The organism is Mycobacterium sp. PTI7, assembly GCF_056679845.1.
Genome location: NZ_CM155252.1, coordinates 5,792,828 through 5,850,498, shown reverse-complemented (window position 1 = coordinate 5,850,498; position 57,671 = coordinate 5,792,828). Strand labels below are relative to the sequence as shown.

General features: G+C 68.9%; 51 protein-coding genes, 1 tRNA gene, 1 pseudogene and 1 riboswitch (2 of these 54 running past the window's edge). Of the genes and pseudogenes, 27 read left to right on the top strand and 26 right to left on the bottom strand.

The window, feature by feature from the left end:
- Nucleotides 1-1,819, top strand: partial view of a xanthine dehydrogenase family protein molybdopterin-binding subunit gene (locus AC1MEY_RS28180; RefSeq protein ID WP_480228614.1) — the 3' portion only. The gene continues 275 nt to the left of window position 1, outside the view; 1,819 of the gene's 2,094 nt are visible here — the last part of the coding sequence; its start codon lies beyond the left edge, outside the window; its stop codon occupies nt 1,817-1,819.
- A 103-nt stretch (nt 1,820-1,922) separates the two neighbouring features.
- On the top strand, nt 1,923-2,792 hold the full coding sequence (locus AC1MEY_RS28175) for an aldo/keto reductase (protein ID WP_480228613.1): 870 nt from the start codon (nt 1,923-1,925) through the stop codon (nt 2,790-2,792).
- A gap of 67 nt (nt 2,793-2,859) precedes the next feature.
- Here AC1MEY_RS28175 and AC1MEY_RS28170 read toward each other — a convergent pair whose 3' ends face one another.
- The 3 genes from AC1MEY_RS28170 to AC1MEY_RS28160 are packed head-to-tail and all read right to left on the bottom strand — an operon-like array spanning nt 2,860 to nt 5,276.
- Nucleotides 2,860-3,633 (bottom strand): hypothetical protein, encoded by a 774-nt coding sequence (locus AC1MEY_RS28170; protein WP_480228612.1) that lies wholly within the window; start codon nt 3,631-3,633, stop codon nt 2,860-2,862.
- Complete coding sequence (locus tag AC1MEY_RS28165; RefSeq protein ID WP_480228611.1) at nt 3,621-4,943, bottom strand: hypothetical protein; 1,323 nt, start codon at nt 4,941-4,943, stop codon at nt 3,621-3,623. The genes AC1MEY_RS28170 and AC1MEY_RS28165 overlap by 13 nt, the downstream gene beginning before the upstream one ends.
- 48 nt (nt 4,944-4,991) lie before the next feature.
- Complete coding sequence (locus AC1MEY_RS28160) at nt 4,992-5,276, bottom strand: WXG100 family type VII secretion target (protein WP_480228610.1); 285 nt, start codon at nt 5,274-5,276, stop codon at nt 4,992-4,994.
- A 496-nt stretch (nt 5,277-5,772) separates the two neighbouring features.
- On the opposite strand from AC1MEY_RS28160, the gene AC1MEY_RS28155 reads away from it, so the two are divergent.
- Nucleotides 5,773-6,045 (top strand): hypothetical protein, encoded by a 273-nt coding sequence (locus tag AC1MEY_RS28155; protein ID WP_480228609.1) that lies wholly within the window; start codon nt 5,773-5,775, stop codon nt 6,043-6,045.
- Here AC1MEY_RS28155 and AC1MEY_RS28150 read toward each other — a convergent pair.
- Nucleotides 6,006-6,668, bottom strand: a complete 663-nt coding sequence (locus AC1MEY_RS28150; RefSeq protein ID WP_480228608.1) for a chitin-binding protein — start codon at nt 6,666-6,668, stop codon at nt 6,006-6,008. The two genes, AC1MEY_RS28155 and AC1MEY_RS28150, sit on opposite strands and share 40 nt — an antisense overlap.
- 465 nt (nt 6,669-7,133) lie before the next feature.
- On the opposite strand from AC1MEY_RS28150, the gene car reads away from it, so the two are divergent.
- A complete protein-coding gene (gene car, locus AC1MEY_RS28145; RefSeq protein ID WP_480228607.1) occupies nt 7,134-10,649 on the top strand; it encodes a carboxylic acid reductase in 3,516 nt (1,171 codons plus the stop codon).
- A 148-nt stretch (nt 10,650-10,797) separates the two neighbouring features.
- On the opposite strand, the gene AC1MEY_RS28140 is transcribed toward car, so the two are convergent.
- The 6 genes from AC1MEY_RS28140 to AC1MEY_RS28115 form a co-directional block, all read right to left on the bottom strand.
- Complete coding sequence (locus tag AC1MEY_RS28140; RefSeq protein WP_480228606.1) at nt 10,798-12,336, bottom strand: serine/threonine-protein kinase; 1,539 nt, start codon at nt 12,334-12,336, stop codon at nt 10,798-10,800.
- Nucleotides 12,337-12,578: 242 nt separating this feature from the next.
- Nucleotides 12,579-14,348: an outer membrane protein assembly factor BamB family protein gene (locus tag AC1MEY_RS28135; protein ID WP_480228605.1), complete on the bottom strand. Its 1,770-nt coding sequence runs from the start codon at nt 14,346-14,348 to the stop codon at nt 12,579-12,581.
- Nucleotides 14,349-14,391: 43 nt separating this feature from the next.
- Entirely contained in the window at nt 14,392-14,985 is a 594-nt protein-coding gene (locus tag AC1MEY_RS28130) for a TetR/AcrR family transcriptional regulator (protein WP_480228604.1), read from the bottom strand.
- Nucleotides 14,986-15,057: 72 nt separating this feature from the next.
- Entirely contained in the window at nt 15,058-16,233 is a 1,176-nt protein-coding gene (locus tag AC1MEY_RS28125; RefSeq protein ID WP_480228603.1) for an acyl-CoA dehydrogenase family protein, read from the bottom strand.
- Between the two features lie 30 nt (nt 16,234-16,263).
- The gene (locus AC1MEY_RS28120; protein WP_480228602.1) at nt 16,264-18,309 is read right to left on the bottom strand and encodes an acetate--CoA ligase family protein; all 2,046 of its coding nucleotides are present in this window, start codon (nt 18,307-18,309) and stop codon (nt 16,264-16,266) included.
- Entirely contained in the window at nt 18,306-19,685 is a 1,380-nt protein-coding gene (locus AC1MEY_RS28115) for a flavin monoamine oxidase family protein (protein WP_480228601.1), read from the bottom strand. Before AC1MEY_RS28115 ends, AC1MEY_RS28120 begins: the two co-directional genes overlap by 4 nt.
- 128 nt (nt 19,686-19,813) lie before the next feature.
- Between AC1MEY_RS28115 and AC1MEY_RS28110 the strand changes: the two genes are divergently transcribed.
- Both AC1MEY_RS28110 and AC1MEY_RS28105 read left to right on the top strand, forming a co-directional pair.
- Nucleotides 19,814-19,978, top strand: coding sequence for a hypothetical protein (locus AC1MEY_RS28110; protein WP_480228600.1), 165 nt, complete (start codon nt 19,814-19,816; stop codon nt 19,976-19,978).
- Entirely contained in the window at nt 19,978-21,438 is a 1,461-nt protein-coding gene (locus AC1MEY_RS28105) for a cytosine permease (RefSeq protein ID WP_480228599.1), read from the top strand. The genes AC1MEY_RS28110 and AC1MEY_RS28105 overlap by 1 nt, the downstream gene beginning before the upstream one ends.
- Before the next feature lie 91 nt (nt 21,439-21,529).
- Here AC1MEY_RS28105 and AC1MEY_RS28100 read toward each other — a convergent pair whose 3' ends face one another.
- Both AC1MEY_RS28100 and AC1MEY_RS28095 read right to left on the bottom strand, forming a co-directional pair.
- Entirely contained in the window at nt 21,530-22,816 is a 1,287-nt protein-coding gene (locus AC1MEY_RS28100; protein WP_480228598.1) for a threonine/serine exporter family protein, read from the bottom strand.
- 269 nt (nt 22,817-23,085) lie between these two features.
- Nucleotides 23,086-24,075: a DUF3533 domain-containing protein gene (locus AC1MEY_RS28095; RefSeq protein WP_480228597.1), complete on the bottom strand. Its 990-nt coding sequence runs from the start codon at nt 24,073-24,075 to the stop codon at nt 23,086-23,088.
- 77 nt (nt 24,076-24,152) lie between these two features.
- Between AC1MEY_RS28095 and AC1MEY_RS28090 the strand changes: the two genes are divergently transcribed.
- Together AC1MEY_RS28090 and AC1MEY_RS28085 are read left to right on the top strand one after the other, a co-directional pair.
- Nucleotides 24,153-25,931: a thiamine pyrophosphate-requiring protein gene (locus AC1MEY_RS28090; RefSeq protein ID WP_480228596.1), complete on the top strand. Its 1,779-nt coding sequence runs from the start codon at nt 24,153-24,155 to the stop codon at nt 25,929-25,931.
- A gap of 191 nt (nt 25,932-26,122) precedes the next feature.
- Nucleotides 26,123-26,407 carry an ANTAR domain-containing protein gene (locus tag AC1MEY_RS28085; RefSeq protein WP_480228595.1) on the top strand — a complete coding sequence of 95 codons (285 nt, stop codon included), beginning with the start codon at nt 26,123-26,125 and terminating at the stop codon, nt 26,405-26,407.
- Between the two features lie 72 nt (nt 26,408-26,479).
- Here the strand turns inward: AC1MEY_RS28085 and AC1MEY_RS28080 are convergent, their stop codons facing one another.
- The 4 genes from AC1MEY_RS28080 to AC1MEY_RS28065 form a co-directional block, all read right to left on the bottom strand.
- The gene (locus AC1MEY_RS28080; protein WP_480228594.1) at nt 26,480-27,076 is read right to left on the bottom strand and encodes a rhomboid-like protein; all 597 of its coding nucleotides are present in this window, start codon (nt 27,074-27,076) and stop codon (nt 26,480-26,482) included.
- Nucleotides 27,077-27,177: 101 nt separating this feature from the next.
- Nucleotides 27,178-28,515 (bottom strand): alpha/beta hydrolase domain-containing protein, encoded by a 1,338-nt coding sequence (locus tag AC1MEY_RS28075; RefSeq protein WP_480228593.1) that lies wholly within the window; start codon nt 28,513-28,515, stop codon nt 27,178-27,180.
- A 4-nt stretch (nt 28,516-28,519) separates the two neighbouring features.
- A complete protein-coding gene (gene stpK7, locus AC1MEY_RS28070) occupies nt 28,520-30,325 on the bottom strand; it encodes a serine/threonine protein kinase StpK7 (RefSeq protein ID WP_480228592.1) in 1,806 nt (601 codons plus the stop codon).
- Nucleotides 30,326-30,427: 102 nt separating this feature from the next.
- Entirely contained in the window at nt 30,428-31,564 is a 1,137-nt protein-coding gene (locus AC1MEY_RS28065; RefSeq protein ID WP_480228591.1) for a N(5)-(carboxyethyl)ornithine synthase, read from the bottom strand.
- Nucleotides 31,565-31,694: 130 nt separating this feature from the next.
- Here AC1MEY_RS28065 and AC1MEY_RS28060 point away from each other — a divergent pair, with 130 nt between their 5' ends.
- Nucleotides 31,695-32,534 carry an enoyl-CoA hydratase/isomerase family protein gene (locus tag AC1MEY_RS28060; protein ID WP_480228590.1) on the top strand — a complete coding sequence of 280 codons (840 nt, stop codon included), beginning with the start codon at nt 31,695-31,697 and terminating at the stop codon, nt 32,532-32,534.
- A 25-nt stretch (nt 32,535-32,559) separates the two neighbouring features.
- On the top strand, nt 32,560-33,855 hold the full coding sequence (locus tag AC1MEY_RS28055; RefSeq protein ID WP_480228589.1) for an acyl-CoA dehydrogenase family protein: 1,296 nt from the start codon (nt 32,560-32,562) through the stop codon (nt 33,853-33,855).
- A gap of 59 nt (nt 33,856-33,914) precedes the next feature.
- On the opposite strand, the gene AC1MEY_RS28050 is transcribed toward AC1MEY_RS28055, so the two are convergent.
- Both AC1MEY_RS28050 and AC1MEY_RS28045 read right to left on the bottom strand, forming a co-directional pair.
- Nucleotides 33,915-34,838: a phosphotransferase family protein gene (locus AC1MEY_RS28050; protein ID WP_480228588.1), complete on the bottom strand. Its 924-nt coding sequence runs from the start codon at nt 34,836-34,838 to the stop codon at nt 33,915-33,917.
- Nucleotides 34,826-35,611, bottom strand: coding sequence for an SDR family NAD(P)-dependent oxidoreductase (locus AC1MEY_RS28045; protein ID WP_480228587.1), 786 nt, complete (start codon nt 35,609-35,611; stop codon nt 34,826-34,828). Before AC1MEY_RS28045 ends, AC1MEY_RS28050 begins: the two co-directional genes overlap by 13 nt.
- Before the next feature lie 118 nt (nt 35,612-35,729).
- Between AC1MEY_RS28045 and AC1MEY_RS28040 the strand changes: the two genes are divergently transcribed.
- Both AC1MEY_RS28040 and AC1MEY_RS28035 read left to right on the top strand, forming a co-directional pair.
- Nucleotides 35,730-36,566: an LLM class flavin-dependent oxidoreductase gene (locus AC1MEY_RS28040; RefSeq protein WP_480228586.1), complete on the top strand. Its 837-nt coding sequence runs from the start codon at nt 35,730-35,732 to the stop codon at nt 36,564-36,566.
- 59 nt (nt 36,567-36,625) lie between these two features.
- On the top strand, nt 36,626-38,017 hold the full coding sequence (locus AC1MEY_RS28035) for an NAD(P)/FAD-dependent oxidoreductase (protein ID WP_480228585.1): 1,392 nt from the start codon (nt 36,626-36,628) through the stop codon (nt 38,015-38,017).
- Nucleotides 38,018-38,074: 57 nt separating this feature from the next.
- Here AC1MEY_RS28035 and AC1MEY_RS28030 read toward each other — a convergent pair whose 3' ends face one another.
- Nucleotides 38,075-38,368 (bottom strand): hemophore-related protein, encoded by a 294-nt coding sequence (locus AC1MEY_RS28030; protein ID WP_480228584.1) that lies wholly within the window; start codon nt 38,366-38,368, stop codon nt 38,075-38,077.
- A gap of 341 nt (nt 38,369-38,709) precedes the next feature.
- Between AC1MEY_RS28030 and AC1MEY_RS28025 the strand changes: the two genes are divergently transcribed.
- The gene (locus AC1MEY_RS28025) at nt 38,710-41,169 is read left to right on the top strand and encodes a phosphoketolase family protein (RefSeq protein WP_480228583.1); all 2,460 of its coding nucleotides are present in this window, start codon (nt 38,710-38,712) and stop codon (nt 41,167-41,169) included.
- A gap of 3 nt (nt 41,170-41,172) precedes the next feature.
- Here AC1MEY_RS28025 and AC1MEY_RS28020 read toward each other — a convergent pair whose 3' ends face one another.
- Nucleotides 41,173-42,717, bottom strand: coding sequence for an alkaline phosphatase D family protein (locus AC1MEY_RS28020; protein WP_480228582.1), 1,545 nt, complete (start codon nt 42,715-42,717; stop codon nt 41,173-41,175).
- A gap of 159 nt (nt 42,718-42,876) precedes the next feature.
- Here AC1MEY_RS28020 and AC1MEY_RS28015 point away from each other — a divergent pair, with 159 nt between their 5' ends.
- From AC1MEY_RS28015 to AC1MEY_RS28005, 3 genes are all read left to right on the top strand, one after another.
- Nucleotides 42,877-43,251, top strand: a complete 375-nt coding sequence (locus tag AC1MEY_RS28015) for a hypothetical protein (RefSeq protein WP_480228581.1) — start codon at nt 42,877-42,879, stop codon at nt 43,249-43,251.
- Between the two features lie 85 nt (nt 43,252-43,336).
- A complete protein-coding gene (locus AC1MEY_RS28010; protein WP_480228580.1) occupies nt 43,337-43,504 on the top strand; it encodes a hypothetical protein in 168 nt (55 codons plus the stop codon).
- A gap of 153 nt (nt 43,505-43,657) precedes the next feature.
- Nucleotides 43,658-44,092 carry an SEC-C domain-containing protein gene (locus AC1MEY_RS28005; RefSeq protein ID WP_480228579.1) on the top strand — a complete coding sequence of 145 codons (435 nt, stop codon included), beginning with the start codon at nt 43,658-43,660 and terminating at the stop codon, nt 44,090-44,092.
- A 6-nt stretch (nt 44,093-44,098) separates the two neighbouring features.
- Here AC1MEY_RS28005 and AC1MEY_RS28000 read toward each other — a convergent pair whose 3' ends face one another.
- Nucleotides 44,099-45,472: an L-serine ammonia-lyase gene (locus tag AC1MEY_RS28000; RefSeq protein ID WP_480228578.1), complete on the bottom strand. Its 1,374-nt coding sequence runs from the start codon at nt 45,470-45,472 to the stop codon at nt 44,099-44,101.
- Nucleotides 45,473-45,652: 180 nt separating this feature from the next.
- Nucleotides 45,653-45,746, bottom strand: a riboswitch (glycine riboswitch).
- Nucleotides 45,747-45,886: 140 nt separating this feature from the next.
- On the opposite strand from AC1MEY_RS28000, the gene AC1MEY_RS27995 reads away from it, so the two are divergent.
- The 3 genes from AC1MEY_RS27995 (at nt 45,887) to AC1MEY_RS27985 (ending at nt 47,248) form a co-directional block, all read left to right on the top strand.
- Nucleotides 45,887-46,069 (top strand): hypothetical protein, encoded by a 183-nt coding sequence (locus AC1MEY_RS27995; protein WP_480228577.1) that lies wholly within the window; start codon nt 45,887-45,889, stop codon nt 46,067-46,069.
- Between the two features lie 80 nt (nt 46,070-46,149).
- A complete protein-coding gene (locus AC1MEY_RS27990; protein WP_480228576.1) occupies nt 46,150-46,572 on the top strand; it encodes a hypothetical protein in 423 nt (140 codons plus the stop codon).
- Between the two features lie 319 nt (nt 46,573-46,891).
- A complete protein-coding gene (locus AC1MEY_RS27985; RefSeq protein ID WP_480228575.1) occupies nt 46,892-47,248 on the top strand; it encodes an SEC-C domain-containing protein in 357 nt (118 codons plus the stop codon).
- A gap of 93 nt (nt 47,249-47,341) precedes the next feature.
- Here the strand turns inward: AC1MEY_RS27985 and AC1MEY_RS27980 are convergent, their stop codons facing one another.
- The gene (locus AC1MEY_RS27980; protein WP_480228574.1) at nt 47,342-47,590 is read right to left on the bottom strand and encodes a hypothetical protein; all 249 of its coding nucleotides are present in this window, start codon (nt 47,588-47,590) and stop codon (nt 47,342-47,344) included.
- A 249-nt stretch (nt 47,591-47,839) separates the two neighbouring features.
- On the opposite strand from AC1MEY_RS27980, the gene AC1MEY_RS27975 reads away from it, so the two are divergent.
- The 3 genes from AC1MEY_RS27975 to AC1MEY_RS27965 all read left to right on the top strand — a co-directional run bounded on the left by AC1MEY_RS27975 (nt 47,840) and on the right by AC1MEY_RS27965 (nt 51,048).
- Nucleotides 47,840-48,673 (top strand): hypothetical protein, encoded by an 834-nt coding sequence (locus tag AC1MEY_RS27975; RefSeq protein WP_480228573.1) that lies wholly within the window; start codon nt 47,840-47,842, stop codon nt 48,671-48,673.
- A gap of 112 nt (nt 48,674-48,785) precedes the next feature.
- Nucleotides 48,786-49,040, top strand: a complete 255-nt coding sequence (locus AC1MEY_RS27970) for a hypothetical protein (protein WP_480228572.1) — start codon at nt 48,786-48,788, stop codon at nt 49,038-49,040.
- Between the two features lie 229 nt (nt 49,041-49,269).
- A complete protein-coding gene (locus AC1MEY_RS27965) occupies nt 49,270-51,048 on the top strand; it encodes a hypothetical protein (RefSeq protein ID WP_480228571.1) in 1,779 nt (592 codons plus the stop codon).
- Between the two features lie 23 nt (nt 51,049-51,071).
- Here the strand turns inward: AC1MEY_RS27965 and AC1MEY_RS27960 are convergent.
- Nucleotides 51,072-51,194 (bottom strand): annotated as a pseudogene (locus AC1MEY_RS27960) (low molecular weight phosphatase family protein); the annotation flags it as partial.
- A 389-nt stretch (nt 51,195-51,583) separates the two neighbouring features.
- On the opposite strand from AC1MEY_RS27960, the gene AC1MEY_RS27955 reads away from it, so the two are divergent.
- From AC1MEY_RS27955 to AC1MEY_RS27945, 3 genes are all read left to right on the top strand, one after another.
- On the top strand, nt 51,584-51,799 hold the full coding sequence (locus AC1MEY_RS27955) for a hypothetical protein (RefSeq protein WP_480228570.1): 216 nt from the start codon (nt 51,584-51,586) through the stop codon (nt 51,797-51,799).
- Between the two features lie 176 nt (nt 51,800-51,975).
- Nucleotides 51,976-52,833 (top strand): DUF4268 domain-containing protein, encoded by an 858-nt coding sequence (locus AC1MEY_RS27950; RefSeq protein ID WP_480228569.1) that lies wholly within the window; start codon nt 51,976-51,978, stop codon nt 52,831-52,833.
- Nucleotides 52,834-53,376: 543 nt separating this feature from the next.
- A complete protein-coding gene (locus AC1MEY_RS27945) occupies nt 53,377-53,922 on the top strand; it encodes a hypothetical protein (RefSeq protein ID WP_480228568.1) in 546 nt (181 codons plus the stop codon).
- Between the two features lie 601 nt (nt 53,923-54,523).
- Here the strand turns inward: AC1MEY_RS27945 and AC1MEY_RS27940 are convergent.
- Nucleotides 54,524-54,606 (bottom strand) — tRNA-Tyr (locus tag AC1MEY_RS27940).
- A 120-nt stretch (nt 54,607-54,726) separates the two neighbouring features.
- Here AC1MEY_RS27940 and AC1MEY_RS27935 point away from each other — a divergent pair.
- Together AC1MEY_RS27935 and AC1MEY_RS27930 are read left to right on the top strand one after the other, a co-directional pair.
- Complete coding sequence (locus AC1MEY_RS27935) at nt 54,727-55,218, top strand: YajQ family cyclic di-GMP-binding protein (protein WP_163796843.1); 492 nt, start codon at nt 54,727-54,729, stop codon at nt 55,216-55,218.
- A 155-nt stretch (nt 55,219-55,373) separates the two neighbouring features.
- A complete protein-coding gene (locus AC1MEY_RS27930; protein WP_480228567.1) occupies nt 55,374-56,399 on the top strand; it encodes an NAD(P)H-dependent glycerol-3-phosphate dehydrogenase in 1,026 nt (341 codons plus the stop codon).
- A gap of 12 nt (nt 56,400-56,411) precedes the next feature.
- Here the strand turns inward: AC1MEY_RS27930 and AC1MEY_RS27925 are convergent, their stop codons facing one another.
- Nucleotides 56,412-56,954, bottom strand: a complete 543-nt coding sequence (locus tag AC1MEY_RS27925) for a hypothetical protein (RefSeq protein WP_480228566.1) — start codon at nt 56,952-56,954, stop codon at nt 56,412-56,414.
- A 198-nt stretch (nt 56,955-57,152) separates the two neighbouring features.
- Nucleotides 57,153-57,671 carry the 3' portion of a zinc metalloprotease HtpX gene (gene htpX, locus AC1MEY_RS27920; RefSeq protein WP_480228565.1) on the bottom strand. Its footprint extends 360 nt past the window's final position, so the window shows 519 of its 879 coding nt (coding positions 361-879); its start codon lies beyond the right edge, outside the window — the gene reads right to left on this strand; it ends in the stop codon at nt 57,153-57,155.

The window sequence follows — 57,671 nt, the reverse complement described above, 5'->3', positions numbered from 1 at the left end:
CCAGGTCCACTACCGCGGCCAGCTCATCGGCGCCGTCGTCGCCGACACCGCCGAAACCGCCCGCGAGGCAGCCAATCTCGTACGCGTCGAATACGAGCAGGCCGACCACGACACCGAGATCCGCACCGATCACCCCGGGCTGTACGCGCCCGAACAGGTCAACCCGTCGTTCCCCACCGACACCTCCGAGGGCGACGCCGACGCCGCGCTGCGCGACGCACCCGTCGTCGTCGACCAGACGTACACGACGCCGCAGGAGACCAACAACCCGATGGAGCCGCACGCCACCATCGCCACCTGGGATCCCGACGGGCCCATGCTGACGCTGTACGACTCGACGCAGGGCGTGCACGTCGTCCGCAAGCAGATGGCCACGATGTTCGGCCTCGACCTCGAGCAGGTCCGCGTCGTCGCCAAGAACGTCGGCGGCGGGTTCGGCTCCAAGGGCGCGCCGCACTCGCACAACACGCTCGTCGTCATGGCCGCGCAGCGCACCGGCGGGCGGCCGGTGAAGTACGCCGTCACCCGTCAGCAGATGTCGCACTTCGTCGGATACCGCACGCCGACCATCCAGCACATCCGGCTCGGCGCCCAGCCCGACGGCACCATCCTCGCTCTGACCCACGACGTCGTCGAGCAGACCGCCACCGTCAAGGAGTACGCCGAGCAGACCGCCGTCCCGTCGCGCATGCTCTACGCCGGCGAGCACCGCCGGACCAGCCACCGGCTCGCCCAGCTCGACGTGCCCGTGCCGTATTGGATGCGCGCCCCCGGCGAATGCCCCGGCACCTATGCGCTCGAGGTCGCGATGGACGAACTCGCCGTCGCGTGCGGCGTCGACCCCATCGAGCTGCGGATCCGCAACGAACCCGACGTCGACCCCGAGACCGGCCACCCGTGGTCGGATCGCCGCCTGGTCGAGTGCCTGCGCACCGGCGCCGAGCGCTTCGGTTGGGAGTCAAGGGATCCGACGCCCAAGGCCCGCGTCGACGGCGAGTGGCTGATCGGGACCGGCGTCGCCTCCGCGGTGTACCCGGCGATGATCCAGCCCGGCAACAGCGCCCGCATCGAGTGCATCGCGCAGTGCCGCTACGCCGTGCAGATCGGCGCCGCCGACATCGGCACCGGCACGTGGACCGCGCTGACGCAGGTGGCCGCCGACATCTTGGGCGTCGACGTCGATGCGGTCGACCTGCAGATCGGCGACACCGACCTCCCGGTGGCGTCGGTGGAGGGCGGCTCGTCGGGCATCAGCTCCTGGGGGCGCGCCATCTACGCTGCGGCGCAACGCTTCCGGGAGGACCACGGCGACGACCCCGACGTCGGCGACGCGACCACCGCCGACGCCCCCGAGAACGAGGAGGCCGATGAGCACGCGATGTACTCGTTCGGCGCACACTTCGTCGAGGCGCGGGTCAGCCGGTACACCGGCGAGATCCACCTGTCCCGGATGCTCGGCGTGTTCTCCATCGGTCGCGCGATCAACCCGACGACGCTGCGCTCGCAACTGATCGGCGGCATGACCATGGGCCTGTCGATGGCGCTGCACGAGGAGAGCGTCCGCGACCACCGCTTCGGGCACGTCGTCACGCAGGACCTGGCGACCTATCACATCGCCAGCCACGCCGACATCCCCGAGATCGACGCCATCTGGCTCGATAGCGTCGACCCGTACTCGAATCCGATGGGCTCGCGCGGTGCCGGCGAGATCGGGATCGTCGGCTCGGCCGCTGCGGTGGTCAACGCGATCTACCACGCCACGGGGGTGCGGGTGCGCGACCTGCCCGTCCATTGCGACGCGCTGCTGGGTGGGCTGTAGCTTCGCGCCTCCCACCTTCCCCTCGTGCGTGCCGCAAGCATGGACAGTCCTACGCACCGGTGCCACGCTCAAGGTGGACCGAACTTCCGACGAACGGAGCACCATGACAGACGCAACCACCGCGGCGGCAGCCGGCACCATCGCCATCGGCGACCTGACCGTGAACCGACTCGGCTTCGGGTCGATGCGACTCACCGGCAAGGGCGTCTGGGGTCCGCCGGACGATCACGACGAGTCCATTCGCGTCCTTCGCCGCGCCGTCGAACTCGGCGTGAACTTCATCGACACCGCCGATTCCTACGGTCCCTATGTCGCCGAGGAGTTGATCAAGGAGGCGCTGCATCCCTACGCCGACGACGTCGTCATCGCCACCAAGGCGGGGTTATTGCGCACCGGGCCGGACGTGTGGGTGCCACTCGGCAACCCCAGCTACCTCCGCCAGGAAGTCGAACTGAGCCTCCGGCGGCTCGGCGTCGACCGCATCGATCTGCATCAGCTGCACCGCATCGACCCGAACTTCCCGCTCGAGGACCAGGTCGGCGAACTCGCGAAGTTGCAGCAGGAGGGCAAGATTCGACACATCGGACTCTCCGAGGTCGACGTCGACCAACTCACGGCGGCCCAGAAGGTCGCCCCCATCGTCTCGGTGCAGAACCTCTACAACCTGACGACCCGCACCGCCGAGCCGCTGCTCGACGAAGCCGAGAAGCAGGGCATCGCGTTCATCCCGTGGTTCCCGTTGGCGGCCGGCCCGCTCGCCGAGGCCGATGGACCGCTCGGCTCGCTGGCCTCCGACCACGGGGCCAGCCCGTCGCAACTCTCGCTGGCCTGGCTGCTGAAGCGCTCACCGGTGATCGTGCCGATTCCCGGGACCTCGCGCGTCGACCACCTCGAACCCAACGTCGCGGCCGCCGGCATCGAACTCACCGACGAGGAGTTCAACGCCATCGACGCTGCGACCGCCGGTTCGTGAGCGGCTGGACCTTCACCCTCGCAATCCAGCGCTGGGTGCTGGACCCGCAACCGCGTCATGGGCATCCCTACGCCGTCGCGAACCCACCGTTGCTCAATCGCTCGAGTGCCCGACCATCACCCAATTCAGCCCGGTCCTCTGCGTGTAACCAGTAGTGCCGAACCATCCAGTACAGCGTCGCCCCGCCCGGCACGTACAAGTCCGCGCCGTCGATCACGTTCTCGCTTCCGTCCCGCAGCTGCAGCACGACCGCCTTGCGCGTCTTCTTCTCGTGCGCAGTGTCTGTCACCTGCGTGATGTCGCCCCAGTCGATCGACTCCGTGTTCACGATGTCGGCGATGTCAACACCGTCCGCCGACAGCCCCACATAGCCGACGCCGCCGCGCCGCCACCCGGTGAACAAGCCGGACGCTCCCACTAGCGCACCGAAGCCCGCGACAAACGTGGAAGCAATTCTCATACCAGCGGACATCGGAATGTCCAGAACTCCGATCGGCGCCGCGACGGCAATCACCGACATGCTCAGCGTGGCGAGCAGCAGGCTGGCGACTACGAGCGCGGAAAACCACCGGTCCGGCAACAGCACCGTACCTGCCGGGTCATAACTCGCCCTTAGCGCTGTTCGACCTCGGCGGACGTACTGCAGGCCTACGGCGATCAACACGAAGCTCGCGCCGAGCGCGAATATCACCAGTGCGGTCAGATAGCTCCCCCTATCTAGCGCCCGCAGCCCAAACCCAAGGGCTATGAGGGCAGGCGCCAGGCCCACCACGGTGACCAGAACCAGCCGGTTCCCGCTTGACGTCCAACCCGGCGGATCCGGCAGCATCAATACGGACACACGACGCCTCCGATCTTCTTCCCGAGTTCGGCAAAGCCGAACCCGCCCAGGAACGCTCCGCCGGCAGCGAGCGCCGGGACCAACACTGGCGCGCCCATTCCTGTCATTGCGCCGATTGCCGCACCACCCTCAGCCATCGCCCAACCCCCGAGACCGCCGCTCCCGCCGCCGAACGCGGCGATGCACGCGTCTCGTCCGGACTCTGCCATCACCATGTCGAACACCGTCGTCGCGACGCCCAACGCCGGCCCACCATATTTGGCGGCCTTTCCGATGTCCTCGACCGATTCGGCCGTGAGCATCGGCAGGCCGCCTCCGTTGACCACGTGCTTCTCCAGACCCGACAACGCGGATCCCGCTCCGAGCGACATGTTGTCGATCAGCTCCACCGGAACTGGTTGATGTCGTCCCAACGGTGTAGTGAACCCGGCGTTGCGGTGCCCCGTCGGATCCATCGACATGGTGAAGTTCGATCCGTCTGGCCACGTCACTGATGTGTAGTCGCAGTCGTTCCCGAGGTCGTGCCACGAGCTGGACTCGGAGACTTCCTTGCCGTCCTTGTCGTAGTGCTCGATGGAGATGAAGTTTTGCTTGCTGGGCCAGTCAAAGGGGTCCTTGTTCTTGATGACCTGCTTGCTGCCGTCCTGCATGATCACCGTCGTCACCTCGTCGCCGTACGCGTTCTCCGACTCGATGACCTCGCGGACTGAGATTGCCATGTCCCCATTGCGTAGCGCCTGCTGATCAAGCATCCCAATCGGATCGCGCGGATCGGGCACTTGGTCCCGAGGGCGTCCCGACATCGTCGGAATGGCGAAGGGATCTCCCGACGGCCTGACCTCCACGAAACCGAAGCCTGCACCGGCCGCCGCAACCGCGTTCGCCGTGCTCTCGTCGGCATCACCGACGGCGGTCAGCAGCGTGTTGATCTCATCCTGCTCCTCGGCCGCCAGCTTTTGTAGCTTGGCGAGGTCATCCGCAGACATCTTCACCGGGTCGATCAGCACCGCCCACTGATCGCTGACGCTGAGCGGTCCGGCGTCGACCTGGTCCGCTTTGGCCAGTAGCGCGGCCCTGGCCTGGCCGATGACCGACCCGCCCGTAGTCATTGCCGCAGCGACGGCTTTCGCGTACTCCGATACCTTCGAGGCCTCGCGGTTGGCCCGCACGAACATTGCACTCGCCGCCTCGTGCGAGCGACCAGACCACGCCCGCGTCTCCGGCATCTGAGCGCACGCGGTGTCGATCCCGCTCACCGCGCCGGCGACGGACTCCGCCGCGACCTTGATCCCCGCCGCGGAGGCCGCCAACGCATCGGGATTCCAACTCCGAAGAGTCGTTCGAGAGGGCAGCATCGATCAGAACAATCCGTCGAACTGTCCGGCCAGGGCGTCATCAGCCACTTCGTAAGCATCACCCGCGCCCCGAACTGCCGCTCCCATCTTCGTCACGTTCTGCGACAGCCGGGTGACCAACTGACCGAAGTGCTCCCCCACTGTCTGCGCCGCCCACTGCGTCGTCGAACCCGGCAAAGCGTCACCAGCAGACAAAATCTTGTCGGCGACGCCCGCTGTACTGATGTCTCCTGCAGCGATGTTCACTTGCCCGGCGAAGGCACGCAGGATTTCTGGATCGACCAGCACTTTGCCCCACTTCCCCCCGATGACGACTAACCGACCTGGGCGATTGCCCCTTGAGTGGCGTTGCTCGTTCGATTATGCGACACCGTCACCACCCTCGGTGACACCTTTCTCTCGTCGACGACTGACGCGTGGCTACTCATGGACAAGCGTCCCATCGGCCCAGGCTCGCGCAGAAGCCCCCGTTTCACCGCGTCGTCGCCAAGCCCGTGCACTGCGACGCGTGGCTGGGTGACATCTGACGCAGGGTTCGCACCCAGCGCTCACAGTCCCTTCGCATCGAGCTCCATCATCAGCGAGCTGCGCCGGCGGTACGTCCCGCGGATCTGGCCGATGAAACACCGCGAAATCCGCACTGCGGCCGCCTTTGTCGTTCAGGTCGTGCATCGTGGCGAGCGTCGTCGCAATCGCGGCGTAGCGCCTGGTGTCAGTTGGCCGAACTTGGCTGGCGCCACCAGGTCGGTGGCGTCCCGACGTGTCAGCGCTGTATCACCTACCCGTGTACGACTTTCCGCTCAACGTCTCCGACCAACCGGTCACGCGGGCGCGGCGCGGCGCCGTGAGCGCGGCGGCGGCCGCCCTGGCGCGGCGAGCGCTGATGCCGTCGGTCCGAGGCATGTCTGCTCTTGTTGTGCGCAAACGCGTCACTGCAGTCCCAGACGCTATTGGCCAGGATCTGCGCGCCCAACGCGAAGCAGCCGCCTCGCGATACGCGAGGCGGCTGCTCATTCGTCAGATGCTGAAGATCGGGATCCAGATTCCGAAGAAGTAGAAGCCCCAGCCGTTGAAGCCCGGGTCCCAGATCGGAGTCTGGTCGAAGCCCCAGTAGTTGATGGGGCCGTAATTCCAGTACCCGCCGGGAGGCGGTAGTGGCCGATCCCAGTTGAACCGCGGCGGTGCGCCCCAGCCCCATGGTGCGGGCCCGCCACCCCACGGTGCGTCGCGCCAACCGCTGAACGCGTTCGGCGGGCGTGGTCCCCAGTCGCGGCCATCTGGCCCGCGGGTGTTCTCGGGTCCACGACCCTCGCCGGGTCCGCCGGGGCCACGATCGTTGCCGGGTCCACCTGGACCACCGGGTCCGCGGAAGTCGCCCGGTCCACCGCCGCCGGGGCCGCCTGGGCCACCGGGTCCGCCCGGGCCACGGTCGTTGCCGGGACCGCCGGGTCCGCGGAAGTCACCTGGGCCGCCAGGTCCACCTGGGCCACCGGGCCCACGTCCCTGCGGGCCACCACCTGGGCCACCCGGGCCGGGTCCGCCGACACAGAACGGCGGCTGGCACCCTCCGCCGCCACCACCACCGGGTGCCGCGACCGCGACACCGGAACCGCCCACGATCAGGGTCAGCCCCATCCCGCCTGCGAAGGCAACGCCGGCAACGGCTTTCTTGAGGTTCATCGTCATGTGCTCCTTTTTCCGGAGTGGATGCTCCGAGTCACCCCGACCCCTAGACGCTACGCAGCGGATCCAGGATATATTCCGCCGCTTTGCTGTCGGCCGGCTGTCAAGCACCGAAGAAGCGCTCGTCCCACGGGTAAACACCGCTCGCTGAACGAGATTCGTTACGAACCGCTGGTCAGCACTAGTCCGGGTGCGCAGCGGCGGGGTCGCCACATCGACACGATCGGGACACCCGTCCCGCGCCGATGACTGACGGCGCCGGCTCAAGCGTTAATCAAACCTCCGGTGAACTATGTCACCGCCGGACAGCCCCCCGCCCACGTCACCGCAGGTAGCGCCCCGATCGCCCGCGTGCTCCCAGCAGACTCACAGGAATACATAGGCTATCTATCTTACTTTCGTAGATAGGGCACAGCGTCGTGCTTGCAACCGAACTGAATACCGATCCCAGAGGAGACGCACATGTCAACTCCCGCCACTGCCCGCGACGCACGGCTTCGCCAGCGCTTCGAGCAGTTGACCTCTGGCGACGCGCAACTCACCGCCGCCCAGCCCAACCCAGCGATCACCGCCGAACTGCACGCCTCCGGCGTCGTGCTCGCCGACGCGATCCGCACCGTCATGACTGGCTACGCCGACCGCCCCGCCCTCGGCCAACGCGCCGTCGAGTTCGTCACCGACGCCTCCGGCCGCACCGTCGCCGAGTACCAGCCCCGCTTCGAGACCATCACCTACGGCGAGACCTGGACCCGCGTGAAGGCCCTCGCCGACTCCCTGGCCGGCAATCCCGTCCAGCCCGGCGACCGCGTCGCGACGCTCGGCTTCACCAGCGCCGACTACGCCGTCGTCGACATGGCCCTCTCCCTCGCCGGCGCCGTCGCCGTCCCGCTGCAGACCAGCGCGCCGCTCACCCAGTTGCACCCGATCCTCATCGAGACCGAGCCCGTCGCCATCCTCTCCAGCGTCGACCACCTCGCCGACGCCGTCGAACTCGCCCTCACCGCCCACGCACCGCAGCGCCTCGTCGTGTTCGACTACCACCCCGAGATCGACGACCACCGCGAGGCCTTCGAAAAGGCCACTGCCGCATTGCCGAAGGTCACCGTCGAGGCCCTCGACGACGTCATCGCCTCCGGCGCCCGGCACGCCGCCGGACCCGACGTCCCCCGCGGCAGCGACGACGACCTCCGCCTGCTCATCTATACCTCCGGAAGCACCGGCACCCCCAAGGGCGCCATGTACACCGACCGCCTCATGGCCAACTGCTGGCGCGGCTGGTTCGCCCCCGAGTGGGACACCGAGGGCAAGCTGCCGGCGATCAGCCTCAACTTCATGCCGATCAGCCACGTCATGGGCCGCGTCATCCTCTACTCGACGCTCGGCACCGGCGGCACCGCCTACTTCGCCGCCAAGAGCGACCTGTCCACCCTCCTCGACGACCTCGCCCTCGTCCGGCCGACCAAGCTCGACCTGGTGCCCCGCATCTGGGAGATGCTATTCCAGGAGGTCCAGAGCGAGGTCGACAAGCGCGTCACCGACGGCGCCGACCGCACCGAGGTCGAACGCCAGGTGCTCGACGAACGCCGTGACACCATGCTCGGCGGACGGCAGTTCTCGGCGATGACGGGCTCGGCTCCCATCTCCCCCGAGCTGCGCGCCTGGGCCGAGGACTTCATGGACATCCACCTCATCAACGGCTACGGCTCCACCGAGGACGGCGTCGTCCTGGTCGACGACACACTGCGCCGCCCGCCGGTGCTCGACTACAAGCTGGTCGACGTCCCCGAACTCGGCTACCACTCCACCGACCGTCCGTTCCCGCGCGGCGAATTGTTCATCAAGTCAACCGATCTCATCCCCGGCTACTACAAGCGGCCCGAGATCACCGCCGAACTCTTCGACGCCGACGGCTGGTACCACACCGGCGACGTCATGGCCGAGATCGGACCCGACCAGCTCACCTACGTCGATCGCCGCAACAACGTCCTCAAGCTGTCGCAGGGCGAGTTCGTCACCGTCTCCAAGCTCGAGGCGGCCTACGGCGGGCACCCGTCGATCCGGCAGATCTTCGTGTACGGCAACAGCGCTCGCTCCTACGTGCTCGCCGTGATCGTGCCGACCGACGACGCACTGGCGTCCGTCGGCGGCGACGTCTCAGCGGTCAAGCCGGTGCTCGCCGAGGCGCTGCAAACCGTCGCCCGCGACAGCGGCCTGCAGTCCTTCGAGATCCCGCGCGACTTCCTCGTCGAGACGACGCCGTTCACGCTGGAGAACGGCCTCTTGACCGGCATCCGCAAGCTCGCCCGCCCACAGTTGAAGGAGCGCTACGCCCCCGAACTCGAGCAGCTGTACGTCGACCTGGTCGACGGTCAGGCCGACGTGCTGCGCGAACTGCGGGCCGACGGCGCCAACCGGCCCGTGCTGGAGACGGTCGGCCGCGCGGCGTCTGCGCTGCTCGGTGCCGCGTCCTCCGACGTCGCTCCCGCCGCACAGTTCACCGAACTCGGCGGAGACTCGTTGTCGGCGTTGACGTTCGCCAACCTGCTGCACGACATCTTCGACGTCGACGTGCCCGTCGGCATCATCGTCAGCCCGGCCAGCGACCTCGCGGCCATCGCCGCCTACGTCGAGGCGCAGCTCGGCGGCGGGTCCAAGCGGCCCACCTACGGCGCCGTTCACGGCCGTGACGCCACCGAGGTGCACGCCCGCGACCTGACTTTGGACAAGTTCCTCGACGAGGCCACCCTCGCCGCGGCGCCGTCGCTGCCGGGACCCGCCCGCGAGGTCCGCACGGTACTGCTCACCGGCGCCACCGGCTTCCTCGGCCGCTACCTCGCCCTGGAGTGGCTGGAGCGGATGAGCCTGGTCGACGGGAAGGTCATCGCGCTGGTCCGCGCCAAGGACGACGACGCCGCCCGGGCCCGCCTCGACGCGACGTTCGACAGCGGCGACCCGAAGCTGCTGGCGCACTACCGCGACCTGGCGGCCGACCACCTCGAGGTGCTCGCCGGCGACAAGGGCGAGGCAAATCTCGGCCTGTCCGATGACGTTTGGCTGCGGCTGGCCGACACCGTCGACCTCATCGTCGACCCGGCCGCGCTGGTCAACCACGTGCTGCCGTACAGCCAGCTGTTCGGCCCCAACGCCGTCGGCACCGCCGAGCTAGTCCGCATTGCGCTGACCACCCGCATCAAGCCGTTCGTCTACGTCTCGACGATCGGCGTGGGCGACGGCATCACGCCGGGAACGTTCGTCGAGGAGCCCGACATCCGGCAGATGAGCGCCACCCGGAAGGTCGACGACAGCTACGCCAACGGCTACGGCAACAGCAAGTGGGCGGGCGAGGTGCTGCTCCGCGAGGCGCATGACCTGGCCGGTCTGCCGGTGTCGGTGTTCCGCTGCGACATGATCATGGCGGACACCACCTACGCCGGGCAGCTCAACGTGCCGGACATGTTCACCCGCATGATGCTGTCGCTGGTCGCGACGGGCATCGCACCCACCTCGTTCTACGAGCTGGACGAGGGTGGCAGCCGGCAGCGGTCGCATTTCGACGGTCTGCCAGTCGAATTCATCACCGACGCGATCTCGACCCTCGGGGCGAACGTCACCGACGGCTACGAGACCTACCACGTGATGAACCCCTACGACGACGCGATCAGCATGGACACGTTCGTCGACTGGCTCGTCGACGCGGGCTACCCGATCTCGCGGGTGGCGGGCTACTCGGCCTGGCTGGAGCGGTTCGAGACGACGCTGCGCGGACTGCCGGAGAAGCAGCGGCAGGCGTCGCTCATCCCGCTGCTGCACAACTACCAGCAGCCGATGCCGCCGATCAACGGCTCACTCGCACCCGCCGACCACTTCCGCGCGGCCGTGCAGGAGGCGAAGATCGGGCCGGACAAGGACATCCCGCACCTGTCGGCGCCGGTGATCGTCAAGTACGTGACGGATCTGGAGCTGCTCGGGCTGCTGTAGCCCCGCCTCTAGCTCGCCGAGACTGCGGTGGGATCGCGATTCCTACGGGTTTCGCGATCTCACCGCAGTTTGGCGTGCGGGGCGGAAGCATGTGCGCTCCTGGAGGCGTCATCACACGTTGACGCGCCACGGAGCCACCACTGCCGGCTCAGCGCTGGGAGGCGCCGTACTCCAGCGCCGGGTCGCTCTCACTGCCTCGGCTGCTGGAGATCGTCAGCTGGTCGGGCCGCACCTGGTAGCGCGAGCCGTCTGCGGGGTTGATCGCGTCGAAGCCGCCGCCCGCGGGCACGGCGTTCTGGAGCACCAGCTGTGCGCCGTCACTCAGCCGCTCGCCGCGGTAGTAGTAGCTGTCCGACCCGGTCTGGCAGACGATCGCCAGCGAGTTCGCGGTGCGGATCATCGCGGCCGGCGAGCTGCCTGCCTCGCAACGCGCGGAGTGCCCGACGAAGCCCTGCGAGTCGGCGCCGGACACCCCGGCGATGGGACTCGCGCTCGTCGACGTGGTGGTCGTCGACGTGCTCGACGTGGTGGTCTCCTCGTCGTCCGAAGTCGCCGAGGATTCCTCGGTGCTGGTCGACGGTGGGACGGCGAGCGTGGTGCGCGGCTGGCTACCTCCGCTGTCCCCGCCGCTCATGACCACGACGGCAGCCAGGATGGCCGCCAGCGCAAACATCGCGAACGTGCCGAGGAGCAGTGCCTTCTGCGTGGCGCTCAGGCCCGTCTTGGCGATGGGAGTGACCGGCAGCGACGGGTGCGAGGTGTACGCGGGGCGCGGGTCGGCCGCCGGCATCGCGCGCGTGCCGTTGTGTGGCGGGGGTTGCCGCGGGGGCGCGGGTGGCGGGACTGGCCGATTGTGCGAGGCCGCCGACGCCGCGCGGGCGAGGTCGCCGGCGGACGCATAGCGATCGCCCGGGTTCTTGGCCATGCCCTTGGCGATGACGTCGTCGAACGCGGGGTTGATGCCGCGGCGCAGGGCGCTCGGCCGCGGCGGCGGGGTGAACAGGTGGCCGCTCATGACCTGGCGCAGGTCACCGGCTTCGAACGGCGCGCGGCCGGTCAGGCACTCGAAGAGCAGGCAGGTCAGCGAGTACACGTCCGACGGCGGGCCGCCCGGCTTGCCGCTCAGCCGCTCCGGCGACATGTAGGCGCACGACCCGATGACCAGGCCGGTCTTGGTGACGGTCGCCTCGCCGCCGCCGTAGGCGATGCCAAAGTCGACGAGGTAGGCGAAGTCGTCGCTGGTGAGCAGCACGTTCTCGGGCTTGATGTCGCGGTGCACCAGCCCGTTGGCGTGGGCGTCGTCCAAGGCTGCGGCGACCTGGCCGATGATCCACGCCGCGCGACCCGGAGGCAGCGTGCCGTGGTGGCGCAGCTCCTCCTTGAGGCTGGCGCCCTCGACCAGGCGCATGTCGATGAAGAGGACGCCGTCGATCTCGCCGAAGTCGTGCACGGGGATGACGTGCGGCTCCTGCAGGCGGGCGGCGATGCGCGACTCGCGCTTGAATCGGTCCTGGAAGACGGGGTCGCCGGCCATGTCGGGGCGCAGCAGCTTGAGCGCCACCACGCGCTCCTTGACGGTGTCGTAGGCGCGGTAGACCTCGCCCATGCCGCCGATGCCGATGACGGCCTGCAGTTCGTAGGGTCCGAAGCGCGAGCCCAGACGGGAGTCGACACCCGGGGAGCCCATATGCGTTCCCTCCACCCTTTCGATCTGCGTCTACGTGGATTGAACCGTCGCCGTCGACGGTGTTCCCGCTGTGCACGCGCTCAACCCGTCCCCCGACGTGAGCGGCGAGCCACGACACCGAAGTCATGGCAGCACAAGCCAATTGCTCTGTGGAGAGATTACACGGGTGTGAGTGTCCGGTTTTGTGACGCGAATCGCCCAGCCGCCGCGCCAGCGGCGCTACCTGGCGATTCGCTCTCCCGCTACCCGAACCCCTGCGCATAAACGCCGTCCGAACCCTGGGTGAGGACGACGGTGGCGCCGTTGGCTGCGGTGACCTGCAGGACGAACGCGTCCGCCGGTCCGATCTCGCGGGTTTCGGTGACGCGGCAGTCGGCGGGGTCGACGACGATCAGGCCAGGAACCTCAGCGCCCGACTCTGGGAACACGAGGGCGCGCCCAAGGGACGCGTAACCCTCGTCGAAGTCCGGGCCCCGAACCTGCGTCTCCGGCGGCAGCGCGCAGGTCGTCCTCCCGTCCGAACCGATCAGCTCAACCCGGCTCGGCTCTGCACTGGAGCGACTGACGAAGCCGTCACTGTCGGACACCACGGCGCCGCGGTAGAAGGCCGGCAGGTCGACGAACCGACCGGTGCGGACGTCGACGTACCGCGTCAATTTGCCGCTCTGGAACTTCAGCACGGCGCCACCCCTGCCGGCCCGTAACACGTCGACGGTGCCCAACCGCTCGAAGTCGAACGGCTTCATGACGTCCTGGTGCCGGATCACCTCGCCGGTCTCCGGGTTCACGACGGCGAGCACGATGAACGGGGCCCCGTCATCGGCGGTATCGCAATACCCGAGCGACGCGAACTGTCCAGTCGACGCGATCTGTGGACCGATCGCTTCGCACTCACCCAGCGGATCGGGGACTTGCCACGTCTGACGGCCGGTGCGGGAGTCGATGCGTGTCCACGACTCCTCACCCCGTGCAATCAAGAGGCCGGCGTTTGCGTCGACGTTGTCTTGGTAGTCACCCGAAGCGCCGAAGCCCATCGCCTCGGCCAACACGTCACCGGTCGCCGTCCACAGTTCCGCGCCGGTGACCGCGTCGAGCGCCACGAACGTCGGCGTCGTCTCCTGATGCTCCGGCCGACGCGCTCCGAGGACGAGCGTCCGCCCGTCGTCGAACGGACGAACCGTGACGACCTCGACGGGTCCCGGGCCGGTTCGGTCGTAGTGCCACCGCTCCTTGCCCTCGGCGTCGTAGGCGGTCACCGGCCCGGCACCCCAGACGACGAAGCCCGCACCTGCGCGCAGCACGCGGTAGCCGGGCGTCGTCACCGCTGCGTCGCCAATCCTGATGCGGAACCGCTCCACGCCGAGCGTCTGGGGTACCGGCGGTATCGACGCGTCGGCAGCCGTGGTGTGGTCGACGTACCGACTGTCGGCAGTGACGAAGCCCGTCAGGCCGGCCAGGACGATGCAGACCACCGCGCCCATCACGGCTCCGATCCGGAAACCACCGCGGCGTCGGTTCGCGTCCAGCAGCATCGAACGTCGACCGGCGCAGAGACCGACCGTGCCGAGCACCACGCAGATGACCGCGACCACGACGAGCGCCACCCGGACGTTCGGTACGCCGTCCGCCCGAGACGGGACCAACGCGTTCCACCAGTCCAGGGCGAACAGCCCGAGCAGGCCGGCAATCGCCGCCGGGACCGCGAACCAGGTGAGGCTTCGAGCGATGGTCAGGCGATCTTCGGGGACCGACCTGCGCCATGCCCAGGCCATCCACCCGAGACCTAACGCGGCGGCAACCAGCACGAGAGCCGCCCACCATGCGGCGACGCGTTGCCGGTGACACTCGCCGATGCAGTTTGCACCCCCGAACGCCAGCCCGTAGGCGCACATCAGGGCGGCGCCTAGGGCCAGCGCCGCGCCAAACCCCCATGACGCGGACCGCAGCATCGGTGCCCGCACGGTCTGTTTCGGTGTCGGCTCCCCAGCCACGATCTCGCCGCCGGTGCTCATCGCGATGGCCACCCCCTTCGCGGTCGAATGCTATCGACCCTGGCTACTCCTCGATCACACCGCGCACGAACGCCCGGCACGTCTCGCGCATGGCGTCCAGCGACATGCTCGACGACTCGAGCAGCACCTGCACCGCCAGCCCGTCGAGCATCCCGATCAGCATGTTGGCCAGCAGGACCGCATCGCCGGCGCGGGCGGTCCCCTCGTCCTGCGCCGAGGCGATCACCCCGGCCACGACGTCGCGCCACTGGCCGTAGAGCCGGTCGTTGATCTCCTGCAGGACGGCGTCGCGGCTGCCCTCCGCCCACAGCGCGAGCCACACCTTCCATGCCCGCAAGGACAGGTCGTCGCTCGGCAGGTAGGACTCGACGAGGTCGTTCAGGATCGCCAGGCTGTCCTTGCCGGACGCCAGCAGTTCGTGCCGACGGGCGAGCGAATCCGTCAGGTTGAACTCGAACGCCGCGGTGATGACGTCCTTCTTCGTCTCGAAGTAGTAGTGAATCGTCCCCGAGCTGACGTTCGCCTGCTTCGCGACGTCGGACAGCCGAAGCGCGGGAACGCCCACCGACGCGATCGCCGAGCACGCCGCGGAGAGGATCTGCGGTCGCCGCTCGGCTTCCACGCTGGGACGCGGCATCGGGCCCTCCGGTCGGCTGCGGCTACTGGCGTTCCGATCGTACAAGTAGCTTGACTGGTGGGCCGATCAACTTCACCCGAGGTTGCGGGAGATCACCAGCTTCATGATGTCGGAGGTGCCCTCCTCGATCTCCTCGAGCTTCGCGTCGCGCATCCACTGCTCGACCGGGTACTCGCGCGAATAGCCCCAGCCGCCAAGGGTTTGCACCGCGGCGTGGGTCACGAACATCGCCGTCTCCGAGGCCGTCAGCTTCGCCATCGCCGCGATCCCGCGGGCCGGTTCGCCACTGTCGATGATGCGCGCGGCATGCAGGACGAGCAGCCGGGACGCCTCGATGCGGGTGGCCATCTCGGCGAGCCGGAATGCGACGGCCTGATGCTCGATGATCGGCACGCCGAACTGCTTGCGCGTCTTCGCGTACTCCAGCGCGTACTCGTAGGCGGCACGTGCGGCGCCAACCGCGGCCGCTCCCAGGACCACCCGCGAGATGTCGAAGGTGCCCATCAGGCCGTAGAAACCCTGCCCCTCCTCGCCGAGCCGGTCCTCCTCCGGCACGAAGACGTCGTCCAGGAAGATCTCTCGGCAGACGATGGCCCGCTGGCCCATCTTCTTCATCGGCGCGCCGAAGCTGAGCCCCTCGGTGTCCTTGTCGAGCAGGAACGCCGAGATGCCGCCCGAGCGCTTGGTAGCGTCGGTCTTGGCGAAGACGACGTAGAACTGAGCGGCGCCTGCGTTGGAGATCCACGCCTTCTGCCCGCTGATCCGGTAGCCGCCGTCGACGCGGGTGGCGGTCGTGACGATCGATGCCGCGTCCGAACCGGATTCGGGTTCGGTGGTGGCCAGTGACGTCATCACGGCCTGCGGGCCGGTCAGCGGGGTCAGCCACCGCTTCTTCTGCTCCTCGGTGCCGAGCACCATGATCGGGTCGGAGAAGAAGCCGTTGGAGCACACCAGGTTTCCGATGCCCGGGTCGCCCCAGCACAGCTCCTCCTGCACCAGACACTGGGTGAAGACGTCGGAGAAGCCGCCTCCGCCGAACTCCTCGGGGATCATGAAGTCGGTGATGCCGACGGCGGCCGCCTTGGCGAAGATGTCCACGGGCGTCACGACGTCGGCCTCGTCGACCTCGCGGCCGCGGGGCCGGATCTCCTTGGCCGCGAAGTCGCGGCACAGCTCGACGATCTGACGCTGCTCGTCGGTGAGCGGCCAGGCCGGGACGTTGGTGGTCGAACGGGTGGCGGTCGCCATGGTGGTCTCCTCGAGGTCGGGCGGGAAGTGCTAGGTACGCGTATCGGTCAGGACGAGTCCGTCGACTGCCAGCGCTCCGGACGCGGTGGCGCGGACCGGGTTCACCTCGATCTCGGCGACGTCGCGACGCCGGCTGATGAGGTGCGACGCGGCGACGACCACGTCGGCGAGGGCGTCCACGTCGACGGGCGGACGGCCGCGAAAGCCGTGCAGCAGTGGCGCGCAGCGCAGGCGGTCGAGCATCGCGATCGCGGTGGCGTGGGTGACCGGCGCGCACTCCATCCGGACGTCCCGCTGAATCTCGGTGTCGGTGCCACCCGCCCCGACCACGACGACCGGCCCCAGTTGCGGGTCGCGGCGGGCGGCGACGAGGATCTCGACGGCGTCGGGACGGGTGTCCTGTTCCTCGACGACGTAGTCGCCCTCCCCGAGCCGACTGCGCATGTCGGCGAAGGCAGCGGCCAGGTGTCCGACGTCCAGGTTCGTCCGGACGCCGCCCACGTCGCTCTTGTGCTCGAGCCAACCGGCCTTGAGCACGAGCGGTGCGCGGAGCCGCACTGCCTCGGCGAGGTCGGCCGCGGTGCGCACCAGCACGCCCCGCGGGAACGCGATGCCGGCGTCGGCGAGCACGGCACGCGCGGACCAGTAGCCGGGCGTGACCGCTGCGGTGGACTGGACCGGGCGTGGCACGTCCTTGCCGAGAGTCGTTGCGGCAGTGCTGATCGCCGCGAGGGCGCCCATCGCCGACTCGATGCGGTCGAATGCCGGCACGCCGTGCCGCTCCAGGGTCCGGGCGGTCGCCGACTCCGGTGCCATGGTGTGCACGACCACGGGAACGCCGGTGTCGCGCACGATTGCGCCGAGGTGTTCGGCGACCGACAGTTCGGCGTCGGCGAGCGACGGGGTGTCCTGGCCGTAGCAGCCGAAGTAGCCCGTCATCACGACCGCGTCGACGTCGCCGTCGGCGATCACGCGTTCGACGTAGGTGGCGTAGTTGCGGAGGTCGCGTTCGCCTGCGCCGGCCAGGTCGACCGGGTTGGTGCACGCGGCGCCGACGGGCAGTGCGACGGTGAATTCGTCGGTGAGCGCTGCGGGGAACGGCGGAACCGTCAGTCCCGCAGCGGTAGCCACGTCGGCGGCGATGGCGCTCTGCCCGCCGCTGTCCCCGACGATCGCGACGCGGCGGCCGCGGGGCATCGGCGCGGCGAGTAGCGTGCGCGCGACGTCGATGACGTCGCCCGGGGTGTCCACCCGGATGACACCGGCGGCGCGGCAGGCGGCGTCCACGACGTCGAGTGACGACGTCAGCGATCCCGTGTGCGTGCGGGCTAGCCGCGAACTCGCGGCGCTGGCACCGACAGTGAGTAGCACCGTCGGCTTGCCCGACTGACGGAGTGTGCGGAGCGTGTCGAAGAGCGCCTCGCCGTCGGTGAAGCTCTCGAGGTAGAGGGCGATCACCCGGGTGGCGTCGTGCGCGGCGAGGTCGTGCAGCAGTTCCGTTGCGGTGACGTCGGATTGGTTGCCGATCGACACGAACCGGGACACGCCCAGCCCGCGTCGGCGACCGACGGCCACCAGTTCCGAGCCGAGCTGCCCACTCTGCGAGACGATCGCCAACGGACCCCGCGTCGGGCTCCCCCACATCAGCTGGAGTTCGGTGGTCGCGTCGTAGATGCCGAGGCTGTTGGTGCCGATGAGCCGGGCGCCGCGGGCGGTGATCCGACGGGCCAGCGCGGCGTCGTCGGCGACTCCGGCGGTGATGCCGAGGAAGCCGCGCACGCCGCGATCGAGCGACTCGTCCACGACGGCGTCGACGTGGCCGGCCGGGACGCACAGGGCGACGAGGTCGGGCGTCTCGTCCAGCGCCGAGACACTCGGTGCGCAGGGGTGGCCGAGTACCGATGCGGACCGGCTGTTGACGAGTGAGATTCGGCGGCGGTGCGCGCCCGTGAGCGCGCCGGAGGCCAACCAATATCCCCACTTGGTGGGATCCTCGGAGGCCCCGACGACGGCGACCGACGCGGGATCGCTGAAGACGGCGAGGTCCGTCGCGGGTCGGGTCAGATGGGTCGTCACGGGCGCAGCGCCGTCGTGATCTCGGCGGCGGCGCGCTGACCGGAGGCGATGGCTCCGTCGATGTAGCCGTTCCACACGCTGGAGGTCTCGGTGCCGGCCCAGTGGATTGGGCCACAGGCGGTGCGCCAGCCGCTGGCGCCGTGTTCGGTCCAGACCCCCGGGGCCGGGTTCGCGGCGTAGCCACCGTGCGCCCAGGGATCGTCGGGCCAGACCTTCTCCATGTACTGCAACGGTTCTCCCGCGCGAGCGCCGAAGAGGGCGGTGAGCGTGGCGAGGACCTGGGCACGCCGCTGCTCGGGGCTGAGCCTCGCCCAGCGCTGCTGCCGGTCGGCGTAGACGAACGACACCAGCACCCCGACGCCGGCGTCGTCGGGCGAGTTGTCGAAGACGACGCCGACGGCGTTGTCGCCATAGGCGGTGGCCTCGCCAGAGTGGCCGTCGGCCCGCCAGAACGGGGTGTCGTAGACGGTATGGATCTTGGCGACGTCGCCCATCGGGGTGCGCTCCATCCACCGGTTGCGCGCCTGCGGCAGCGGCGGGATGAACCGGATGCGGACCGCCGCACCGGGAGACGCGGCGACCACGACGTGGTCGGCGAGGATCTGACCGCGCTCGGTGTCGACGCGGACGCCGCCGCCCTCGAGGGTCTCGACGTGGCGCACGGGAGCGTGGAGGACGACCCGGTCGCCGAGGTGCGCCGCGATGGCCAGCGCGACCGACTGGGCGCCGTCGGTGAAGCGGCGCTCCTGGGCGCAGCCCTCGGTCTCCATCAGCTGGTCGAAGCCGCCGGCAGAGGCGACGTAGAAGAGCAGGTGGAACAGCGAGATGTCGCGGGGCTCGACCGTCCAGACGCCCTGCACGGCGAGCGCGAGCCGCAGCCGCGCGGCCTCGTCGGCGACGGTGCGGTCGAGGTAGGACTGCACCGTCTCGGAGTCCCACTCGGTCAGCCGATCATGCGCGGTCGGATCGTCGAGGTCGATCGTCGCGGCCAACTCGTCGATGACGTCGGCGGCGGCGACGTACGCGTCGACCCCCGGCGCGTCGTCGGGACCGGCGCCGCGGAAGGGACGGGTGACGCCGTCGGACCACAGTTCGAGGTGGTCGCCGGTGTTGTAGGTCGGGAACGTGGCACACCCGAAGCGCTCGGCGGCCGCCAGCAGCCGGGTCTGCGTCGGGCCGACCCACTGGCCACCATGGTCGACGACGAGACCGCCGTCGACGCGTTCGGACAGCACCCGGCCGCCGACTCGGTCCGATCCCTCCAGGACCAGCACGTCGACGCCGTCGTCGTGCAGCGCGAGGCCAGCGGAGAGCCCGGCGTATCCGGCGCCGACCACCACGACGGTGGACTTCGGCGGCAGTTCGGCGGTCGACATGGCAATGACGCTATTCATAACTGGCTCGTCAGTCAAGTATTTCGAGTGACTTGACACCAGCGCTTGACAGAACGTGACGGCGACCACAAGCTAAATAAACTGGTCCGCCAATCAAGAATGAGGTTCGCATGAACGACGTCACCTTCGACCGGGAACTCCGGGAGCGGCTCGCGCTGGTGGACAACCCCGACGGGACGACGATCGCCGTGCCCGACCTGCCGCTGCGCGACTTCCTGATCGCCGTGATCTCGCTGTCCCTCGCGATCGTCGCGCTGACGTGGTGGGCGTACTAGTGACCCATCTGCTGCGCCGCGGTAGGAACGCGCCGGTCGAGGAAGCCTTCGACGCCACCCTCACCGAACTGCCGCTCCTCCCCCGGGAGCGGATCTGGGGCTTCTGGCAGCACTCCTGGGTGAACATCGGCCTCGCCATCGCGACGTGGGCCTTCCTGCAGGGCGCAGCCGTCGCCTACTACGTCGGCGTGAAGCAGGCCATCGCGTCCATCGTGATCGGCTACGGGATCAGCGTGCTGCTCGTCTCGCTGGCGCCGTGCATGCCGTCGGTCAAGTACGGCATCGAGCAGTTCGTCGGGTTGCGCAGCGCGTTCGGTGAGAACGGCGCGCGCGTCGTCATGGTGACCGTCTCGACGATTCTGGCCGCGGCGTGGTCGGCGGTGCTGGCGATCATGTTCGGCCACGGCCTGGTGACCGTCGCCAACCAGCTGTTCGGCGTCGAACTGTCGGAGACCGGCACCGCAGCAAGCCTTCTCGCACTCGTCGCCATCATCGTGTCGTGCCTCATCCTGGCGCGCGGACCGGTGTCGGTCGAGGCAGTGTGCCGTGTCATCGCGCCGATGCTGATGGTGATCCTCGTCGGCATCATCGTCGTCGTGTTCACCCACCACACCTGGCCCGAACTCGCCGCGCTGGAACCGCTCGGCGGCGCCAGCGACGACAGCCACCTCAGCTTCCTGCTGGCGATCGAGTTGAACATCGCCGGCGGCTTCGCCTGGTGGCCCAACATGGGCAATCTCGCTCGCCTGAGCCGGAATTCGCGTGCCGGCTTCTGGCCGAACTGCATGGGCATCTTCGGTGCGTCGGTGGTCGCCGCGATCGTCGGTGCGCTGGCGGCACTCTCGCTGCAGATCGACGAGCCGACCCAGTGGTTCATCCCGCTCGCCGGCGCCGGAGTCGGCGTCGTGGCACTCGTCATCGTCTGCCTGGCCAACGTCACGGCCATCCTGTCGCAGGGCTACGCGTCGATGGTGGCGCTCAAGGGCGGTGGCGGTCGGGTGTTCCGGACGGCGGCATGGCCATGGTTGATCGCGGTCATCCTCGGCCCTGCGGCGGTTCTCGTCTTCTTCCCGGCCGCCGTGTACGACAATTACGGCCGCTTCCTGTCCTGGGGTGCGATCGTCCTGGCGCCGCTGTGCGCCGTGCAGCTGGTCGACTACTTCATCCTGCGCAAGCGTCGGCTGCACGTGCCCGCCCTGTTCCTGCCGCCGAGCGAGTCGCGGTACGGCTACTGGCGGGGCGTGAACATCGCCGCCTTCGTCGCGGTCGCGGCCGGGGCGACGACGTACTCGCTGCTGCTGAACCCGGTCACGTACGAACCGAGCGAGCTGTTCCGCTACACCACGGCGTCGGTGCCCGCGTTCCTAATCGCCGGGCTGGCGCACTACCTGCTGACGCGGTTGGTGGTGCAGCCGCTCGGGATGGGTGGGTACGAGCGACGGGTGGTCGCGGCCGTCTGATCTCATTGCGCTCGCCGAAACTGCTGTGGGATCGCTGGTTTGCCTTGGATCGCGATCCCACAGCAGGCTCGGCGGGGTTGAGGCTGGTGGGTCAGCGGCGCAGGCGCGTGTCGATCGTCGCGAACACGCTCCAGCCGATCAGCGTGCCGAGCGCGATCGAGAAGATCGCCGCGACGGCCGTGCCGAGCGTCAGGACGTTGCCCTCGCCGGCGACGGCCTCGCCGAGCGTCTCGAAGCTCAGAGCGCCGGGGACCAGCGCCCAGAACGCCGCGAGCATCATCACGATCGCCGGCGGCGACGTCTTGATCCGCGCGCCCAGCATCGCGAACGGCACGACCAGGAACGCGCCGACGGCGCCGGAGTGCGTCGGCGACAGGAACAGGCCGCCGATCTTCTGGCCGATCAGCGCCACGGCTACCGCAAGGATCAGCCACGCGAACGACCCCTTCGGCGCCGACAGATAGATGTACAGCCCGACCGCGATCACCAGGATCGCGACGTACAGCGACCACCCGCCCATCTGCGCCGACGGCTGCTGCGGGGCCAGGTCCGCGCCGAGGTGGATGCCCAGCCCTACGCCGAAGACGAGGAGGCCCAGCTGCGTGACTCCGTAGATCAGCCGGGTCGCGCCGCTCATCATCTGGCCGCTGGCGAGTTCCATCGCGCCGATCGTCAGTGCGAGGCCCGGCAGGATCGCCACCAGCGGCGGACTGATCACGCGCAGCAGACCGTCGTTTGCGGCGTCGGCGACGAACCCTGCTGCCAGCAGCGTGACGACCGCCGCGGCGAACGTCGGCAGTACGGCGCCCAGCGTCGGGAACGGCCGGCCCAGCATGACGATCGCACCGACGACTGCACCGAGGAACACGTAACCCGGCAGCGACGCCCACGTCGGGTTGATGACCATGCCGAAGCCCAGCGTGGTGATGGTGTAACCGATGACGGTGACGACCGGGCCGTATCGCGGCGGCATCGACCGGGCGGCAGCAGCCTCGGCTGCAGCATCGGCGGGGGTGATGGCGCCGACCTCGGCGAGTTCGGCGATCGCGTCGACGCGGCCCGCGAGGTCCAGCTGCGTCGTCGGCCGCACGACCGTTTCGACCTCGTAGGCAACGGTGCCGACCTGCACCACCAGCGCCGTCGGGAACACGACGATGCGGACCTTCTCGTCGGTGTAGTTCTTGGCAATGGTCTGCAGCCGCGCCTCCACCTGGTGCGACGGTTGCTCGCACTCGATCAACGCGATGCCCAGCTCGCGGAGCATGGCGGCGACCTCGGCCTCGTCGTCGTGGCGTCCGTCGGTCAGCGCCGGCGGCACCTCCTTGCGGATGGACCGCAGCACGCGACGCGCTCCGCTCGGGCGCCCGTGGTCAGTCATGCCTGCGATTGTGTCCTGCGTCGTGCGGCGGTGCGCTGGTGGGCGGGGTTTGGCGGCGCTGGGGGAAGGGGTGTGAGGCTGGGAGGCGTCAACGAATGATGACGGTCTGGGGAGTCACGGCGTCACGTTCGCTCGGTCTGCGTCGAGCGGCCGAGGACGTGCGAGCGGACCGTAGCGTCTGGGACGACGCGGCACGGGTGCTCTGCCGTGCGTCATCATTCGTTGACGCGCCGGGGAGACACACCGCCAGATACCGGGCCAGCCAATGCCTACCGCTCCGCCGGCGACTTCCCCAACCGCCGCGACACCACGACGAGCACCGTCGTCGTCACGATCAACCATCCGCTCAGCACCAGGTACGGCAGCAGCCGCTGGTGGTCGGGAAAGTACGTCGCCGAGTGCAGCGCCGACACCGTCGCACCGCTGGGCAGCGCATGGTTGAGGAACGCGAACGGCTGCGGCAGCAGCGACGCCGACACCGCGCCGCCGGACGACGTGTTGCCCAGCAGGATGAACGTCAGCCACGTCGGGATGATCGCCCACCGGTGCATCAGCACCAGCATCGTCGAGTTGAACATCGCCGCCACCGCGACCTGCAGCGACAGCAGGAACCACAGCTGCACGAACGGCGTCTGCAGCGAATGCAGCACCGACCCCGCGATCAACGCCAGCGCCAAACCGCCCACCACCGTCAGCACGCCGACGCACACCATCCACTTGCCCAGCGTCAGCGTCTTCACGTTGGCGCGCAGCTGGAACATCGTCACGAAGCCGAGGATCGTCGCGGCGATCACCACGTAGAACGTCGCCAACCCGGCCGGATCCTCGGGCGGCAGCGGATGCAGGTCGACCACCTGCAACCGGTAGGACTGCGGTGCCGCCTGGTCGAGCTGCGTCAACGCCCGCGACGACGACGGGTCGCTCGCACTCGACAGCAGTAGCTGTGGCGGCGACGCGCCCGCATCGATGACCGCTGTCACCTGCTGGCTGTCGATCGCGACGATCGCGTCCGCCCGCGTCGCGTAACTCCGCATGTCGAACTCGTGCTCGCGCGCCTGCAACTGCGCCAGCAGCTCCGCCGACGGCGCACCCACCACACCGATCGGCAGGTGATGCGGGAACGGCCGACCGAGCGCGATCGTGTACGCCGCCGCGAACGCCGACGTCATGAGGATCGCGATCGTCAGCACCGTCGCGACCTTGCGCCACTCGAGCGGGACGGCCCGCAGCCGGGCCAGCACCGAGCCCGACGTCGTCATGACCGCCAAAGCTACCCGGACCCCCATCCACGAAACGGCGCACGGTTCGACACCGCCAGCCCGGGTAGCCCCGCTCCATGACGGAGTCCTCACCTCAGCTCGTCGCCGACGCCATCGTCGAACGCCTACGGGACTGGGGCGCCACGCGCGTGTTCGGTTACGCCGGCGACGGCATCAACACGCTGCTCGGCGCCATGCAACGCGCCGACGGCCCGGAGTACGTCTCCACCCGGCACGAGGAACACGCCGCCTTCTCCGCCTGCGGGCACGCCAAGTACACCGGCGAGGTGGGCGTCTGCATGGCCACCCAGGGACCCGGCGCGATCCACCTGCTCGCCGGGCTCTACGACGCCAAGCTCGATCGCCGGCCGGTGGTGGCGATCGTCGGCCAGGTGGTGAGCACCGCGCTCGGCAGCGGCTACCTGCAGGAGGTCGACCTGCACACGCTGTTCAAGGACGTCTGCGCGCAGTACGTCCAGACCGTCTTCGCCCCCGAGCAGGCGCTGACCGCGCTCGACAACGCCATGCGCACCGCCATCGCCACGCAGACGCCGACGTGCCTGGTGATCCCGCACGACGTGCAGCAGGCCGAGATGCCCGAGGAGACGCAGCACAGCCACGGCATCGTCCCGTCATCGCCCATCGCCGCTCGCCAACTGCTGACCGCGCCGGAGTCCCAGATCCGCGCGGCCGCCGACGTCCTGAACGCGGGCAGCAGGGTGGCACTGTTGGTGGGCCGCGGCGCCGCGGGCTGCGCCGACGAAATCGCCGCGCTGGTGGACGCTTTGGGCGCGGGCGTGACCGTCTCGCTGCTCGGCAAGCCGGTGCTCGACGAGACGCTGCCCTGGCACACCGGCGTGATGGGTCACCTCGGCACGACGGCCAGCGCCCACCTCATGGCGGAGTGCGACACGCTGTTGATCGTCGGCTCGAATGATCCGTGGACGGAGTTCTACCCCGCCCCCGACCAGGCGCGCGCCGTGCAGATCGACGTCGACCAGAAGGTACTCGGCGCGAAGTACCCCATCGAGGCAGCGATCAGCGGCGACGCCCGCCGGTCGCTCGCGGATCTCCTCCCGCTGCTCGACCGCAAGACCGACCGCGGGTGGGAGCAGCAGGTTCACGCCTGGACGACGCAGTGGCACCAGATCGCCGACGGGCGGTGCACCGCCGAGTCCGTCAACGCCAACCCCGAGTTCGTCGTACGCGAACTGTCGCAACACCTTCCGGACAACGCCCGCGTCGCCGTCGACGTCGGATCGTCGGTCTACTGGTACGCCCGCCACCTCCGGCTGCCGCCCGACGTCCCAGCCCACGTCTCGAGCTACCTGGCGTCGATGGGCTGCGCGCTGCCCTATGGCATCGCCGCCAAGCTCGACGCGCCCGACCGACCAGTCGTCGCTCTCGTCGGCGACGGCGCGATGCAGATGGCCGGCCTGCCCGAACTCGTCACGCTCGCCGACCGCTGGCGGAACTGGGCCGACCCGCGCTTCGTCGTGCTGGTGCTGCACAACGGCGACCTCGCCGAAGTGTCCTGGGAGCAGCGGGAAATGGAGAACAATCCGCGGTTCGACGCCTCACAGGACGTGCCGGCATTCCCGTACGCGCAGTACGCGGAGATGCTGGGGCTCGGTTCGATTCGGATCACCTCGTCCGATCAAGCCGCCGACGCGTGGAAGCAGGCGTTCGCCGCGGACCGCCCGTTCGTCATCGAGGCCATGACGGATCCGAACACGCCGCTGCTGCCGCCGCTGATGCCGGAGTCGAAGGTCGACGCGATGTACTCCGCACTCGAGCAGGAGGATGGCGGCGCGGCGATCCGCCGTCGGGTCGAGGAACAGCAGGCCGCCGAATAGTCGCGTGACTCGTGGGCTCTCTGTGACTCGTCTGTGGTTCGGCGCCGTCAGCCTCCATCCGCAGTTCCCGCGGGTATCAAGGGTGGAGGCACCGACGGCGACACCGATGGCGTGAATCACGCACATCCGGGTACGTCGACGCCAACGACACGACGACCAGGAGACGAACCGTGCTGGAGCAGTGGACTCAGGTGAGTAGGACAGAGGACGACGCGGTCCGCGGACGACGCATCCTGGACCGCGCCGAGGGCGTGCTGATGGGCGTTCTCGGGTACGACTCGGCCGCCGCGTTCATGGAGCTGGTCTGCACCGCCCGGGACACGGGTCTGCGCCTGACGACGATCTCCGGTGCCCTGCTCGACGTCGCCTGCGGCCACGACGGGACCACCACCGCCCACGACGTCGCGCGCGAGCGCTGGGGCCGACTGCTGCAGGGACGCAGTCGGACGCCGACAGAGGCCGGTGCGCCGACCTGAAGTCCTAGGTGACCCCCGCGAGCAGTCCACTTCGTGGCTCCAGTAAAAGTGCCGTATTCGTGGGCTAGGCGGTCACGTTTGTGTCTGCTCGCGGGAAAAAGGTGACGGGTAGGGGTGGGCGTCGCGGTCGGGGACCCACGGGCTCACCGCCAGCCCGATCGCGAACGCCGAGAGGTGGCCCACCTCGGTGGCGGTCGGCCGGACGGCGGCGTTGACGGCCAGCGCCCCACCGACCGCGATCTGCGAGCGCGCCCGCCAGGACCGGGGCACGTAGCCGGACAGCGCACCGGCCAGGCCCAGCAGCACATAGCTCACACCGACGTCGCGGGCGTTGGCCAGCCGCCGCGGCGCGCTCCCCCGTCGGATCCGGGCGAGCAGGTGCCCCTGACCGACGTAGGTCGCCAAGACGTGCGCCGCCGCGCCGACGAGAAGCCAACGCCACCAGCCCAACCGCCGCTCGGCCGGTGCGACGACGCCTGCGAACACCGGGACGTACGGCCACCAGCTGCGGCCGTCAAGATAGAACGCGCTCGTCACCAGGACCCGCGACGGCTCGGTGCTCAGCTTCTTCAGGTTGGTCGAGTGGTCGCGCTGGATCTGCTCGGAGCCGCGGCGCCCGGCCGCCTGCTGTCGACGGGTCGTGACGACGAGGATCGCCAGCCACGCCACGCTCAGTGGCGCGCCCGCGACGGCCCGAACCGCGCGATTTGTGCACGCTGAGCCGCGCTCACCGCGGCTGCGAGTGCACAAATCGCGAGAAGGGCGGGGCACTAGCGGGCGGGGTAGGTCGCGGCGGCGAGGTCGAGGATCTCGTCGCGGTCGGCGGCCAGCAGGAACCCCGCCGCGATCGCCGAGTCGAGGGCGTCGGTGAACCGGCCGAGGTACTGCTCCACGCCGCCGGGGTAGAGCCGCTCCAACGCATCGGCCGAGAACACCTCGCCGGAGCCGAACAGCATCGCCATCAGGCTCCCACCGTCGGCCAGCCCCGACGTGCGCGCGACCGGCACGTCCACCCACGGGGTCCGCACGCCGCCGGCGGCCAGGCCGTTGTCGTCGAGCACCAGCGTCGCGCCGTCGGTCAGCTCGATCGGCGGGGCGATGGGTGGCGTCGCGCCGTCGCGGACCCACCCGACCAGGCCGGCCAGCGCCGCCTGCAGGACGTAGTGGTGCTGTGGCGCGAAGTTGATCGCGTACGGCAGCTCCTGGCCCATGAGGCTCCGCGTCGGCGCGTAGCCCGCGACCAGGTCGGCCAGCGGCGCGGAGCCGGAGTCGATGAACCCGACGTTGATCGTGTAGTTGTCGGCGTGTGCGGTACCGGGGATCTCCCAGGTGCGCAGGCACTCTGAATCCGGTTGCCGCGCCGCGTGATACCCGGCCCGCGCGCCGCCGACGAGGTCGGTCTCGGTGATGACCGTCAGCACCGGCACCCGCAGGTCGTCGGCGAACGGCACGATCGCCGGGTCGGCGCCGCCGGCGTCGGCGAAGATCGACGACCCGTCCAGCGGCGCGGCCGGACCGAAGCGGGAGTGCACCAGGAACCCGTCGTACACCTCGGCGAGCGGATCGACGACGTTGACGTACGTGGTCAGGAACAGCGCCGACTGCGACTCGCCCACCGCGATCACCGACCGCGGCGACAGCCCACCGAGGAGGTCGCCGACCAGCCGGCCGGCCTGCGAGAAGACGTCGTAGGCGAACTCGTCGCCGGGATGGTCCAGCGTCGAATACCGTTGCGCGTCCAGCGTCTTGAGCGACATGTCCATGCCCATGCTGGCGCCGCCCTCGACGCCCACCCGCTGCGCCGAGACGGCGACGTAGGCGTGCCGGGCGCGGACGATCTCGCGGTGCGCCATGAACCACACTGCCGGGGCGTCGATCCCGCCGCTGACGTTCAGCCACTCGACGACGACCGTGCCGCTGAAGCCGTCCTCGGGGACGAGCGCGACGACGCGGGTCGTGTAGTCGGACGTGGTGGGTGGTTCGAGGTAGCTCGTCGCGGTGCCGGAGACGAAGAACTCCTCCGCGCGGTAGCCGACGGTGCCGACGTCGTAGGAACCGAGGAGCAGGTTCGGGGTGCCGGGCACGGGCGTGATGGTCGGGTTGGTCACCCGGTCATCTTGCCGCACCGTTCACGGTCGGCTTGTCGATCATGCCCTTCTCGACACCCCACATGGTGGCGATGGTGCGGTACTCGCCGGTGGCGATCAGGTGTTCCAGCGCCTGCCGCAGCGACTCGGCCAGTGCCGATCCCTTCGCGACCGGCCAGCCGTACGGCGCGACGTCGAAGATCTCCCCGGCCGTCTCCAGTGCTCCGGCAGACAGTTTCACGGTGAAGCCGGTGACGGGCGAGTCGGCGGACATCGCCTCGACGTCGCCGGCGACCAGCGCCGCCGTCAGGTCGTCCTGCCGCGTGTAGACCACGGTGTCGATGGCCGGCAGGCCCGCCGCAGTGCACGTGGCGCTCTTCGCGGGCAGCTCGGTGGTCTCCTGGATGGTCGCGAACTGCACCCCCACCCGCAGCCCGCACGCGGCGTCCGGGTCGACGAAGCCGCCGGCCCGCTTGGCCCACTGCGTGCCCGCCTGGAAGTAGCTGACGAAGTCGACGGTCTTGCTGCGTTCGGGCGTGACGGTGATCGACGACGCCCCGGCGTTGAAGCTGCCGCCGCCGATCGACGGCATGATGCTCTCGAACGCGGTCTCGCGGAAGTCCGGCGTCAGGCCCAGCACCCGCGTGACGGCGTTCATGAGGTCGACGTCGAAGCCGACGACCTTGCCCGAGGAATCCTCGAACTCGTTGGGCGCGTAGGGCGTATGCACTCCGATGACGAGGCGGCCAGTCGACCGGACGTCCGAGGGGACCGTCGCGGCGATCTGCGGCACGGTCCCGTCGGGCGCCGCGGCGGGCACGGTCGACTCGGCGACGCTCGCCGGCTCGGTCTCGCGATCCGATGCGCCCCAGACGTGCCAGGCCCCGAACGCGAGCCCACAGGCGAGGACGACGGCCGCGCCGGACACGGTCAGCGCCCGCCACGGCGTGGGCCGACCCGCCGGAACCGGCACCGAGTGCTTGCCGCTGGTGCGCCCGGACCGGGAGCGCGGCACCGGCGCCTCAAGTGCGCGGCGGGCCGCGGTGCCGAGTTCGGCCGCCGTCTGGAAGCGCTTGGCCGGCTTCTTCGCCATACCCTTGTCGATGACGTCGTCGAACGCGCGGAGCCTTGCGTCGGTCGCGGACGGCCGCGGCGGTGGCGACATCATGTGGCCGGCGATCTGCTGCTCGAGGCTGTCCGCCTGATACGGCCGGACGCCGGTCAGCAGCTCGTAGAGAACGCACGTGAGCGCGTAGGTGTCGGCACGGCCGTCGATCGGCCCGCCCTCGAACCGCTCGGGCGCCATGTAGCCGAGCGTCCCGAGCGTGTTGCCCGCGGTCGTCATGCCTGCCTCGCCCGCGGTGCGCGCGAGCCCGAAGTCGATCAGGTAGGCGAACTTCCGCTCGGTCAGCAGGATGTTCGACGGCTTGACGTCGCGGTGGATCAGACCGGCGGCGTGCGCGGCGTCCAGCGCACCGGCGACCTGCTCGACGACCGACACCGCCGTCTCCGGGTCGAGCGGGTGCTTGTCCTCGGCGAGGATCGCGCCCAGGGTTCGGCCCTCGATGAGCCGCATGTCCAGGTAAAGTCGGCCGTCGATCTCGCCGTAGCCGTGGATGGGGACGACGTGCGGGTCGTTGACCCCCGCGGCGGCGTGCGACTCGTGCCGGAAGCGCTGCTGGAACGTCTCGTCGGCGGCGAGGTGCGGGGGCAGGACCTTGAGCGCCACGACGCGGTCGGTCTTGGTGTCGTGGGCCTGATAGACCTCGCCCATTCCACCGCGCCCCAGCAGCTTCTGCAGCTGGTAATGCCCGAAGGGTGTCGCATCCACCGGTGTACTCCTCGGCTGCGGCCAGTCGGTGTGTCGCTTGAAGCTACCGCACCTGCGCCGACCGTGACGAAAATTCGGCAGCCGGTGTCAATTCGGGCGGCGTCAGCGCGACGGGTGCGGGTACTCCTCGGCGCGATTCTGGAACTCCAGGATGTCCCGGTTTTGGATGACGCCGTCCCGGATCTCGAGTGCGCGGGAGATCGTCGAGTCGCCGTCCCACGCCTCCGCGCCGCCGAGGACCGTCTCCAGATACGGGATGAGGGCCTCGCTGATCTCCCACGTCGCGGCGTTCCACAGGTACGACGGGCTGTGGTCGACGGCGTAGTAGGTGATGTTGTCGCCCACCACGAAGCTCGGCGAGTTGAACGACGTCGGCGTGGCCCAGCTGAAGCCCATGCCCTCGTCGCACGACACGTCGACGATGAGGCTGCCCGGACGGAACGCGCCGAGGTCGTCCTCGTCGAGGAAGATCAGCGGCGAGTTGGGGTCCTGCAGGACGCAGTTGACGACGATGTCGTGCTCGGCGAGGAAGTCGGTGAGCGGCTGCTTGCCGTCATCGGTCTGCACGACGCTGGCGCCGTCGTCGTCGCTCTCGAACTGCAGGATGCTCGCCGAGTGGATCGGCGAGGCGACCTCGGCGACATTGCGGTTGGTCAGGACGTCGACGTCCTGGACGCCGATCGCATGCAGGCCGGTGACCGCGCCGCGCGACGTCGCACCGAACCCGATGACGGCCGCCCGCAACCGCCTGCCGTAGGTGCCCGTCGACCCGATCAGTTCGAGCGCGTGCAGGACGGAGCAGTACCCGGCCATCTCGTTGTTCTTGTGGAACACGTGCAGCTTGAAGCCGCCGTCCCGGTTCCACAGGTTCATCGCCTCGAACGCGACGAGCGTCAGCTTTCGGTCGATCGCCTCCTGCGTGATGTCCCGGTCCTGCACGCAGTGCGGCCAGCCCCAGAGGATCTGGCCGTCGCGCAGCTCGGCGAGGTCGGCGGCCTCCGGCTTGGCGAGCAGGATGACGTCGCAGTCGGCGATCAGCTCGGCTCGCGAGCGGACGCCGGCGACGTGCCGCTCGAGTTGCTCGTCGGAGACGCCGAAGTCCTTGCCGTAGCCGCGCTCGAGGTAGATGCGGCTCGCGACGTCCGGATCGATGCGGTCGAGGTGTTCCGGGTGGATGGGGAGGCGGCGCTCGTTCTCCTTGCGGGTGGCGGCGATGACGCCAAGGGTCAACTGGTCCACGGGGTCCTCCAGGGAGTGCGTCTCGGGCCGGCGGCAAGACGGTGTGACCGCGCGCTCGGGCAATGCTCACCCTATGCCCGCGTGAACGGCTTGCCGAAACCCGCGGCCACCGCCCCGACGCCGTGAGAACATGATTCTCTTAAACGGATCATCGGTTCTCGCCGACGGCCGGAACCGCAGCCACGGACGGGAGCGCGACATCGAGACCCTCGACCTCGACACCCCCGTCGACGGCGTCGCGGTGCTGCGCCTGAACCGTCCCGACCGGCTCAATGCGATCAACCAGCTGATGCGCGACGAGCTGATCGAGACGTTCCGCGCACTCGGTGCCGACCGCTCGGTGCGTGCGATCGTGCTGACCGGCGCCGGCCGCGGCTTCTGCTCGGGCATCGACGTCCGCGACTTCGGCCCCGGCATGCTCGAGGCCACCGCGCCCGCCATCGACCGGATGCGATTCCAGGAGGCGATGGCCGCCCTCCCCCGCGCCGTCCGCGACGTCCCCCAGCCGGTGATCGCCGCCGTCAACGGCGCGTGCGTGGGCGCCGGGATGGCGCTGTGTCTGGCGTCGGACGTCCGGATCTGTTCCGACGCTGCGAAGTTCGGCAACGCCGCCATCCTGCTCGGCCTGTCCGGCGCGGAGATGGGGATGAGTTACCACCTGCCGCGCATCGTCGGCACCAGCGTGGCCGCCGACTGGATGCTCACCGGCCGCACCGTGACCGCCGATGAGGCCGACCGCCGCGGCCTGGTCAGCCAGGTGGTCGCGCCGGACGCCCTGCACGACCACGCGCTCGACCTCGCCACCCGGATCGCCGGCCTGGCCCCGCTGGGCGTCGAACTCACCAAGCGGGCACTGCAGGTCAACACCGACGCCGCGCACCTCGACGCCGCCGTCGAACTCGAGAACCGCAACCAGGTGCTCACCCACGCCACCGACGACGCCGCCGCGCGCCGCGCCAGGTGGTCGTGACCAGCCTCCACTGAAAGGACCTCACATGGCGTGGGACTTCTCCACCGACCCCGAGTGGGCCGAGCAACTCGCGTGGGTCGACCAGTTCGTGCGCGAGGAGTGCGAACCCGTCGACATGATCGTCACCGAATCCCACGACCTCAACGACCCGGTGCGGCAGGCGCTGATCCCGCCGCTGCAGCAGATCGTCAAGGACCGCGGCCTGTGGGCCACCCACCTGGGCCCGCACCTCGGCGGGCCGGGGTACGGCCAGATGAAGCTCGCGCTGCTCAACGAGATCCTCGGCCGGTCCGAATGCGCGCCGATCGTGTTCGGCTCGCAGGCACCGGATTCGGGCAACAGCGAGATCCTCGCGCACTACGGCACGCCGGAGCTGAAGGAGCGCTACCTCGAGCCGCTGCTCGACAACCGGATCGTGTCCTGCTTCTCGATGACCGAGCCGCAGGGTGGCGCGGACCCGAAGGTGTTCACCACGACCGCCGTGCAGGACGGCGACGACTGGATCATCAACGGCGAGAAGTGGTACTCGTCGTTCGCGTCGATGGCGTCGGTGATCATCGTGATGGCGATGACCGACCCGGATGCCCCGCCGTACGAACGGTATTCGATGTTCGTGCTACCGGGCGACACGCCGGGCATCAATCTGCTGCGCGACGTCGGGCTCGGCTACCAGCCGCTCGGTGCCGGCGGCCGCGAGGGCTACGTCCGCTACGAGAACGTCCGCGTGCCGAGCGACCACATGCTCGGGCCGCGCGGCGGGGCGTTCGTCGTCGCGCAGACCCGACTCGGCGGCGGCCGCATCCACCACGCGATGCGCACCGTCGGACTGGTCCGCCGCATCTACGACATGATCGCCGAGCGCGCGGTGTCGCGACACACGCAGGGCGAGGTGCTCGCGAACAAGCAGATGGTGCAGGAGATGATCGCCGACTCGTGGATGGAGATCGAGGCGTTCCGACTGCTGACCCTCCAAACCGCCTGGAAGATCGACAAGTTCAACGACTACAAGGCCGTCCGCGCCGACATCTCGGCCGTCAAGGCGATGATGCAGAAGGTGCTGCATGACGTGTCGGCGCGCGCGCTGCAGATCCACGGCTCGCTGGGGACGTCGCACGAGATGCCGTTCGTGCAGTACCTCACCGAGTCGTTCGTCCTGGGTCTGGCCGACGGGCCCACCGAGGTGCACAAGGTCACGCTGGCCCGGCTGCTGCTCAAGGACGTCCTGCCCGCACCCGACATGTTCCCGTCCGAGCACCTGCTGCGGCTGCGCGAGGCGGCCGAGGCGAAGTTCGCGGACCGGTTGGCGGGGATCCCGCGCTAACCGCGCCGTTTCGTGGAGCATTTCCGGCGCTCACCGCCGGAAATACTCCTCGAATCGAGCTATGAAAGCAGTTGGGTGGCCTGCTCGAGCAGCCGGGGCAGCACCGCGGCCATGTCCTCCAATTCGGCACTGGGCGTTGGCCTGCGGCGGTTGTGCTTGACGATCAGCGACCACGTGGCCGTCGACTTGAAGCACGCCAGCGCCATGAACCACTCCACGTCGGGCGCATCGCCATAGGCCGCGAGCAGGGCATGACGAGGCGGTACGGCGTCAACGAATGATGACGGGCGGGAGTACGTACATGGGTCGGCGTTGATCAGGAACCACCCGAGGTCGACCCGCGGATCCCCCACCGACCAGATCTCCCAGTCGATCACCGCGGTGACTTCGCCGTCCACGGCCACCAGGTTGCCCAGCCGGAAATCGCCGTGCACCACCGACCGCCCCACCGGCGGCGGCACCCGGGACAGCAGCGCCGACCGCACCGCCTCCCATCCCGGCACCAGTGCGGGGTCGACGGTGCGCAGCGACGCGCTCCACCGCTCGACCTCCGCGGCCGCGTCGACCACCGGTTCGCCCGCCAGCCCCAGCCCGTCCACCGACACGGAGTGCAGTGCCGACAGCACCCGTGCGGCCGACAGGAACCGTTGCGCCACATCCCCTTCGGACACCGAGGGATCGAACAGCGGCTCGAACGTCTCGCCGTCGACCAGCGACATCGCGAAGGCCGGCGGGTCACCGTCGTCCTCGGCCAGCACCTCCGGCACCGGCACGTCCGTCTCGGCCAGGGCTCGAACGATCCGCGCCTGCCGCAGCACGTCGCGGTGCCCGACCGGCGCCATGCCCGGCGGCGCCACCTTGACGACGACCGCCCGGTCGCCGAGGACACCGCGATACGTCAGGCTCGACGCGCCACCGGCCAGCGGCGCCAGACCGCTGACATCCAGGCGCCTCGAGAGTGCGCCGAGGTCTACCGCAGCCACCCGGTCTCCCGCAGGAACGATTGCGTGTGAGCGATGCGGCCCGTCAACGTCTTCGGGTCACCACTGCACAGCTGGAGCGCCGTCTCGGTGATCAGCGAAACGTCCTCGGTGTCGGTCTTCGCCAGGTCGAGCGTCCCCGCACCGGGCGTCGCGACCGGATTGGACGGCGCGGCCGCGTTGACCGCGATGCCGTCGTCGTACAGCTCGGCGGCGAGGCTCAGCGTCAGCCGGTTGAGCGCCGCCTTCGCGGTGCCGTAGACGCCGAAGCCCGCAGAGGTGTCGAACTCCGAGAACGGCGGCCCCACGGGCAGATCCCCGCCCACCGACGTCAGGTTGAGGATCCATCCGCGTCCCCGTGAGCGCATCGCCGGGATGGCCAGCTGGCTGAACTGCAGGGGCCCCAGCAGGTGCATCTCGAGCATCAGCCGGACACGCTTCTCGGGGAACCCGTCGAGCGGCCGCAGGAACGTGACCGCCGCGTTGTTCACCAGGATGTCCGGCGCACCGACTTCGTCCACGACCGCGGCGAAGAGCTTCTCCCGCTCCTCGCCGTGCGACAGGTCGGCCTGGACCGCGATCGCCCGGCCGCCGGACGCCAGGATCTCGTCGCGCGTCTCGCCCAGCGATCCCTCGTAGCGGGGATCGGGTTCCATCGTGCGGGCGGTGAGCGCCACCGTCGCGCCCTCGCGGGCCAGCTGTTGCGCGATCGCCTTGCCCAGCCCGCGGCTGCTCCCGGTGACCAGCGCCACCTTGCCCTCGCACCGACCCGTCACACGCACGCCCCTCTCGACGCGGAAACCGACTCTCCGATGAAGAGAACGCCGTTACCATCGACTGGCGCGAGTATAGGCAGCCCGCGCGTCCCGCCACGTCGAAACCCGAGGAGCGCGAATGGTCGAGTGGTTCCTCTACGTCCCGCAGAGCAGACAGGGCATCGACGACCTCGTCGCGCGCGCCCGCGCCGCCGAGGCAGCCGGCTTCGACGGCGTCGCGCTGCTCGACCACCTCGAGACGCCGATGGCGCCGGCCAGCCCGATCTGGGAGGCCATGACCGCCGCGACCTGGCTCGCCGCCAAGACCGACCGCGTCACGCTCGGCCACCTAGTCCTGTGCGATGCGTTCCGCCACCCCGCGACGCTGGCCAAGCAGGCGGTCACGCTCGCCGAGGCGTCCGGCGGGCGGTTCGAATTGGGCCTGGGCGCCGGCTCGATGCCCGACGAACTCGCCAAGTTCGGTCTGAGCACCGCGTCGCCGCGGGAACGCGTCGACGCCCTCGGCCGCACCCTCGTCGCACTCAAGCGGTACTGGCACGCCGACGACGAGGCCGCGCAGCACCCGACGCCGAGCGCCCCGATCCCGATCGTGCTCGGCGGCGTCGGCCCGCGCATGCTGGCCCTGGTCCGCGAACACGCCGACTGGTGGAACCTGCCCGCCACCTACGTCGACCGGCTGGCCGAGTTCGTGCCGCGGATCGGCGCCGCGAAGGCGTCGGTGCAGCAGATGACGGGGTTCGTGCGCCGCGGCGACGACCCGGCCGCGACCGTCGAGAAGGCCCAGCGCCGCTTCGGCCACTTCGGGCCCGGCCTGGTGTGCGGTGACGCCAGCGCGCTCGCCGACCACTACCGGACACTCGAAGCGCAAGGTGCGCAACGCATCTACGTCTGGTTCGCAGACTTCGCGCCGCCCGACACGATCGCGGAGTTCGGCGAAACCGTGATCAACGCCTGACCAGCCAGCAAAGCAATTCTGCCGCGCCCGACCGCTCCGCCGCGTAGCGTCCGAGGGCGATGACCACCATCGAGACCGACTACCTGGTCGTCGGCGCGGGCGCCATGGGCATGGCCTTCGTCGACACCCTGCTCACCGAGACCTCCGCGTCCGTCGTCCTCGTCGACGCCGGCCACCAACCGGGCGGGCACTGGCTCGTCAGCTACCCGTTCGTGCGCCTGCACCAGCCCTCGGCCTACTACGGCGTGAACTCCCGGCCGTTCGGCGACGACGTGGTCGACACCGGCGGGTGGAACGAGGGGTTCTACGAACTGGCGACCGGCAGCGAGATCTGCGCGTACTTCGAACAGGTCATGCGCCACCAGATGCTGCCCACCGGTCGGCTTACCTACCTGCCCATGACGCGCTACCTCGGCGAGAACCGGGTGCGCACCCTCGACGGCGCCGAGCAGACCGTGACCGTCCGCCGGCGCGTCGTCGACGCGAGCTACCTGCTGACCACGGTGCCGTCGATGCGGCCGCCACCGTTCCCCTCGGCGGCGGGCGTCGACGTCGTCACCCCCAACGATCTGCCGAAGAACGCACCGGGCCGGGACCGCTTCACGATCGTCGGCGCGGGCAAGACCGGGATGGACGCCTGTATCTGGCTGCTGCGCAACGGCATTCCACCCGACCGGATCCGCTGGATCATGCCGCGGGACTCCTGGCTGATGAACCGCGCCCACGTACAGCCCGGGCCGCGGTTCATGGATCAGACCCGCGGCGCCCTCGGCCTGCGCATGAAGGCCGCGTTCGAGGCGACGTCACTCGACGACCTGTTCACCCGGCTGGAGGCCGACGGGTCGCTGCTGCGGATCGACCCGACCGTGACCCCGACGATGTACCACTGCGCGATCGTGTCGCTGGGCGAACTGGAACAGTTGCGCCGCATCGAGGACGTGGTGCGCCTCGGCCACGTCGACCGGATCGAACCCGACCGGCTGGTGCTCGAGGCCGGCGAGCTGCCGGCCGAGCCGGGGACGCTGTACGTCGACTGCACGGCGTCGGGGCTCACGAAGGCGCCGCCGGTGCCGGTCTTCGACGACGGCCGCATCGTGCTGCAGAGCGTGCGCGGCTGCCAGCAGGTCTTCAGCTCGGCGTTCATCGCGCACGTCGAGCAGGCCTACGGCACCGACGCGGAGCGCAACCGACTGTGCGCGCCCGTCCCGCACCCCGACGTCCCGCTGGACTGGCTGCGCGTCGCGCGGTCCGACTACGCCGGCCAGGCCCGGTGGCTCTCGGACCCCGACCTGACGGCGTGGCTCGAATCGGCCAGGCTCAACATCTTGCGCGGCATGTTCGCCGACCTGCCGGCCGACCCGGAGGCGCGCCAACCGATCGTCGACGCCATGGTCACCACGCTCGAGGGGTGCAACGCGAGCCTCGACGCCCTGTTGCAGCGCGTCGACTGACCTCGAGACGACAATGAGACCGGTCGAAGACGACCGGTCTCACTGGCGAAGCGATGCTCAGAAGTTGTTGCAGGTACCCGCAACGTTGTTGATCAGGCTGGTGTACTGCACGATCTGCGGCACGCCCTGGGCCTGGCGGATGTAGTTACGACGCTGATCGGGACCCGACGCGACGAAGTTCTGCAGGTAGCCGACGGCCATCGGGTTGCTGGTGATCTGCTGACCGACCGCGGGATCCTGTGCATTGACGGCCGCGATGATCTGCGGGTACGAGCACGTGGTGTTGACGATCGCCTCGGTGTCGGGAGCCGCGGAAGCCATTCCGGCGGTGCCCAGCAGTGCAGCGGCCACTCCACCCGATGCAATCAAAGCCTTGGTTGCAATACGCATTCTCATTTGCCTTCCGACCCTATTTCTTACCGACGTTTCAAGAACTGCTGCTCACGCGGCAATTCGGTGCGAACAGTGCATCACACTGTCCATGAAATCGTCCAGTTGTCCGCTTGTGTTACACGAGCTAACAACAAACTCTGACGTGCAATTCCCCGGTACGTCGTCGTACGGGTCCACCCATCCTGGTACCCGTCCAACGCGCGCGGTGAACATTCGGTTCCGGCGCTGCATGGATCGGCCGATGCGGGTTACATGGGGTACGGAATCGTTTCAGAACCAAGGCGAGGAGCCGAACGGCCATGACGATCACGGAGAACACCACCTGGCATACCGCCGAGGTGGGCACGCTCGACGACGACACCCTCGCCCAAGTGCACGGGTGGTGGCGCGCCGCGAACTACCTGTCCGTCGGCCAGATCTACCTCCTGGACAACCCGCTGCTGCGGACGCCGCTGTCCCGCGACGACGTCAAGCCGCGCCTCCTCGGGCATTGGGGCACGACCCCCGGACTCAACTTCCTCTACGCGCACCTGAACCGCGCGATCAAGGCGCGCGAGCAGTCGACGCTCTACGTGACCGGGCCCGGCCACGGTGGCCCGGGACTGGTGGCCAACGCCTACCTCGACGGCACGTACTCCGAGGTGTACTCCGACATCACGCCCGACGCGGAGGGCATGCGGCGGCTGTTCCGGCAGTTCTCCTTTCCCGGCGGCATCCCGTCGCACGTCGCCCCCGAGACGCCGGGCTCCATCCACGAGGGCGGCGAACTCGGCTACGCACTGTCCCACGCGTACGGCGCCGCGTTCGACAACCCCGACCTGCTGGTGGCCGCAGTCATCGGCGACGGCGAGGCCGAGACCGGCCCGCTGGCCACCAGCTGGCACTCGAACAAGTTCACCAACCGCGCGAACGACGGCGTGGTGCTGCCGATCCTGCACCTCAACGGCTACAAGATCGCGAATCCGACCGTGCTGGCGCGCATTCCGCAGGACGAGCTGCGCAGCCTGATGGTCGGCTACGGGCACGAGCCGTACTTCTTCGAGGCGACCGAGGAGACCGATCTCGCGACCGCGCACCGAGAGTTCGCGCAACTGCTCGACACCGTCCTCAACGAGATCGCCGAAATCAAGGCCCGTTCCGACGACGATCAGACCCCGACGCGCTGGCCGATGATCGTGTTCCGCACCCCCAAGGGCTGGACCGGACCGGCGACCATCGACGGCAAGAAGAGCACCGGCTCGTGGCGGGCGCACCAGGTGCCGCTCGCCAGTGCCCGCGACACCCCGGAACACCTTCGGGTGCTCGACGACTGGCTCGGGTCCTACCGCGCCGACGAGCTGTTCGACGACGAGGGCCGGCTCGACCCGTTCATCGCCGAACTCGCGCCCACCGGCGCGCTGCGGATGAGCGCCACCCCACACGCCAACGGCGGGTTGCTGCTGAAGGACCTGCGGCTGCCCAGTTTTCGGGACTACGCGGTCGACGTGCCCGCGCCCGGCGCCACCATCGCCGAGTCGACGAAGGTGCTCGGCGGCTGGCTCACCGAGGTGATCCGCCAGAACCCGGACAACTTCCGGATCTTCGGACCCGACGAGACTGCGTCCAACCGGCTGCAGTCGGTGTACGACGCGACCGACAAGCAATGGAACGCCGAGTTCATCGGCCCCGAGGTCGACGAGCACCTCGCCCGCGCCGGACGCGTCATGGAGATGCTGTCCGAACACCAGTGCCAGGGCTGGCTCGAGGGTTACCTGCTCACTGGCAGGCACGGCCTGTTCAACTGCTACGAGGCGTTCATCCACATCGTCGACTCGATGGTGAATCAGCACGCCAAGTGGCTCAAGGTGACCAACCACATTCCGTGGCGCCGGCCGATCGCCAGCCTCAATTACCTTCTGTCAAGCCATGTCTGGCGTCAGGATCACAACGGGTTCAGCCACCAGGACCCCGGCTTCATCGACCACGTCATGAACAAGAAGGCCCAGGTGGTGCGGGTCTACCTGCCGCCGGACGCCAACACCCTGCTGTCGACCTACGACCACTGCCTGCGCTCGCGGCAGTACGTCAACGTGGTGGTCGCGGGCAAGCAGCCGAGCCCCAACTTCCTGACGATGGAGGAGGCCGTCGCGCACTGCACGCGAGGGCTCGGCATCTGGGAGTGGGCGGGTACCGAGACGCTTGGTGAGAACCCCGACGTCGTCGTCGCCACCGCCGGCGACGTCCCGACGCTGGAGGGGCTGGCCGCCGTCGACATCCTGCGTCGGAACCTGCCGGAGTTGAGGATTCGCTTCGTCAACGTGGTGGACCTCATGCGCCTGCAGGACGAGAAGGAACACCCGCACGGCCTGAACAATCACGAGTTCGACATGATCTTCACCCGCGACAAGCCGGTGATCTTCGCCTACCACGGCTACCCGTGGCTCATCCACCGCCTGACCTACCGCCGCGCCAACAACGACAACATCCACGTCCGCGGTTACAAGGAGGAGGGCACCACCACGACGCCGTTCGACATGGTGATGCTCAACGACCTCGACCGCTACCACCTGGTGATGGACGTCATCGACCGCACGCCGTCGCTGGGGTCGCGGTACGCGGCGCTGCGGCAGCGGATGGTGGACAAGCGGATCGCCGCACGCGAGTACACCCGCGCGCACGGCGACGACGTCCCCGAGGTGCGCGACTGGGTGTGGCCGACGGAGTACGGGCATACCCTTGCGGCCGACGCCGTCTCGTCGACCGGCGGGGACAACGACTGAGCGTCAGAGACCGCGCAGCGACGGGTCACGATCCGCGACCACGAACGACGCGCCCGTGCCCACCGGGGCATCCGGCCGCGACACGTAGGGCACGGTGCGGAAGTCGACCCGCATCTCGTCGGGCGTGATGCGCGTCCGGACGTAGCCGCGCCGGTTGCTGAAGTACTTGAGGTGCGGATTTTCGGCCAGCACCGCGTCGACGTCCGCGCGCGTGTCGGAGCCGTCGCCGCCCGAGGTGATCGAGCTGGTGACCAGTTCGGTCGCGACGCTGCGCGACGACGGGTCACCCGGCCGCTCGACGACGTCGGCGGCCCAGTGCGCGTGGACGTCGCCGGTGAGCACCACCGCGTTGCGCACCCGCGACCCGGCCAGGCCGGTGAGGATCCGCTGCCGGTTGGCGGTGTAGCCGTCCCAGGCGTCCGGGTTGAACCCGCGCCCCGGGCCGGGCGTCAGGTCGACCTCGGAGAGGAAGACCTGCTGAGCGAGCACGTCCCAGCGTGCCGACGATCCCGCGAACCCGTCCAGCAGCCAGCGTTCCTGTTCCGGGCCGGTCAACGTCGCCAAGGGCGAATGCCGTTCGGGGCAGTCCGACGCGTAGCGGTCGCCGCACGGCTGATCGGTGCGGTACTGCCGCGTGTCGAGCACGTGGAACGTCGCGAGCCCACCCCAGTCGATCCGCCGGTACAGCGACATGTCGATCCCGCTCGGCCGCGCCGACGACCGCAGCGGCATGTTCTCCCAGTAGGCGCGCAGCGCTGCGGTGCGACGGGCGGGGAACGCCGGATCCGGTGCGGGCGGCACCTCGTCGGCCCAGTTGTTCACCACCTCGTGGTCGTCGAACACCACCAGCCACGGCGCGATGGCATGTGCCGCCTGCAGATCCGGATCGGTGCGGTACTGCGCGTGGCGGCGGCGGTAGTCCGCCAGCGTGACGGTCTCGGCGCCGGCGTGATCCCGCACCCGGGTGGCACTGCGTCCGGCCGCCTGCTCGTAGACGTAGTCGCCGAGGTGCACGACCACGTCGGGTTGCTCCTCGGCCAGGCGCCGGTACGCGGTGAACCAGCCCTGCTCGTAGTGCGAGCAGGACGCGACGCACATCGTCGTCGCAGCCATCGATCCCTGCGCCGGTGCCGTGCGCGTCCGTCCCGCAGGCGAGACGAAGCCGGCGGTGCGGAACCGGTAGAAGTAGTCAGCGCCGGGCGCCAGACCGTCGAGTTCGACGTGGACGGCGTGCGATTCCTCGGGCGTGGCGACGGCGGTGCCGCGACGCACGACCGTAGCGAAGGACTCGTCGGCGGCCACCTCCCACTCGACGTCGAAGGCGCGGGCCGGCACGCCGCCGAGGCCGTCGTCGGCCAGGGGCTCGGGTGCCAGGCGGGTCCACAGCACCACGCCGCCGGGCGCCGGCTCGCCCGACGCGACGCCGAGTGTGAACGGATCCCGCGGCAGCAGCCCGAGCACGTGCCGCGGCGTGAAGCCGACGGCAGGCAGCACGGCCAGTGCCGCGCCCGCCTTGAGGAGTGTCCGGCGGCTGGGTTGGAAGACCACGGCGCAGTGTCGGTCGGGCGCCTGTCGCGGCCGTTACGGGCGGGCGTACGGAGTCCTGCGGGTGGCGGTACGTCCGGGTGCGGCCCCGAGGATCGGCCTGACAGATTCGGCCCGATTCGTATCGCTACACTCGGGCGCACTCGAAGGGTGGTGGGTCACGTGACCTCAACGACGGCATCGGTCGGCTCGCCGCAAGCGAACCGGGTGGAGAACGCGCTCTGGTACGGCCTCGCGGCACTCGCCGTGCTCGCACTGGCCGGGTTCGTCGTCCTCGTGACGTTGATGGTCAAGGGAGCGGGAATCGAGCGGATTCCGCTGGTCGACGCACCGCCCGCCGCCGTCGCCCCCGCGCCGGGGGATGCCCTACCCGGTCAGGAGCCGGTCCCCGGGCCCGCCGCACCGCCCGCCCCCGCGGGCCCCGGAGCGGCCGGCGTGCCCGCGCCGTCGGGACCGGCCGTGCGGCCACCCGCGCCCGCACCGTCCGCACCCGCGGCCCGTCCTCCCGCACCAGCACCGACCGGCGCCCCGCGCTGAACTCCGTGAATTGACGTAAACGTCGGAGGCCGGGTCTATGCTGGCGTCCGGGGGATGACGATGTTCGTCATCTGGGGGGAAACACATGATGTTCACGCTGTTCACGCTGCCTTCGGCATTACTCGTCGGGGCCGTCCGGCATGGCGGTCACACGGTCCGGGCCACTGAGCCCGACGACGACGCCTGCCCGATCTGCGATCACCCGTTCCGCCACATGCGGCACGCGTGTGTCGGGATGCTCGATCTGGTCTGACACGTCGCGGGGATGCCACGCGGGCGTGACCGGGTTTTGTTTCAAGATCTGTCGGCGTGGCTACCCTTAACCGTGCTCAGCGACCATTCGCGCACTATGCGACCATTCGACCTCGCCCAACGTCACGACGTCGGCGGGCAGAGGGGTAGATCCGTGGACGACGCAGCCGGTGCATTCGAGCAAAGTTCGGCACCCTCGGGTACGCCATCCGTTGGCGGGCTGGAATCGGTGTTCTACCGGATGTCCGCCACCGACCTCTACCTCGTCAAGGCCGCACTCACCGCCACCCGAGACGCGGGGACGGTCGACGAGGTGGCTGCACGGATCGAGCCGGTGTCCGCGCCGCTGGCCCGCTGGGTCGCGCGCCAGGCCGACGTGCGTGGGACCGGCGACGTCCTGTCGACGATCGTCGGCGTCCTTCTGACGCTGTACATGCTGTCCGAGGAACCGGCACCGCCCGACCAGCTCCACGAGGTCGTCGAGAAGGCCGCCGCCGGTCAGCCACACCTGATGCCGCTGCCGAAGCGCGTCGACTGCTTCTGCGGCAGCGGCAAGAAGTACAAGAGCTGCCACGGCCGCACTCCGTAGGACGGGTCAGCACTCGACGACGTTGACGGCGACGGCAAGTCCGCCCGTGGACGTCTCCTTGTACTTCGAACTCATGTCCCGCCCCGTGGCGCGCATGGTGGCGATCACCTCGTCGAGGCTCACCCGGTGGGTGCCGTCGCCGCGCATGGCCATCCGCGCGGCGTTGATGGCCTTGCCCGCGGAGATGGCGTTGCGCTCGATGCACGGGATCTGCACCAGGCCGGCGATCGGATCGCACGTCAGGCCCAGGCTGTGCTCCATCGCGATCTCCGCGGCGTTCTCGACCTGAGCCGGTGTGCCACCGAGGATTTCGGTGAGGCCCGCGGCGGCCATCGACGCGGCGGACCCCACCTCGCCCTGGCAGCCCACCTCGGCGCCGGAGATCGAGGCCATCTCCTTGTACAGCGATCCGATGGCGCCGGCGGTCAACAGGAACCGCACCGCGGTGTCGTCCGGGTCGGTCCGTCCGGCCGGACAGTAGTGCCGGGCGTAGCTGAGCACGGCGGGGATGATGCCCGCGGCGCCGTTGGTGGGTGCGGTGACCACCCGACCGCCCGCGGCGTTCTCCTCGTTGACGGCCAGCGCGACGAGATTGACCCAGTCCTCGGCGAAGATCGGATCGCGGTCGGGGTCCTCAGCGGCGAGTCGACGGTGCCAGTCGCGGGCACGGCGGCGGACGGCGAGCCCGCCGGGCAGGTGCCCGTCCTGGTCGATGCCCCGCTCGACGCACTGCGCCATGACGTCACGGATGTGCAGCAGGCCCGCGCGGACCTCGGCGTCCGACCGGAACGCCCGCTCGTGTTCGGCCATCACGTCGCAGATCGACCCGTCACGGGCCGCGGCGAGGGCGAGGAGTTCGCGGGCGGAGCCGAACGTCACGCCGCCCGTCGGCGCCGACTGGTCGAGCGAGTCCCCCTGGGCGACGACGAATCCGCCGCCGACCGAGAAGTAGGTCTCCTCGGCCAGCGGTGCACCGTCGTCGCCAAAGGCACTGATGGTCAACGCATTCGGGTGTCGGTCGAGCACCACGTGCGGACTCGACACGACGTCCCCCTCGGTGAACGGGAGCACGATCGTGCCGCCGAGCCGGATGGTGCCGTCGGCCCGAATCCGCTCGAGGGACCGGGCCATGTCGTCGGGATCGAGGCTCTCCGGGTGCCGGCCCTCGAGCCCGACGAGCGTCGCGGGGATGGTGCCGTGACCCTTGCCCGTGGCGGCGAGGGAGCCGAACAGTTCGACGCGGACGTGCCGGACGTCGGGGAGCAGACGCGCGTCGTCGAGGTCCTCCACGAAGCGAGCCGCGGCGCGCATCGGGCCGACCGTGTGGGAACTCGACGGGCCGATACCCACGGTGAAGAGGTCGAACACGCTGATGGTCATCGAGGCGACTCCGGTTCCGTCACGCCGGGCGTGCCCGGCCATGGATCGACGCCGGGCAGACCCGGACATCGAATGAGGCACCTCCCCGCTCTGTCCTGAGACCTGAGAGTTTGGGCGAGACTTCGCCGTTCACCTTCGGTAAGCGCCGGCGGCATCGTCGGCACTGTTCTCCAGAGTTGCCTCGGCGTGGCGGTGCTGGGGCCTGAGAGATTCCCGGGGAGGACATTGCTCCTACGGCGCCTCCTTCGATCGGAGGTTCTCCCGCCATGCGTCGACGGCTTGTTCGATTGTGGTGGCGAGCCTATACCCGGATCGGCCGCCGTGCGGGTCGTCGGCGTTCACCACAATCTCAGGCTCAGCGGTGATACTGGACCCGACGGCTACAACGCTCGCGACAATCTTGGGGACGACACGATGCACGACGACTACGGCAGGGAACCCTCCTGGCCGGTGGCGCTGGTGGTCGGGGCGATCGCCGCGGTGGTCGGGGTGGTCGTTCGCGTGCGGACCGCCGTCCGGTGTCTCGTGCGCCGGGACGCAGACCATCCCTCCGACGGGCCGGGCTCGACCGAACCGACCGACGACCGACGCGACTGATCGGGCCAAACGCGTCCCCCTCGTCGTCGACCGTGTCACGCTGCCAGGGACATCGGATCCGTGCTGGTGAAGGAGACGTCGTGGCCCTGAAGTGCGCAGTCCTCGTCGGAGCAGCCGCCCTGTGCGCCGTCCTCGGCGCCCCGACGGCCGGCGCCGACGCCGCGGTCGACGGCACCTCGACGGTGATCCAGGACGTACGCCAGCGCTCGGGTTGCGCACCGCTCAACCATTCCGCCCAACTCGACGCGATCGCCCAGGACTACGTGCGTGCCGGCGTGCTGCGCGGGCAGGCCTACCCGGGATACACGACACCCTTCATCGCCACCGGTCGACCGGTCGCGTCGGCGATCACTCAGGTCACGACGAACGCGAAGGGTCTCATCAACGACTGCCGCTGGGTCGACGTGGGCGTGGGCACCATGCCGAACGGCGACTACACCGTGCTGGCCATCGTGCTCGGGTCGATCACCGGTCCGCAGGCGGCCGGCGGCATGCCCGTCTGACGCAACGTGCCCACATAAGGAGGTCTCGCCGACTCCCGGGGGGGATGGGAGTCAGGCGAGACCTGACGAGCGCGGCACAGGGGGGGTAGGCCAGCGCTCGTCTGTCCGTGAGCTTAAGGCCTTTCCCTGTGTCAATCCTGAGAACGACATGCCCAGTTGTCGTGAATGGTCCATTCCGGCCGGAGCGGATCCGTGCGATGATGACGGCGTCGCCGCGCTGGGGGGTGCGGCATCGGCATCACCGGGGGGGAACATGTCCACTTCTTCAGCTGACGCACGCCTGGAATCGGCGCTCTGCGCGCTTGAGCATCCAGAACTGATGCGGCTTCAGGAAACCGTCCATCATCACCTGAGATACGAGCTGCCATCGCCGGCGCAACTCGCGAAGGCGATCGAAGCCGAGCATCCCGACGTCGCGGTGTGGCTCCGCTTCCGCGAGGCCGACGACGCCGTGAAGATCCTGATGGTGCTTGGCGCGCTCGCCGTCGCGATCGCCTGGCTCGAGCATCGCCACACGCCGGCACCCGAGGGGCGACTGGAGAGCGTCATCGCCAGGGTCGACGAGGGCCACCTGTACATGCTGCCGATCCCGCGGAGCGATCAGTGCTTCTGCGGCAGCGGCACGCGGTTCAAGTCGTGCCACGGCCGCCCGCCCGTCGCGGCGCCCGCGGTCTGAGTCCGTTGCCGTCGCAGGGGATCGACCGCGACGCCGCGCTACTCGACTGCGTGCGCGCGGCGGTGGCCTCGTTCTGCGGTGCGGACCCCGAGGTCAGCGCGCCCGATGATCGTGGTGCCGGCGCGCTGTCGGCCGGGTCGTGGCACTGGGCGCGCCGCGGTACAGCAGGGCCACGGGAGCCGCGAGCGGCCAGAAGAGTGCCGCCGCGACGGTGACGACGCATCCCACCTTGACCTGAACGGCGTCGCCGCTCGGGTCGAAGGACCGACCGACCCGGTCGAAGGTGATCGATGCACCGGCCACGTAGACGGAGATGATCGAGATGATCGACAGCAAATTCACTGCGGCCCCCTCGCCGTGTGCTGCCCCCGCAGCGACTGTTCACAGCCTACGGGAAGCAATGCCACGGAATGGGGGCTCCGTCTCCCCTTTGACGACGGGATCCGGTCGGGCCGGGCGTTGGTTCAAGCGTCCGTCCGTTGCGGTGCCTGGGCGTCGGTTACGTTCGAAGAAGACGGCGGTGGCCAGCTCACCTTCTGCGCTCGCCGACGCACAGCCCGAGCCGTCGGCCCCGGCGAGAGGAGCGTTCGCATGTCGAATGACCGACTTCCGCAGCCGGAGCATTGGCCCCCGGGATGGCAGCGCTACCTGCAGAGCAGAATCCTCTTGGCGCTCTTTGCGTTGGCCGCCCTGATGCTCGGTGCCGCCGACGTGACCAGCGGGCTGTACGTGGGAGCCCTGATTCCAGCAGGCCTGCTGACGTCCCTCGCCCTCGCGATATTCGTGCTGACGTCGATGACACGTGGACGGACCACGGTCCACGTCGAACACGGATCGACCGGCACGACGTTCATGCCCGACCGGAACGTCAGCCGGCTGGGCCTGGTGTCGCTCGCCCTCTTCGTCGTCACCAGCGTGATCGTGATCGTCGGCACGTGGGGAGGAAGACCGGGGATGTTCTTCGACGTCGACCTTGCTGGACAGGCGGTGGTCGTGGCCATCCCCGCAGCACTCGTTGCTACCTGGATGCTGATCCACGCATGGTCGCGCGGCGGCATCGGACAGGTACGAATGACACCCGGCGGAATCGACCACTTCGACGTCCGGCGCACGGTGACCGTCGCCTGGGACGACATCGCGGCGATCAGCGATGAGGTGGACCGAGGGATCTTGACGGCATGGGAGCGAATCCAGGCCATGTCGAAAACGGTCTACACCGCGCCGACCCGCAAGACCATCGTCCTCCACCTTCGCGACGGACGGAGGCGGCGCGTGGACGACGCCGAACTGTACGTGCCCGACGGCGCCGGACTGTATTGGCTCGTGCGGCATTATCTGCGCAACCCGGACGACCGCACCGAACTTGCCGACGGCCGCGCCGTCGATCGTCTCGCCGACGGACGGTTCGACACCAGCGAGCCGTGAGACAGGCGGTCTCGCCGACTCAAGGGGGGTTATGAGTCGGCGAGACCTAAGCGAGCGCGGCACAGGGGGGGGTCGGCCACAGCTCGCCTTATGTCAACGCTACCGACCGTAAGTGGATAAACGCCAGCGACGCGGCGATCGGCGGCAGATTTGCGCCCAGCGGTTGCGTCCCCTCCCGCTCCACGCAACCGCCGGGCATGTCGTCGTGTACCCGGCGCGCAAGGTCGGCAAAGACCACTCCGACGGTTTCGTCAGTTTCGCCGGTATCCGCATCGCGGGCGCGACGAGGGTGCGGATCTGGCCATCTTTCGTCACCGATGGTGCCGGATTCGTTCCGGGCGCTCTGGGCGTGTGGATTCGTGTGTGACCCCCCCGGGGCCGCGCTACGTCGTTCGCGGGTACACGCTCGACGCCGCCACCGGCACCGGGAACTCCGTGGTTCCCGCTCATCTGATCCCCGAGAGCCGTTTCCTTTTGTGGGCCGTGATCGCGCGATGACCAGTTTCCAGTTAGTCACCAGCAAGTAGCTGGGATGGCCCATACTCGGCTGGATGCGCTAGGGGCTGCCTGCCGCACGGTGCAGAGGAGTCTTCGCGGTGAGTGGTGTTCGTTACGTCGGTCGGGTCGGTGCGTTGGCGGTCGCGTTGGGGGCGGGCGCGATGATCGTCTCGCCGTGGGCAGCATCGGCGGATTCCGTTGATCAGGGTTCGGCGACGCGCGGAGCGGCCGGCCCCACGACGCAGGTCGCGTCGGGCGACTGTTCGGATCCGTTGTGCGTGTTGATGATCGGCTCGGCGGGAGTCGTGCCGCCCGCGCCCACGGACGCCTTTGGTGTTCCGCAGGCGCGGGTGATGCCGCTGGCGGCGGCGACGCCGGCGCCGGGCGATGACCCGATCGGGGCGTTCATCCGCTTGTTCATCGGTAACGGAGCCGACGCCGCAGCCGACTGCGAGGGCTTGGCGTGCAATGGCGGCAACGGTGGCTTCCTCCTGGGATCGGGTGGCCGTGGCGCCAATGGCGGTGCGGGCGGCTATTCCGGGCTGATCGGGTTCGGTGGTGCCGGCGGGAACGCCGCGCTCGGATCGGGGATGGCCGGTGGCGCCGGCGGGCGCGGTGGACTGCTGATCGGCAGCGGTGGAGACGGCGGCAACGGTGGCTCGGCGATGTCGGGTGCCGACGGTGCGACGGGCCAGCCGGGTATCGCAGGCGGTAGCGGTGGCGCGGGTGGCCGGGGCGGCGCGGGCGGGCTGCTCATCGGCAATGGCGGTGCCGGCGGGGCGGGCGGCGCCGGCGGGGACGGCGGGAACGGTGGGTCGGGCGCAAACGGTCTGTCGGGCAGCGTGGCCGGTGAAAGCGGCAAGGACGGCATCGCAGGCGGATCCGGGGGCACCGGCGGTGCGGGTGGCAACGCGGGTGTCGGTGGTAGCTCCTACGTGTTCGGTGCTTCCGGCGCGGCGGGCGTCAACGGCGATGGGGGTGACGGAGGCAGCGGCGGCAGCGGGGGCAACGGCGGCAACGGCGTGCGCGGCGCGAACGGTGTCGCGGGTGCGAACGGCGTGGACGGTGCGAAGGCGACCGCCGACCGGGTGGACGGAGGATTCGGCACGGACGGTCAGGACGGCGGGGCCGGTCAGGACGGCGGCAACGGCGGCAACGGCGGCGCAATCGGCGCTCCGGGTGTCGGCGGCGCCGCGGGGACCGGCGGGACCGGTGGCGTAGCCGGTGTCGGCGGCGTCGAGGTCGGCGTTCAAGGCAACGGCGGCAACGGGTCGGACGGCGGCAGCGGCAGCAACGGTGGTGACGGCGGCAACGGCGGTAGCGCCATGGCCTCCGCCGTCGGTGGTGTCGGCGGTGACGGAGGTGACGTCGGCGCCGGCGGCCAGGCCGGTATCGGCGGCACCGGTGCCTCCGTCGGGGCGTCAGGCACGCGCGGTGCCGACGGCCTTGTCGCCGGCAACGGCGGGAATGGCGGTGACGGAAAGAGCGTCGGCGGTACGAACAACAGCGCCGGACCCGGCGGCAGGGGTGGCAACGGTGTCAGTGGCCCCGGCGGAAACGGCGGGAACGGCGGAGAGCTGTCCTCCACGGATGACTCCGGGTCCTTTCACTTCGGCGGCAACGGTGGTGATGGTGGCGACAGCCAGTCCGGCACGGGCGGCGTCGGAGGAACGGGCGGTGACTCCTTTCGCACCGGCGGATCGGGTACCAACTACGCGGGCAATGGCGGTAAGGGCGGCAACAGCCAGACCGGCGTGGGCGGCGACGGCGGCGACGGCGGATCCACTACCGGTGCGCCGAACCGCAACAACCCCGGCGCGGGTGGGGCCGGAGGCACCGGAGGCGCGGGCAACGGCGATCCCGGCGCAAACGGCTAGCCTCTCGCGCGGGAGATCGCTCGTCAGATGAGGTCGTGGCGGACCCGGGCAGTGGTCTCGTCGCGGATCAGGCGCATTCGTTCGATGCCGCGCTCGGCGGGTTCGTCGGTGTCCCGGTTCTCGACCCGCGTCCCGGGCAGCGGGTTGTCGGGAGTGGGTGTCAGCTGCTTTACGACCGAAGCGGACCATCGCCGGCGGCTGTCGGGTCCGATGGTTAGCGCCAGGCAAGGCCTCTAGGGGGCTTCGCAGGTGTTGGGGTGACGCTGGGGTGGCCGACGGATTCACAGGCCGTCATTGTTGGTGTTTGCAACGACGAGCTGTGTTGGCACTTCGACCACGGTCCAGGTCAGGTGGTTGGCTGGGTTGGTCTTCTCAAGGTTCCCTTGCTCCACTTACGGGCGGCCTGCGGACGACTAACGGACAGCCCATGCTCGACCGCGGCTATCCGCTGGACGTTCGCTTGCAAATTCCGTGGCATAGGACGGGGCCTGGCTACGGTGGTTGATGCAAGGATGACCCGGGGGGGTGATTCAACATGGATGCATTGCAGAGTGCAGCACGGGCTTACACCAAGGAAAAAGCCACGCGGGCGGCGGAGCTGCGCGAACCTCTGAAGCGGGTGCGTGCGGTAACCGTTCTTCATCACGCTGCTGACCTCATCCGTGCCCACAGCAGTAACGAGGGCGTGGCCGCTGAAGTCGAGCGAATCGCAGACCGAATTGCAGCCTCCCTTGCCGACAACTCGGGGTAGCAGATTAATCAGTAGATATTGCCACGTCTTCAGCCACGGTCTTAGTGTGCGATGCCAACCGAACGGAGTTAACTGTGACAGACCCTAACCTTGGTCGGCTGACGCCAGTGCCACCTCGGGAGGTATGGCCTCATGAGGCGCTCAACTTCACACCATGGTTACTGGCGAACGTCGACGTGCTGAGCGAGCTGCTGGGGATGGACCTCGTCCTGGAGGTTGCGGAGCACCCGGTTGGAGGCTTCTCATTGGACCTGCTGGGCCGCGACCTGTCCGATGAATCCGTCGTCATCGTCGAGAACCAGTTAGATGCATCCGACCACGGCCACCTCGGCCAGATCCTCACCTACGCGGCGGGCACCAACCCCACCACGATCGTCTGGATCAACACTGGATTTCGACCTGAACACCGTGCGGCGCTGGACTGGCTGAACGAACACACCGGCCCCGAGATCCGGTTCTTTGGCGTCGAGATCGAGGTAGTTCGCATCGGGGAGTCAGCCCCTGCCCCTAATTTCAAAATTGCAGTGAAGCCGAACGACTGGCAGAAGCGAGTCAAGGCGGGCACTGCAGCGGGGGCGAACGGAATGGCTAAGCTCTACTGGGATTTCTGGGAGCAATTTCGCGCTAGAGTAATTACCGAACATCCAGACTGGACCAATCAGAAGACGTCAAACCGCGGCAACTGGTACGGCTTGCCTACTGGACTGGGCGCAGCCTCGCTCGACTCAGCATTCACCCGTCAGGGCCTAGCAGTCCAGCTTAACTTCGACGGTCCCGACCCGTCGATCAATACCGCTCGCTTCGAGGCATTGCACGAAAGGCGACAGCAGTTCGAGCAGGCGTTAGGGGAACAGCCAGTGTGGGATGACCTAGCGGGCCGGAAGTCTGCCCGTGTGTCCTTCACTTCCGAGTTCAGCGACGTAACAGATGTTGATCAATGGCCAGAGATGATTGCCTGGTTACTCGACCAGCACGTGCGATTCAGACGAGCCATCCAGGTGGCAGGAGGTCTGGGGGCCCCCGTAGTGAACTGAGTCGGGCCACCTAACGCGTTCACCATGCGCCGGTCTTCAGTCCCTCGCACATGATGGGCAGTAGTTCGCCTATCAGCTTCTGCGAGACTCCGGGGTTGTTGAGGACCTGAATAGAGAGGTCTTCGGAGGATGCCATGGCTCCGATGCCCGCGCCGACAAACTCGTTCTGCAAGTCTGGGCTGGCGGAGAAGCGGTGGCCTGCTCGTCGGGGACGTCGGGAGGACGGCGGGGCGAAGCTCGACAGAGGCGTCGAGGGCGCCGGTTCCGCAGTACCGCCTAAAGATTGGCAAGAAGTCCTACAGCCTGGAGGTCCACGTCGGCACGCTCCCGACGGCCGGATAAGGCGTCGGCAATTGTGGGCGACCTGCAGAGCCAGTACGCCGGACGTGACGACGTACACATTGTGACCCGCACGCCTTCCAAGATGGGTGTCATAGGAGTCCGCGTAGCTCTCGGTACTCGACGTCGCCGACCGTTTGGGCTCGGACCCACCGGGCCTGCCGGGCCGACCGGGCCACAGAACTTCAGTCGCCCCTGCTCGTCGTGAGCGCCGACCAGCAGCGCCCCGATGCTGTTGCGGTTGGGTCCTTCACCGGGCAGCCATCCGCCGATGGCGAACTCACTGCCCTCCATCGACATCGTCGACTGGCTCATGGACGAACGAAACTGGATGAGCAAACCCAGCCAGTGCCGCGTGGTGGGCCGCTAGAGTCGTCTGCCATGGCAAACCGACAATGGGAATACACAATTGTCGACACGATTATCAGTTTCTGGCGCGACGACACGGCTCAGATCACAGGCTGGCTAGAGGATCTGAATAATCTCGGCGCGGCTGGATGGGAGGTGATAGGTCCCGTGGACATTCAAGCGAAGGGCACCAATCAAACCCACTGGCCGATTCTGTTACTCAAGCGCGAACTGCCAAGTGTTGAGTTCGAAGCGACCGCCCAGTGCGTTCAATGCGGCTTAGACACTGTCGGCTACCTGGTTCAGCGGTCTGCCATGGAGAGCGGTGAAGTACTCGAAGTAGGTCGGCAGGGCCCAGCATGCTGGAACACCGACTGCGTTGCCAACGCGCTGGAGGTCTAATCGGATTCCTCGGCTCGGCTTTGCTGACACCGACCCTCGGCCGGTGTCAGGGACTACGTCGACGGCGAGGTACCGGTAGACCGTGGCATGGGAAACGCCGGGCGTCTTCGCGGCAGACGACTGACGACACCGTGGCGCTGAAGTACAACACCGGGCACCTGCAACGCCAGCACCGCCCACCGTGCGATACCAATGACAAAGTCGCGGACCTGGGGCAATTGGGTCATGTGGTGCAAATCGATCCGCTACCGCCGCAGTGACAGCCCGTATCAAAATCGAGCGGTTCTGTGGCTGCTGTTCGCACATGTCTGCTGTGCCGCTGTGACCCCGCGCAGTGCCACTGAGCGCGCCACCGTCATTTAGCCGCGCAACGCGGAATGCTCCGGCTACAACTCACAGTCCGCGTGGCTCAGAAGGACACATTGGGTGGTGGCCGTCGCGTTCCACAGAGCCGCTGCAACTACTGCCGACGCTCTGCGGAGGCTCTGCGGAGGCTCTGCGGAGGCTTTGCGGAGGCTCTGCGGAGGCTTTGCGGAGGCTCTGCGGACGGTCGTATCCCAGAACGCAGTCAGGCCCCCTCGGAAGGGGGCCTGACACGTCGTGGCAGGTACAGGATTCGAACCTGTGTAGGCGTTAGCCGACGGATTTACAGTCCGCTCCCATTGGCCGCTCGGGCAACCTGCCGGGTTGCAACCAATCCCACGGTGTTCAATGGTCGAGGACCTTCGTGGTTTGGCGCGACTAGCAGGGTACAACGAAGATGGTTCCAAGACGAAAACGCATGAACCTCGTGAGGAGGATCCAGTGGCTGATTCCAGCTTCGACGTCGTCAGCAAGGCCGATCGCCAAGAGGTCGACAACGCGCTCAACCAGGCGGCCAAGGAGTTGTCCACCCGCTTTGACTTCCGCGGCACCGACACCACCATCGAGTGGCAGGGCGAGGAGGGCATCATCCTCGTGTCGTCCACCGAGGAGCGCGTGAAGGCAGCCGTCGACGTCTTCAAGGAGAAGCTGATCCGACGCGACATCTCGATGAAGGCCTTCGACGCCGGCGATCCGCAGCCGTCGGGCAAGACCTACAAGGTCATCGGCAGCATCAAGCAGGGCATCGACAGCGAGAACGCCAAGAAGATCACCAAGCTCATCCGCGACGAGGGCCCCAAGGGCGTCAAGGCGCAGATCCAGGGCGAGGAGATCCGCGTCAGCTCCAAGAAGCGCGACGATCTGCAGGCCGTGCAGTCACTGCTGCGGGGCGCCGACCTCGAGGTCGCGCTGCAGTTCGTCAACTACCGGTAGGTGCCGCCGCTCCCCTGCCGGGTGTGGGGTTGAGCCACGGTTTTCTCGTCGGACCGTGGCGGTAATCGACGTTCGGCGGGGAACGCGGCGGCGACGCGTACTTCTGGCAACGGAAAGCGCCCTCCCCGAGCGACGCGCGGCAATACGCTGACGCCATGGCACCCTCTCAACGCGAACCCAAGGTCGTCGTCCTCGGCGGCGGCTCCTGGGGCACCACCGTCGCCTCCATCTGTGCGCGGCGAGGACCGACGCTGCAGTGGGTGCGCTCGGAGGAGACCGCGAAGGACATCAACGACAACCACCGCAACACCCGCTACCTCGGCGACGACACCGAACTGCCGGAAGACCTGAAGGCCACCAACGACTTCAGCGAGGCCGCCAACTGTGCCGACGTGATCGTCATGGGGGTGCCGTCTCACGGGTTCCGCAACGTCCTCACCGAGCTGGCCAAGGAACTGCGCCCGTGGGTGCCGGTCGTGTCGCTGGTGAAGGGCCTCGAGCAGGGCACCAACATGCGGATGAGTCAGATCGTCGATGAGGTGCTGCCCGGACACCCCGCGGGGATCCTGGCCGGACCGAACATCGCCCGGGAGGTCGCCGACGGATACGCCGCCGCGGCCGTGCTCGCGATGCCCGATCAGCGGCTCGCCGCCAACCTGGGAAAGCTGTTCCGCACCAAGCGTTTCCGCACCTACACCACCGACGACGTGATCGGCGTCGAGATCGCCGGCGCGCTGAAGAACGTCTACGCCATCGCCGTCGGCATGGGGTACTCGCTCGGCATCGGCGAGAACACCCGGGCCATGGTCATGGCGCGGGCGGTCCGCGAGATGTCCAAGCTCGGCGAGGCGGTCGGCGGGCACCGCGACACGTTCGCCGGCCTGGCCGGCATGGGCGACCTGATCGTCACCTGCACCAGCCAGCGCAGCCGCAACCGGTACGTCGGCGAGCAGCTCGGCGCGGGCAAGCCGATCTCCGAGATCATCGAGTCGATGAACCAGGTCGCCGAGGGCGTCAAGGCCGCCAGCGTGATCATGGAGTTCGCCGAGAAGTACGGGCTCAACATGCCGATCGCCCGGGAGGTCGACGGCGTCATCAACCACGGGTCGACGGTCGAGGACGCCTACCGCGGGCTGGTGGCCGAGAAGCCCGGCCACGAGGTGCACGGCTCGGGCTTCTGAGCCGGCCGGCGACTAGTTGAAGTACGGGTTGGTGCCCTCGGGGCGGTCGAGCAGCGGGTTCGACGCGTTCATGATGAAGCTGCCTGCCGGGCTCAGCACGAAGCCGGCCTGGTCGAAGTTGTTCTGGCACACCGTGTTGGTGCCATCGAAGCCGCACGTGACGTTGCGGAAGCTGATCCGCGAGCCGGCGGGCAGCGGCTTGGCGTCGGCGGCCACCCCGTCGTAGATCGGGGCGGCGGCGTTGGAGAAACCGGGCGCGCCCACCTGGCCACCGCTGACCACGTTGGCGGCGTTCGGCGCGGCGGGTAGCGCACCACTGCAGCCGTAGCCGCCGGTGCCGCGGCTCATCACGCAGGTGACGCCGTTGCCGACCGTGAACGAGTAGAAGCTGCCGTCCATCGCGGCGAACTCCGAGGGCTTCACCGGCGCGAACGCGTTGACGTTGGGCAGGGGTGGTGGTGGCGGCGCCGGTTCCGGTTCGGCGGCCGCGACGGCGGATCCACCCAACGCCACTGCCCCCGCAGCAACCAGGCCGGTCAGGATTCTGCTCAACACGCGCTCAGAGTAGAGCAGGCGATGGGCGGGCGCTCGGTTACCTCGTCGCGGGATCGTCACCTCGTGATCATCGGCGCGAGGGCGGCGAACGTTAGCTGCGACGAGCGTGCGAGAACTCGGGTTCTGCGACGGCGTGTCGCCCGCAGACACGCACGCTCGCGGAAGGACGGTCTCCCGAGAAAGGTCCGCGAAGGTCGGTCAGTAGTGGCCGGGGGGACGGCCGGCCATCTGTTCGAGACGGGCGATGCGGTCGGCCATCGGCGGGTGGGTCGAGAAGAGCTTGCCGATCTTCTCGCCCGCGCGGAACGGGTTGGCGATCATCAGGTGCGCCTGGTCGGCGAGCTTCGGGTCCGGCGGCAGCGGCGCCACCTCGACGCCGCGGCTGATCTTGCGCAGCGCGTTCGCCAGGGCCAGCGGGTCGCCGGTCAGCTCGGCGCCGGACTGGTCGGCCTGGTACTCCCGCGACCGCGACACCGCCAGCCGGATCACCGTGGCGGCGATCGGGCCGAGCAGTGAAACCAGCAGGATCGCAAAGGGATTGGTGCCACCCTCGCGGTTGCCGCCGAAGATGCTCGCGAAGAACGCGAGGTTGGCCAGCGCCGTGATGATCGACGCCATCGCGCCCGCCACGCAGGAGATCAGGATGTCGCGGTTGTACACGTGCGACAGCTCGTGGCCCAGCACGGCGCGCAGCTCGCGCTCGTCGAGGATGCGCAG

Coding starts and splice junctions, on each gene's coding strand:
- AC1MEY_RS28175 (WP_480228613.1), top strand. CDS start 1,923: ATGACAGACGCAACCACCGCGGCGGCAGCCGGCACCATCGCCATCGGC.
- AC1MEY_RS28150 (WP_480228608.1), bottom strand. CDS start 6,668: ATGAACCTCAAGAAAGCCGTTGCCGGCGTTGCCTTCGCAGGCGGGATG.
- car (WP_480228607.1), top strand. CDS start 7,134: ATGTCAACTCCCGCCACTGCCCGCGACGCACGGCTTCGCCAGCGCTTC.
- AC1MEY_RS28140 (WP_480228606.1), bottom strand. CDS start 12,336: ATGGGCTCCCCGGGTGTCGACTCCCGTCTGGGCTCGCGCTTCGGACCC.
- AC1MEY_RS28135 (WP_480228605.1), bottom strand. CDS start 14,348: ATGAGCACCGGCGGCGAGATCGTGGCTGGGGAGCCGACACCGAAACAG.
- AC1MEY_RS28130 (WP_480228604.1), bottom strand. CDS start 14,985: ATGCCGCGTCCCAGCGTGGAAGCCGAGCGGCGACCGCAGATCCTCTCC.
- AC1MEY_RS28125 (WP_480228603.1), bottom strand. CDS start 16,233: ATGGCGACCGCCACCCGTTCGACCACCAACGTCCCGGCCTGGCCGCTC.
- AC1MEY_RS28115 (WP_480228601.1), bottom strand. CDS start 19,685: ATGTCGACCGCCGAACTGCCGCCGAAGTCCACCGTCGTGGTGGTCGGC.
- AC1MEY_RS28110 (WP_480228600.1), top strand. CDS start 19,814: ATGAACGACGTCACCTTCGACCGGGAACTCCGGGAGCGGCTCGCGCTG.
- AC1MEY_RS28100 (WP_480228598.1), bottom strand. CDS start 22,816: ATGACTGACCACGGGCGCCCGAGCGGAGCGCGTCGCGTGCTGCGGTCC.
- AC1MEY_RS28095 (WP_480228597.1), bottom strand. CDS start 24,075: ATGACGACGTCGGGCTCGGTGCTGGCCCGGCTGCGGGCCGTCCCGCTC.
- AC1MEY_RS28090 (WP_480228596.1), top strand. CDS start 24,153: ATGACGGAGTCCTCACCTCAGCTCGTCGCCGACGCCATCGTCGAACGC.
- AC1MEY_RS28060 (WP_480228590.1), top strand. CDS start 31,695: ATGATTCTCTTAAACGGATCATCGGTTCTCGCCGACGGCCGGAACCGC.
- AC1MEY_RS28055 (WP_480228589.1), top strand. CDS start 32,560: ATGGCGTGGGACTTCTCCACCGACCCCGAGTGGGCCGAGCAACTCGCG.
- AC1MEY_RS28040 (WP_480228586.1), top strand. CDS start 35,730: ATGGTCGAGTGGTTCCTCTACGTCCCGCAGAGCAGACAGGGCATCGAC.
- AC1MEY_RS28035 (WP_480228585.1), top strand. CDS start 36,626: ATGACCACCATCGAGACCGACTACCTGGTCGTCGGCGCGGGCGCCATG.
- AC1MEY_RS28025 (WP_480228583.1), top strand. CDS start 38,710: ATGACGATCACGGAGAACACCACCTGGCATACCGCCGAGGTGGGCACG.
- AC1MEY_RS28010 (WP_480228580.1), top strand. CDS start 43,337: ATGATGTTCACGCTGTTCACGCTGCCTTCGGCATTACTCGTCGGGGCC.
- AC1MEY_RS28000 (WP_480228578.1), bottom strand. CDS start 45,472: ATGACCATCAGCGTGTTCGACCTCTTCACCGTGGGTATCGGCCCGTCG.
- AC1MEY_RS27995 (WP_480228577.1), top strand. CDS start 45,887: ATGCACGACGACTACGGCAGGGAACCCTCCTGGCCGGTGGCGCTGGTG.
- AC1MEY_RS27985 (WP_480228575.1), top strand. CDS start 46,892: ATGCGGCTTCAGGAAACCGTCCATCATCACCTGAGATACGAGCTGCCA.
- AC1MEY_RS27975 (WP_480228573.1), top strand. CDS start 47,840: ATGTCGAATGACCGACTTCCGCAGCCGGAGCATTGGCCCCCGGGATGG.
- AC1MEY_RS27955 (WP_480228570.1), top strand. CDS start 51,584: ATGGATGCATTGCAGAGTGCAGCACGGGCTTACACCAAGGAAAAAGCC.
- AC1MEY_RS27930 (WP_480228567.1), top strand. CDS start 55,374: ATGGCACCCTCTCAACGCGAACCCAAGGTCGTCGTCCTCGGCGGCGGC.